The 55,922-nt window shown below is 35.7% G+C and carries 66 protein-coding genes (1 of these 66 running past the window's edge); 7 read left to right on the top strand and 59 right to left on the bottom strand.

From position 1 onward, the window contains the following. The 12 genes from DPQ89_RS17650 to DPQ89_RS17595 all read right to left on the bottom strand — a co-directional run. Positions 1-958, bottom strand: the 5' portion of a protein-coding gene (locus tag DPQ89_RS17650) for an FHA domain-containing protein (RefSeq protein WP_127718370.1). It extends 29 nt beyond the left edge of the window; 958 of the gene's 987 nt are visible here — the first part of the coding sequence; its start codon is at positions 956-958; the stop codon falls past the left edge of the window. After that, positions 955-2,520 (bottom strand): FHA domain-containing protein, encoded by a 1,566-nt coding sequence (locus DPQ89_RS17645; RefSeq protein WP_127718369.1) that lies wholly within the window; start codon positions 2,518-2,520, stop codon positions 955-957. The genes DPQ89_RS17650 and DPQ89_RS17645 overlap by 4 nt, the downstream gene beginning before the upstream one ends. Beyond that, positions 2,508-2,858 carry a DUF192 domain-containing protein gene (locus tag DPQ89_RS17640; RefSeq protein ID WP_127718368.1) on the bottom strand — a complete coding sequence of 117 codons (351 nt, stop codon included), beginning with the start codon at positions 2,856-2,858 and terminating at the stop codon, positions 2,508-2,510. Before DPQ89_RS17640 ends, DPQ89_RS17645 begins: the two co-directional genes overlap by 13 nt. Beyond that, entirely contained in the window at positions 2,858-4,072 is a 1,215-nt protein-coding gene (locus DPQ89_RS17635; protein WP_127718367.1) for a type II secretion system F family protein, read from the bottom strand. The genes DPQ89_RS17640 and DPQ89_RS17635 overlap by 1 nt, the downstream gene beginning before the upstream one ends. Positions 4,073-4,156: 84 nt before the next feature. Next, positions 4,157-5,227, bottom strand: a complete 1,071-nt coding sequence (nagZ, locus tag DPQ89_RS17630) for a beta-N-acetylhexosaminidase (RefSeq protein ID WP_127718366.1) — start codon at positions 5,225-5,227, stop codon at positions 4,157-4,159. Between the two features lie 60 nt (positions 5,228-5,287). Continuing rightward, positions 5,288-6,133, bottom strand: coding sequence for an ABC transporter permease (locus DPQ89_RS17625; RefSeq protein ID WP_127718365.1), 846 nt, complete (start codon positions 6,131-6,133; stop codon positions 5,288-5,290). Next, on the bottom strand, positions 6,133-7,044 hold the full coding sequence (locus DPQ89_RS17620; RefSeq protein ID WP_127718364.1) for an ABC transporter permease: 912 nt from the start codon (positions 7,042-7,044) through the stop codon (positions 6,133-6,135). Before DPQ89_RS17620 ends, DPQ89_RS17625 begins: the two co-directional genes overlap by 1 nt. After that, positions 7,045-7,830, bottom strand: coding sequence for a hypothetical protein (locus DPQ89_RS17615; protein ID WP_164848514.1), 786 nt, complete (start codon positions 7,828-7,830; stop codon positions 7,045-7,047). It lies immediately after the preceding gene. A 2-nt stretch (positions 7,831-7,832) separates the two neighbouring features. Continuing rightward, positions 7,833-8,672, bottom strand: a complete 840-nt coding sequence (locus DPQ89_RS17610) for a hypothetical protein (protein ID WP_127718362.1) — start codon at positions 8,670-8,672, stop codon at positions 7,833-7,835. A gap of 24 nt (positions 8,673-8,696) precedes the next feature. Next, positions 8,697-9,734, bottom strand: coding sequence for a rod shape-determining protein (locus DPQ89_RS17605; RefSeq protein ID WP_127718361.1), 1,038 nt, complete (start codon positions 9,732-9,734; stop codon positions 8,697-8,699). 27 nt (positions 9,735-9,761) lie between these two features. Next, entirely contained in the window at positions 9,762-10,871 is a 1,110-nt protein-coding gene (locus tag DPQ89_RS17600) for an AMP nucleosidase (RefSeq protein WP_127718360.1), read from the bottom strand. 374 nt (positions 10,872-11,245) lie between these two features. Beyond that, positions 11,246-13,225, bottom strand: a complete 1,980-nt coding sequence (locus DPQ89_RS17595) for an ABC transporter substrate-binding protein (RefSeq protein WP_127718359.1) — start codon at positions 13,223-13,225, stop codon at positions 11,246-11,248. 150 nt (positions 13,226-13,375) lie between these two features. On the opposite strand from DPQ89_RS17595, the gene DPQ89_RS17590 reads away from it, so the two are divergent. Then, positions 13,376-14,077, top strand: a complete 702-nt coding sequence (locus DPQ89_RS17590; RefSeq protein ID WP_127718358.1) for a hypothetical protein — start codon at positions 13,376-13,378, stop codon at positions 14,075-14,077. Here DPQ89_RS17590 and DPQ89_RS17585 read toward each other — a convergent pair. The 4 genes from DPQ89_RS17585 to DPQ89_RS17570 form a co-directional block, all read right to left on the bottom strand. Continuing rightward, positions 14,058-14,663 carry a hypothetical protein gene (locus DPQ89_RS17585; RefSeq protein ID WP_127718357.1) on the bottom strand — a complete coding sequence of 202 codons (606 nt, stop codon included), beginning with the start codon at positions 14,661-14,663 and terminating at the stop codon, positions 14,058-14,060. The genes DPQ89_RS17590 and DPQ89_RS17585 overlap by 20 nt on opposite strands. Before the next feature lie 102 nt (positions 14,664-14,765). Next, the gene (gene dnaJ / locus DPQ89_RS17580; RefSeq protein WP_127718356.1) at positions 14,766-15,896 is read right to left on the bottom strand and encodes a molecular chaperone DnaJ; all 1,131 of its coding nucleotides are present in this window, start codon (positions 15,894-15,896) and stop codon (positions 14,766-14,768) included. Positions 15,897-15,968: 72 nt separating this feature from the next. Next, on the bottom strand, positions 15,969-17,891 hold the full coding sequence (dnaK, locus tag DPQ89_RS17575) for a molecular chaperone DnaK (protein WP_127718355.1): 1,923 nt from the start codon (positions 17,889-17,891) through the stop codon (positions 15,969-15,971). A gap of 24 nt (positions 17,892-17,915) precedes the next feature. Then, a complete protein-coding gene (locus tag DPQ89_RS17570; protein WP_164848512.1) occupies positions 17,916-18,479 on the bottom strand; it encodes a nucleotide exchange factor GrpE in 564 nt (187 codons plus the stop codon). A 223-nt stretch (positions 18,480-18,702) separates the two neighbouring features. Here DPQ89_RS17570 and DPQ89_RS17565 point away from each other — a divergent pair, with 223 nt between their 5' ends. Next, a complete protein-coding gene (locus DPQ89_RS17565; protein ID WP_127718353.1) occupies positions 18,703-19,677 on the top strand; it encodes a hypothetical protein in 975 nt (324 codons plus the stop codon). Here DPQ89_RS17565 and DPQ89_RS17560 read toward each other — a convergent pair. Together DPQ89_RS17560 and DPQ89_RS17555 are read right to left on the bottom strand one after the other, a co-directional pair. Then, complete coding sequence (locus DPQ89_RS17560; RefSeq protein WP_127718352.1) at positions 19,674-19,985, bottom strand: hypothetical protein; 312 nt, start codon at positions 19,983-19,985, stop codon at positions 19,674-19,676. The two genes, DPQ89_RS17565 and DPQ89_RS17560, sit on opposite strands and share 4 nt — an antisense overlap. Before the next feature lie 71 nt (positions 19,986-20,056). Further along, positions 20,057-21,181, bottom strand: a complete 1,125-nt coding sequence (locus DPQ89_RS17555; protein WP_127718351.1) for a coproporphyrinogen-III oxidase family protein — start codon at positions 21,179-21,181, stop codon at positions 20,057-20,059. Positions 21,182-21,252: 71 nt separating this feature from the next. On the opposite strand from DPQ89_RS17555, the gene DPQ89_RS17550 reads away from it, so the two are divergent. After that, positions 21,253-23,817 carry a pitrilysin family protein gene (locus DPQ89_RS17550; RefSeq protein ID WP_127718350.1) on the top strand — a complete coding sequence of 855 codons (2,565 nt, stop codon included), beginning with the start codon at positions 21,253-21,255 and terminating at the stop codon, positions 23,815-23,817. A gap of 17 nt (positions 23,818-23,834) precedes the next feature. Here the strand turns inward: DPQ89_RS17550 and DPQ89_RS17545 are convergent, their stop codons facing one another. Together DPQ89_RS17545 and DPQ89_RS17540 are read right to left on the bottom strand one after the other, a co-directional pair. Beyond that, positions 23,835-25,274 carry an HD domain-containing phosphohydrolase gene (locus DPQ89_RS17545; protein WP_127718349.1) on the bottom strand — a complete coding sequence of 480 codons (1,440 nt, stop codon included), beginning with the start codon at positions 25,272-25,274 and terminating at the stop codon, positions 23,835-23,837. 78 nt (positions 25,275-25,352) lie between these two features. Then, positions 25,353-25,877, bottom strand: a complete 525-nt coding sequence (locus DPQ89_RS17540) for a hypothetical protein (RefSeq protein ID WP_127718348.1) — start codon at positions 25,875-25,877, stop codon at positions 25,353-25,355. Between the two features lie 197 nt (positions 25,878-26,074). Here DPQ89_RS17540 and scpA point away from each other — a divergent pair, with 197 nt between their 5' ends. Further along, complete coding sequence (gene scpA, locus DPQ89_RS17535) at positions 26,075-28,207, top strand: methylmalonyl-CoA mutase (protein ID WP_127718347.1); 2,133 nt, start codon at positions 26,075-26,077, stop codon at positions 28,205-28,207. Beyond that, positions 28,204-29,169, top strand: a complete 966-nt coding sequence (gene meaB, locus DPQ89_RS17530; protein ID WP_127718346.1) for a methylmalonyl Co-A mutase-associated GTPase MeaB — start codon at positions 28,204-28,206, stop codon at positions 29,167-29,169. Before scpA ends, meaB begins: the two co-directional genes overlap by 4 nt. 39 nt (positions 29,170-29,208) lie before the next feature. Here meaB and DPQ89_RS17525 read toward each other — a convergent pair whose 3' ends face one another. Then, positions 29,209-29,655 (bottom strand): hypothetical protein, encoded by a 447-nt coding sequence (locus DPQ89_RS17525; RefSeq protein WP_127718345.1) that lies wholly within the window; start codon positions 29,653-29,655, stop codon positions 29,209-29,211. Further along, entirely contained in the window at positions 29,655-31,325 is a 1,671-nt protein-coding gene (locus DPQ89_RS17520; protein ID WP_127718344.1) for a hypothetical protein, read from the bottom strand. Before DPQ89_RS17520 ends, DPQ89_RS17525 begins: the two co-directional genes overlap by 1 nt. Before the next feature lie 185 nt (positions 31,326-31,510). Between DPQ89_RS17520 and DPQ89_RS17515 the strand changes: the two genes are divergently transcribed. Beyond that, positions 31,511-32,050, top strand: a complete 540-nt coding sequence (locus DPQ89_RS17515; protein WP_127718343.1) for a hypothetical protein — start codon at positions 31,511-31,513, stop codon at positions 32,048-32,050. A 67-nt stretch (positions 32,051-32,117) separates the two neighbouring features. Further along, the gene (locus DPQ89_RS17510; RefSeq protein WP_127718342.1) at positions 32,118-32,735 is read left to right on the top strand and encodes a class I SAM-dependent methyltransferase; all 618 of its coding nucleotides are present in this window, start codon (positions 32,118-32,120) and stop codon (positions 32,733-32,735) included. A 106-nt stretch (positions 32,736-32,841) separates the two neighbouring features. On the opposite strand, the gene DPQ89_RS17505 is transcribed toward DPQ89_RS17510, so the two are convergent. The 37 genes from DPQ89_RS17505 to rpsJ form a co-directional block, all read right to left on the bottom strand. Beyond that, complete coding sequence (locus tag DPQ89_RS17505; protein WP_127718341.1) at positions 32,842-33,465, bottom strand: L-threonylcarbamoyladenylate synthase; 624 nt, start codon at positions 33,463-33,465, stop codon at positions 32,842-32,844. Further along, positions 33,465-34,439, bottom strand: coding sequence for a protease modulator HflC (hflC, locus tag DPQ89_RS17500; protein ID WP_127718340.1), 975 nt, complete (start codon positions 34,437-34,439; stop codon positions 33,465-33,467). The genes DPQ89_RS17505 and hflC overlap by 1 nt, the downstream gene beginning before the upstream one ends. After that, entirely contained in the window at positions 34,429-35,439 is a 1,011-nt protein-coding gene (hflK, locus tag DPQ89_RS17495; protein ID WP_127718339.1) for an FtsH protease activity modulator HflK, read from the bottom strand. The genes hflC and hflK overlap by 11 nt, the downstream gene beginning before the upstream one ends. Positions 35,440-35,450: 11 nt before the next feature. Next, positions 35,451-35,963: an acetyl-CoA carboxylase biotin carboxyl carrier protein subunit gene (locus DPQ89_RS17490; RefSeq protein WP_127718338.1), complete on the bottom strand. Its 513-nt coding sequence runs from the start codon at positions 35,961-35,963 to the stop codon at positions 35,451-35,453. Between the two features lie 2 nt (positions 35,964-35,965). After that, on the bottom strand, positions 35,966-37,414 hold the full coding sequence (locus DPQ89_RS17485) for an acetyl/propionyl/methylcrotonyl-CoA carboxylase subunit alpha (protein WP_127718337.1): 1,449 nt from the start codon (positions 37,412-37,414) through the stop codon (positions 35,966-35,968). Beyond that, entirely contained in the window at positions 37,411-38,973 is a 1,563-nt protein-coding gene (locus tag DPQ89_RS17480) for an acyl-CoA carboxylase subunit beta (protein ID WP_127718336.1), read from the bottom strand. Before DPQ89_RS17480 ends, DPQ89_RS17485 begins: the two co-directional genes overlap by 4 nt. Positions 38,974-39,190: 217 nt before the next feature. Next, a complete protein-coding gene (locus DPQ89_RS17475; RefSeq protein WP_127718335.1) occupies positions 39,191-40,762 on the bottom strand; it encodes a sigma-54-dependent Fis family transcriptional regulator in 1,572 nt (523 codons plus the stop codon). Between the two features lie 183 nt (positions 40,763-40,945). Further along, a complete protein-coding gene (locus DPQ89_RS17470) occupies positions 40,946-41,503 on the bottom strand; it encodes a TlpA disulfide reductase family protein (protein ID WP_127718334.1) in 558 nt (185 codons plus the stop codon). Between the two features lie 91 nt (positions 41,504-41,594). Then, a complete protein-coding gene (gene rplQ / locus DPQ89_RS17465; protein ID WP_127718333.1) occupies positions 41,595-41,948 on the bottom strand; it encodes a 50S ribosomal protein L17 in 354 nt (117 codons plus the stop codon). 34 nt (positions 41,949-41,982) lie between these two features. Further along, positions 41,983-42,996 carry a DNA-directed RNA polymerase subunit alpha gene (locus tag DPQ89_RS17460; RefSeq protein WP_127718332.1) on the bottom strand — a complete coding sequence of 338 codons (1,014 nt, stop codon included), beginning with the start codon at positions 42,994-42,996 and terminating at the stop codon, positions 41,983-41,985. Between the two features lie 24 nt (positions 42,997-43,020). Next, positions 43,021-43,407 (bottom strand): 30S ribosomal protein S11, encoded by a 387-nt coding sequence (gene rpsK, locus DPQ89_RS17455; protein WP_127718331.1) that lies wholly within the window; start codon positions 43,405-43,407, stop codon positions 43,021-43,023. Between the two features lie 16 nt (positions 43,408-43,423). Next, entirely contained in the window at positions 43,424-43,807 is a 384-nt protein-coding gene (gene rpsM / locus DPQ89_RS17450; protein WP_127718330.1) for a 30S ribosomal protein S13, read from the bottom strand. A gap of 20 nt (positions 43,808-43,827) precedes the next feature. Next, positions 43,828-43,944 carry a 50S ribosomal protein L36 gene (gene rpmJ, locus DPQ89_RS17445; RefSeq protein ID WP_127718329.1) on the bottom strand — a complete coding sequence of 39 codons (117 nt, stop codon included), beginning with the start codon at positions 43,942-43,944 and terminating at the stop codon, positions 43,828-43,830. A gap of 24 nt (positions 43,945-43,968) precedes the next feature. Beyond that, the gene (gene infA / locus DPQ89_RS17440) at positions 43,969-44,193 is read right to left on the bottom strand and encodes a translation initiation factor IF-1 (RefSeq protein ID WP_127718328.1); all 225 of its coding nucleotides are present in this window, start codon (positions 44,191-44,193) and stop codon (positions 43,969-43,971) included. Between the two features lie 90 nt (positions 44,194-44,283). Beyond that, positions 44,284-44,922, bottom strand: a complete 639-nt coding sequence (locus DPQ89_RS17435) for a nucleoside monophosphate kinase (protein WP_127718327.1) — start codon at positions 44,920-44,922, stop codon at positions 44,284-44,286. After that, positions 44,922-46,232: a preprotein translocase subunit SecY gene (gene secY, locus DPQ89_RS17430; RefSeq protein WP_127718326.1), complete on the bottom strand. Its 1,311-nt coding sequence runs from the start codon at positions 46,230-46,232 to the stop codon at positions 44,922-44,924. The genes DPQ89_RS17435 and secY overlap by 1 nt, the downstream gene beginning before the upstream one ends. Before the next feature lie 12 nt (positions 46,233-46,244). Then, entirely contained in the window at positions 46,245-46,700 is a 456-nt protein-coding gene (gene rplO / locus DPQ89_RS17425) for a 50S ribosomal protein L15 (protein ID WP_127718325.1), read from the bottom strand. 17 nt (positions 46,701-46,717) lie between these two features. After that, positions 46,718-46,903, bottom strand: a complete 186-nt coding sequence (rpmD, locus tag DPQ89_RS17420; protein ID WP_127718324.1) for a 50S ribosomal protein L30 — start codon at positions 46,901-46,903, stop codon at positions 46,718-46,720. Between the two features lie 9 nt (positions 46,904-46,912). Beyond that, positions 46,913-47,506, bottom strand: coding sequence for a 30S ribosomal protein S5 (gene rpsE, locus DPQ89_RS17415; protein WP_370351269.1), 594 nt, complete (start codon positions 47,504-47,506; stop codon positions 46,913-46,915). Between the two features lie 10 nt (positions 47,507-47,516). Continuing rightward, a complete protein-coding gene (gene rplR / locus DPQ89_RS17410) occupies positions 47,517-47,891 on the bottom strand; it encodes a 50S ribosomal protein L18 (RefSeq protein ID WP_127718323.1) in 375 nt (124 codons plus the stop codon). A gap of 66 nt (positions 47,892-47,957) precedes the next feature. Further along, positions 47,958-48,494 carry a 50S ribosomal protein L6 gene (gene rplF / locus DPQ89_RS17405; RefSeq protein WP_127718322.1) on the bottom strand — a complete coding sequence of 179 codons (537 nt, stop codon included), beginning with the start codon at positions 48,492-48,494 and terminating at the stop codon, positions 47,958-47,960. Positions 48,495-48,503: 9 nt separating this feature from the next. Further along, positions 48,504-48,887: a 30S ribosomal protein S8 gene (rpsH, locus tag DPQ89_RS17400; protein WP_127718321.1), complete on the bottom strand. Its 384-nt coding sequence runs from the start codon at positions 48,885-48,887 to the stop codon at positions 48,504-48,506. Positions 48,888-48,901: 14 nt separating this feature from the next. Next, on the bottom strand, positions 48,902-49,207 hold the full coding sequence (rpsN, locus tag DPQ89_RS17395; protein ID WP_127718320.1) for a 30S ribosomal protein S14: 306 nt from the start codon (positions 49,205-49,207) through the stop codon (positions 48,902-48,904). 20 nt (positions 49,208-49,227) lie between these two features. Then, positions 49,228-49,767, bottom strand: a complete 540-nt coding sequence (gene rplE, locus DPQ89_RS17390; RefSeq protein ID WP_127718319.1) for a 50S ribosomal protein L5 — start codon at positions 49,765-49,767, stop codon at positions 49,228-49,230. Positions 49,768-49,779: 12 nt separating this feature from the next. Beyond that, entirely contained in the window at positions 49,780-50,091 is a 312-nt protein-coding gene (gene rplX / locus DPQ89_RS17385; RefSeq protein ID WP_127718318.1) for a 50S ribosomal protein L24, read from the bottom strand. 17 nt (positions 50,092-50,108) lie between these two features. After that, entirely contained in the window at positions 50,109-50,477 is a 369-nt protein-coding gene (gene rplN, locus DPQ89_RS17380) for a 50S ribosomal protein L14 (protein ID WP_127718317.1), read from the bottom strand. Positions 50,478-50,524: 47 nt separating this feature from the next. Next, complete coding sequence (gene rpsQ, locus DPQ89_RS17375) at positions 50,525-50,779, bottom strand: 30S ribosomal protein S17 (protein WP_127718316.1); 255 nt, start codon at positions 50,777-50,779, stop codon at positions 50,525-50,527. A 2-nt stretch (positions 50,780-50,781) separates the two neighbouring features. Continuing rightward, complete coding sequence (gene rpmC / locus DPQ89_RS17370) at positions 50,782-50,979, bottom strand: 50S ribosomal protein L29 (RefSeq protein ID WP_127718315.1); 198 nt, start codon at positions 50,977-50,979, stop codon at positions 50,782-50,784. A 26-nt stretch (positions 50,980-51,005) separates the two neighbouring features. Continuing rightward, a complete protein-coding gene (gene rplP / locus DPQ89_RS17365; RefSeq protein WP_127718314.1) occupies positions 51,006-51,416 on the bottom strand; it encodes a 50S ribosomal protein L16 in 411 nt (136 codons plus the stop codon). A gap of 109 nt (positions 51,417-51,525) precedes the next feature. Then, entirely contained in the window at positions 51,526-52,152 is a 627-nt protein-coding gene (gene rpsC / locus DPQ89_RS17360) for a 30S ribosomal protein S3 (protein ID WP_127718313.1), read from the bottom strand. Positions 52,153-52,162: 10 nt separating this feature from the next. Continuing rightward, positions 52,163-52,498, bottom strand: coding sequence for a 50S ribosomal protein L22 (rplV, locus tag DPQ89_RS17355; RefSeq protein WP_127718312.1), 336 nt, complete (start codon positions 52,496-52,498; stop codon positions 52,163-52,165). A 25-nt stretch (positions 52,499-52,523) separates the two neighbouring features. Next, a complete protein-coding gene (gene rpsS, locus DPQ89_RS17350) occupies positions 52,524-52,805 on the bottom strand; it encodes a 30S ribosomal protein S19 (RefSeq protein ID WP_127718311.1) in 282 nt (93 codons plus the stop codon). A gap of 12 nt (positions 52,806-52,817) precedes the next feature. Continuing rightward, the gene (gene rplB / locus DPQ89_RS17345) at positions 52,818-53,642 is read right to left on the bottom strand and encodes a 50S ribosomal protein L2 (RefSeq protein ID WP_127718310.1); all 825 of its coding nucleotides are present in this window, start codon (positions 53,640-53,642) and stop codon (positions 52,818-52,820) included. 27 nt (positions 53,643-53,669) lie between these two features. Beyond that, the gene (rplW, locus tag DPQ89_RS17340; RefSeq protein ID WP_127718309.1) at positions 53,670-53,960 is read right to left on the bottom strand and encodes a 50S ribosomal protein L23; all 291 of its coding nucleotides are present in this window, start codon (positions 53,958-53,960) and stop codon (positions 53,670-53,672) included. Between the two features lie 3 nt (positions 53,961-53,963). Beyond that, positions 53,964-54,581: a 50S ribosomal protein L4 gene (gene rplD / locus DPQ89_RS17335; RefSeq protein WP_127718308.1), complete on the bottom strand. Its 618-nt coding sequence runs from the start codon at positions 54,579-54,581 to the stop codon at positions 53,964-53,966. A gap of 17 nt (positions 54,582-54,598) precedes the next feature. Further along, positions 54,599-55,297, bottom strand: a complete 699-nt coding sequence (rplC, locus tag DPQ89_RS17330) for a 50S ribosomal protein L3 (RefSeq protein WP_127718307.1) — start codon at positions 55,295-55,297, stop codon at positions 54,599-54,601. An 83-nt stretch (positions 55,298-55,380) separates the two neighbouring features. Then, positions 55,381-55,689: a 30S ribosomal protein S10 gene (gene rpsJ / locus DPQ89_RS17325; RefSeq protein WP_127718306.1), complete on the bottom strand. Its 309-nt coding sequence runs from the start codon at positions 55,687-55,689 to the stop codon at positions 55,381-55,383. Positions 55,690-55,922: the final 233 nt, after the last annotated feature.

The raw sequence follows: 55,922 nt of genomic DNA, 5'->3' as shown, positions 1-55,922 counted from the left end.
AACCTTGTTCATCGATTATTGCTTTAATTTCTTTATCTGCCCTTTTATATCTTTCATCTTCAGGCTTTTCTTGCAAATACCTAAGGATTGAACAATAAATCCTTACGGCTTTCTGATATTTCAGAGAGTCAATCTCTCTTTTTGCTTTATTAAACTGACTTTTAACTTGTTCATCTAGCAACATTTTAGACTTTTCAAGAGAAGCACTTGCCCTCCCATGATTTGGACTTAAGATTAAGGCCATATTAAATTCTTCAATTGCTCGCATATAGTTATTTTCTCTCAATTCCCTATAACCTCTATGTAGTATAACATCTATCTTTTCTTCAGTTTCTTGATCATAGTCTTTATTGCGATTGCGTAAAACTTCCGCCAATGATTTATCCTCTTTCGCAACGACAGGTTTTTTTGTTGTTTTTTTCGGCGGTTCACTTGGCAAGAACATAACGACAAGAAGAACAGCGACAGCGGCGTATATTAACTTTTTTTTCTTATCAGCAGGAGAAGCGGCCTTCTTCTTTGATTTTTTTGTTACCTCTTCTTCGTATTCCTCGTCATCATCTTCTTCGTCTTCATCTTCTTCATCTACTTCGATGAGTTCATTTTTCACAACTATGATATTAAACTTAAACACAGTTTGACCTATGATGATCTTATCTCCATCAGTCAATTGGTGTTGACTAACTTTAAGATCATTAATGATAATACCATTTTGAGAACCAAGATCTGTTGCGATATATGTATTCCCAAATCTTGTTAACTCGGCATGCTCTCTCGAGCTCTTAGTGTCTAACACTTGAACATCAATTTTATCAGAACGTCCTAGAACAACCCGCTTACCTTTAAGGTAATATACAAGACCTTTATTTTTCCCAGTCATACACAAAAGACGAAAGTGAACGCCTTCAGCTTCTGGTCTAGTTAAATCTCTTGTTATTCTTACGTTCTGTGACTTCATGCTTTAACAAATGTTATATAAAAAGCTTTAGCAAAGTTATCTCTGCCTAAAAGTGCTGTTACGTGGATCGCATACGGATTCCCTTGTAACTCATATTCTCCCTCTTGATTAGTACCACCATTATTAGCAGAGTTATCACATAGCTCAATAACTGTGCCAGCAAACCCTTTCTCTCTAGATACATCAGATATATTCATTCCTTGAGAACTTGATTCTCTTATTCCTGTTATATCTTCAGCTTCATTATTTACAGCTTCAACGGATTTTTCGGAATTAAGAACTATAACACCTACGCCCGCGCCTCTCATAAATTCTTTCAAGCTATTTACATAACCTTCATCAGACTCCATTTCAGCAAATTCGCTATCTGCTTCTTCACTTTGAAGTTCACGAATTCGTTGTAAAATTGAATTTACCGATGATCTAAGGCCATTCATTTCACTGAATAGAAATCGACTCTCCACATTTCTTCTCTTTCCACGAAGGGACTCTTCAATTTGATATTTCATCTCTTCAAGTGGACGTATTGTTAAGTAATAAACAATTGCAAAGAATATGATGGCCACTAAGAAAGAAGTCATAAGTGCTTCTAGATAAGACTTTGTACTTTCTTGTGCCTCTACAGCGAGTGACTTTGGGCTAAACCTAATGGCGATAACACCTACCGGTTCCATAACTCCTGTCTTAAAATTGTATGAAACAATTTTTCTACCGATTCCGATTTCATCATCAGGTAGCCTTTTCTTATAAACGGACAGTTCATCATTCTTAGTCTTTTCAGCCCATTCCTTCACTTTAATAGAGTGAGTATCATCAATATAACTATTCATACGCACAAGCGGTCTTACAATTCGACCTTCAAGGTCAAACAGATCGTAACTTTTTACGTCTTTAATATTATTCATGAATGCAGTATTCAACTGATCTAAATTCTTTGTTTCAAGAGCTTTTGCGTTAGTTCTTGCAATCTCTTCTGCATAGTGCGCACCACGCTCAGCTGTTTCAAGTAAAAGAGTTCTACGACTTGTTTGAATTACCGGAAAAATAGTTAAAGTAATAGTTACGACACTTAAAAGTGCCAAAAGAATTCCAAACAGAACTCTCCATTCATATTCTTCATTTATTCCATGAAAGACAGGCATCACTTTATACTTAAATGCCCAAATAATCTTAGCAGGTAATGACTCCGGCACAGGAGGGATATCTGTAATGAAATCTACATCATCTTCATCTTCTTCACTGGTAGCTCTTTTTTTGATTACGACCTTTTTCTCTGCGACATACACAACCTGTAAAATTGAATCTGGTAATGCTATTTTATCGCCATTCTTAATAGTCGCTCTTTTAACTATTTTACCATTTAAAAAAGTACCATTAGAACTTCCAAGATCTTGCAAATAAGCAGCATCCCCTGTTACTGTGACGGCCATATGTTTTTTAGATACACCATTAACAGCAAACGGAATACTACATTCTTCACTTCGACCGAGTGTATTTTCTCCGTTTTCTAAAACGAATTCCTCACCTCTTAATTTTCCGCCAACAACGACTAGTTTATACATTTAATATCCAGTTTATTACCTTTAACAATCCGCCCCTGTAATGTTCCTGCGACGACTTCTAAAACTTGAGTCGCCGAAAAATACATCAATGACATTCTCCAAGGTTTCATGTTTTCAATTACTTTAATTACTTCATAATCCTTATTTAAGAAAATTAGATCTAAATCATATTTCATAAAAAAAGTATGGATCGAATTACACTGTGTTATTAATAATCCATCAAAGTCCTTCATACTTTCTTTAAACATTAGACCAATCAGTCTTGAGCTAAAGCTTTTTGCTACTTTAGCGTTATTACAAATTTTTAAATCATTACATTCTATTAAATATCTCTTCATTATTTTTTCTGCACTACTAATTCAAGTACTATTGGAGCCGCAACGACTATAAAAACCGCAGGAACTATTAGAAAAAGCATAGGAAATAGAATTTTCGTTGCAGCAGTGGCTCCTGCTTTTTCAACCTCAGATGATTTCTTTTGCCTAATTTCTACCGATAGTGCTTTTAATATAGGACCAATCGATGCCCCTACAGAATCTGCAGCAATTAGAGTTGCACAGAATGAAGAAATTTGAATAAGGTCAATTCTCCATGCCAAGTTTCTTAAAGCTTCTGCTCTACTTGCTCCAATTCGTATCTCTTTAATCATGGTTTCAAACTCTTCAGACAAAGGTGTTCTTTTCGCCTTTTCTACAACCTTTGTCATTGCAGCAACAAAGTCCAAACCCGCTTCTACTGATAAGGCAAGCATATCAACACAAAAAGGCATCGCCATGATGACCTCTTTTTGTCTCATTTGAATCCGTCCCTTTATCCATATATCTGGATAAACAAATCCAACGGCTCCAATCACTGGAATGATCGACAATGGCCATGTCTCTTCTAGAAAAACACGGACAGCTATAAATACTATTGGAAATCCAACGATTAGAAATATTTTAAAAGAAAAGAAGTCTTCAGGTGAAAGCACATTTGTTAAACCAGCTGATGCCAATTTACGTCTATATTTCTCTTTAATATGTTTCTTGGACTTCATCGAAGAAACAATCGGCGTCACATATCTCTTAAAAAATGGTTTAGAGTAGCGAAGAACTATTCCGTAGTTTTCAGTTGGTGCATCTTTCTTAGCACCATCATCAAGCTTTTCTGCGGCCTTGAACTCCTCTTCATCTTGAAACATCATTATAGTTACAAGAAAGATCGCAAGTCCTATAAGAATAATTGAAGAGTAGTATAGAATTGGAGAACCAGTATCCTTAGATAATCCACCATCTAAATAGTCACATGCATTTTGATGACCACCTTTACATGCCATGATGATCTTCTTTCTACCTTTTACTTTATTTACTTCTTGAGAAGATGAAAGATACATTTGACCAACTTCATAACAGTTTGCCATCTGACCTTTATCACATGCCTCATTTAAAAAGGCCGTAAGCTCTCTTGTGCTTAAGTCTTCATACCTTTTACCTTGTGCGCCAACATCAAAAGAAAACGCCATAAAGAAAAGTAGAAACAAATTATAAATAATAGAGTATGTTGATTTTTTCATCTAAGTATAGAATATCAAAAGGAATTGACTTCACTTAGAAAGGGCAAAAATATCTTGGCTTAAAAATTACTAGATAAATATGGTCTACAATTCTTCTATCTTCTTTCTTACTTCATCCATATAGTTCTGACTATTTATCGTTGCGATGTTCTTTCCGATATCTGGAATATAGACAGGGGTGTAGTCTTTTAAAAGTCTCTCTTTACAGTCCATTACTCTACTATATCTATCTGTTATAACTTCAACTTTTAACGTTTGATTTAATTGCGCCTTTTTAAGTCCATCTAATGCACGTCTAGCGTAAGACATATCTTTATATTCAACGATGTCAGCTCCTGCATTTATTGCCATAACTGCGGCATCTTCTACAGAATATCGATCATCAATAGCTTTCATCTGCATATCGTCGGTAATAATAAGCTTATTGTACCTGAGTTCTTCTCTTAACAATTGGTAGGCCTTTGGGCTAAGGGATGTTGGAAGTTCCTCATCAATTGAATCAACTATTAAGTGTGCCATCATAACAAACTCTACTCTAGCTTTTACGGCCTTAACGAAAGGGATAAATTCTTCTGCACGTAGATCTTCAATCGTTTTTTTTACAATTGGCAGATCAAAGTGAGAGTCTTTAGTTGTATTTCCATGACCTGGAAAATGCTTGGCGCAAGATAATATATCGCTCGTTTGCAATCCTCGAATTATTGAAGATATATACTTTGATACCGTTTCTGCATCTTTTCCAAAAGCACGATCTCCAATAACTTTATTTAATTCGTTATTATAAATATCACAAACTGGAGCTAGGTTTACATTAACTCCACAACTTTTTAGTTCTTTTGCCATAATTTGAGCACACTCAAAAACGGTCTTAGGAGAATCTAGAAGACCAATATCTAGCATTGGAGGAAAAGTCGTAAATCCAGTCTTAAATCTAAAAACTCTCCCACCTTCGTTATCAACACATACGAATAATGGATATTCTCTTCTTGTTGTTTGAATTTGATTTACTAGCTCTGCAAGCTGAGCAGGCGATTCATAATTATTGGAAAACAGTATTACACCACCAATATTTTCTTTTTCAAGAAAATCTCTTTCTTCGTCAGTTAAAGATGTACCTGAAATACCTGTAATAATTAATTGTCCTAAATTACTCATATTCTCTCCTCAGTACATAATAATCTAAAATCTCTATATTATATACTGGTTATAAATTACTTAACTCGAAAATGATTTCCTCGGATCAAGATAATCTCTTAATCCATCACCAAGTAAGTTTAATCCAATTATTAAACCGGCCATAACAATTGATAATATAATTACAATATATGGTGCTTCGAGAAGTACTGTTTTAGCAATTGATAACATTGCTCCCCATGAGTATTCAGATCCACCTAAACCTAAAAAGCCTAATGCTGCTTCACTTATGATAACGCCACTAACACCTAATACAATGTGAACCATCATCAAAGGTAGTATTGACGGAACTATAACCTTTAAAAATAATCTCAATTCTGTAATACCGATAGCACGGGCACTTTCCACATATGTTAATCCCATTACCCTCATTGTCTCACCGCGAGCGATCCTCGCATAACCTGGCCATCCAGTAATGATCAAAGCAAAAACGAGTCCCCAAAATGATTGACCAATAACTGACATAACCATTATTGCAATAAGAATACTTGGAAAAATAAAAATTAAATTGATAACGAGGTCACTTAATACCTTTATTGTCTTATTACCAGTAATGGATAGGTATCCGATACAAATCCCTATCGTTGCTGAAGTAATACTCACAAGTAATGAAATTCCTAAGCTGTAACTAAGTCCAGCAGATAAAATTTCAATAATTGATCTACCGTAAATATCTGTACCAAGGAAAAAACCTTTTGTTCCTGGATTTAGCAGCTCTAAAGTCATATCTGCTTTAGGAAAATAAGGCGATGAGATCGAGCCCATAATGAAATTACTATAAATAATCCAACCTAAGGCCCAAAAGAGATATGCAGCTATAAGTATAGAACCTATTTTCATTTCTTTATTTATATTATTCTTCTTCATTAAGAAACAATCCTTGGATCAATTTTCGCATTTATAAAATCTACAATAAAATAAATCCCCATATATATTACTGTTGAATATAGAATAACTCCTTGAACGACCGGATAATCTCTATTTTGAATACCTTCAAATAGTAAAAGCCCCATCCCTGGAATATCAAATATCGTTTCAGTAATCATCGTTCCGGCAAGAACAACGGACAATTGAATGGCCACGACATTTAATATCGTCGGCATACAAACCTTAGTAAGTCTTATTAAAATATCCTTATCTGCCATTCCTTTTGATTTTAAAACTTGCACCCAAGGTGAACTGGACTCTTCCAATAGTTTGTTTCTCGAAACACGCATAAGAACAGCACTCAAAGGAATGACTAAGGTTACTAGTGGTAAAATACTTTGAGAAATTGTTCCCCACTCACTTACAGGAAGAACTCTTAATTTTATTGCAAATATATAAACTAAAATTGGAGCTAGTGAAAATATAGGAAACGATAAAAAAATTAAAGAAATAATACGTGACACATTATCAAAATATCCGGATTTCTTGAACCCTGCCCATATCCCCAACATTGTCCCTATAATCATTGCCAAAGTTACAGAGACAAATGCCAAAACAGCAGTAGGTTGCATGTGCTTTTTAATTAGTGTTGTAACAGGAACATTTTTAAATAGTGATGATCCAATATCACCATTAACAATTCCTACAAGGTAGGATTTAAATTGAATAACTAGAGGCTTATCAAGACCTAGGTCAGATCTCATCTTGGCAATTTCTTCTACCTTAGCTTCTGGACCTAAAATCTTTTCAACTGGATCACCTGGTGTCGCTCGTAGAACTATAAAAATTGCAGTGACAGCTAGGAACATAGTAAAGAGTGAATAACTAAATTTTCTTATTGATTCGTTCATTTATTTTGATTCCACCATTGAGAAGCCTTGCGAGACCCAGAATTTCTTTTCTAATTCAAAATTATTATCTATGAAATAAAAAATCGATTGATTATTAGTTCTTAAAGTAAATCTTCTTTCTCCATTTGCATTTCTTCCATCGTATTCAAAAGTACCAAGAGAAAAAACACTATTTGGAACATTTAAGTACTGCTCTTGAAAATACGGATAACCTTCCCAAATAATAACAACTTTCATAGAGCCACCATCATTATTAATGGCCTTTTCGATGAACCCTGTTGCCCTTGCGCACTCAGTGATTTGAGAAAAGTAACAATAAACGCCTTTACCTGACGGGAACGGAATATTTCTCTTTCCTTGCCATTGTTTTTCAGGAGAATTCAAACTTACTTCCATAGATCTTGTCTTTGAATTCACCTTCATCGTCGAAGTATATCTTTTGCCATCAAACCAAACACTATACTCTGAGATATCAGGCTTTAAAATAGACAGCTTTTTCTTTATATTTCCAAGTTTAGAAATAACAATGAGTTTCTCTAACTCTTTTCCTGAATCTGGATTTTGAACAGATTTTTTTACAATGAACTGATTTTTGCTCTTATTGAAACCTTTTTCTCGAACGACAAAGAACTTCCCCGCTTTATCATTTAATTGAAACTTCTTCACAACTTTAGCTGTATTAGATCCTTGAGGAGTATTAGAAAATACTGAACCACCGCTCATCTGTTTGATATATGCACATGAGCTCAATAGAATAAAAAAAGAAAAAAAGAGGAGGTTTGACATGCTTACTCCGCTAAAAATGTTTCAAAACTCTTATCAACTTCTCTTAAAGCGCCTTTCTCGTTGATAAGGCCCATTATTTGTTCTTTAAGATTTTCATTTTCATTGAACTGAATTCCTATTTTCTTCATAGGAACTCGTGACGCTCTTGAATTTACAAAATCGACAATATAGATAATCTCTGCACAATTTAAAGTGTAGGCAACACCATTAAACATTAAAGTAAATTCGATAGAGCTATTTTCGCTAAAGCTAGCAAAGTAACTAGTTTCTCTGTTGTTTGCTAAAAAAGATAATCCAGTGCTAGATAGATCCATGATCCTAAAGCCCATTAGATCAGACACTGCATCGTCATTAAGAATTTCTTTCATTCTCTGAGTTGCAAAACTCTCTAAAACTTCTTCTTTTTCATTTTTAACTTTATTAAGCGAGATTATATTACTTTGCTCTTTTTCAGAGAACACCTTGAAATATGAGTATACTTGGTGATGTGGAAATGTCAGCAGTCTTTCACTTAACCTTTTCTCACTTTTAAAAACTGTTTCATCTAGTTTTAATTCAACAATTCCATTATTAGAGCTCTCGACAACACCTTTAGCAAAATAATCAACTCCATTGAAAGAAAAATTTATAAAGATCTTCTTAGAAACTTCAATTTCGTTAAGTGATCTGGATGCATCAAGAGTTAACGATGGCCTACTATAACCACGAACAAAAGCAAGGGAAGGTTCTTCATCCCTGCTCCATATTCGAATAGTCTTTTCACTATTAGTGAAACTAGATATTTTTGAAGATATTTCATCTAAGTTCAATCCTGTGAACTTTTCTTTTGAGCTTTCTACCATGAAAGCCACCCCTTTGTTAAAAGGTTAAGATAATGTAGCAACTTGTCTTAGTAAGTGAATTGACTCTAGTGCTTTACCACAGCCCCTTACCACACAAGTTAAAGGATCTTCAGCTAATGAAACTGGTAACCCTGTCTTCTCTTTAATTAGTACGTCCAAGTTTGCTAGCAATGAACCACCTCCAGCAAGTATAATACCATTATCAACGATATCTGCTGCCAGTTCTGGTGGAGTCTTTTCTAGAGAAACTTTTATTGCTTCAACAACTTCAGAAATTGGGTCTGAAAGCGCATCTCTAATCTCATCCGAAGTTACCTCAATAATCTTAGGCGCACCTGCAATTAAATCTCTACCTTTCACTTCAAAAGTTTTTACTTCTTCATCAAATGGATACGCGTTACCAATAGATATCTTAATCGCTTCAGCAGTTCTTTCTCCAATTAAAAGAGAATACTTCTTTTTAATATATGAAGTAATCGCTTCATCAAATTTATCGCCAGCAACTCTTACTGATTGAGAGTATACGATCCCACCCAGAGAGATAACAGCAACCTCAGTTGTTCCACCACCGATATCTACAATCATATTCCCAGATGGCTCAGTGATCGGAAGACCAGCACCTATTGCAGCAGCCATTGGCTCTTCAATAAGGTAAACTTCTCTTGCTCCAGCCTGCTCAGCCGATTCTTTAACTGCACGTTTTTCAACTTGAGTAATCCCAAAAGGAATACAAATTATAATTCTAGGCTTAATCAGCTTAGATCCAGTTAGTGATTTTTGAATAAAGTATTTAAGCATGGCCTGTGTTACTTCAAAGTCTGAAATAACTCCATCTCTCATTGGTCGGATGGCCTTTATGCTACCAGGAGTTCTCCCTAGCATTTCTTTTGCTTCTTTCCCAACTGCAAGAACTTTGTTCACACCCTTCATTCCTTGGTGAACAGCAACAACAGAAGGTTCGTTAACAATTATTCCTCGATCTTTTGCATAAACTAAACAGTTTGCAGTACCCAGGTCGATTGCTAAATCGTTTGAAAACCAGTCTAAAAATTTCTTGAACATCACTAAATCCTTTATATGATTTTTTATTTACCAATTATAATGTCTAACTTTTTCACCACGTTCTGCGATATCGGCCATTGCCTCAATCCCTAGTTCGATATGAATATCTGTATATTTTCTAAATACTTCTTTTGCAGAACTCTTCGTCTTAATTCCACCCTTCTTCAAAGGACAGTCAGATATTAGAAGTAATGCTCCAATATTAACCTTAGAAACAAAGCACGCTGTAAATAATGCAGCAGTTTCCATTTCAACAGCTAGAACTCTTTCTTCAATTAGGTTTTGCTTGAAACGATCATCAAATTCCCAGAAACGGAAATCAGTACTATGAATTGTTCCAGTTCTATAGTCATGTCCATGCTCAACTAAAATTTGTGATACAAATTTTTGAACTTTAAACGTTGGCAGGGCCGGAACTTGTGGAGGTAGAAAGTGATCAGAAACACCTTCTGCTCTAACAGATGCTATAGGTAGAACAAAGTCTCCAACTTTCAAAGATGGATGCACAGAACCAGCAAGTCCTAAAAAGAGAACTGCCTTAGGCGATACTACAGAAACAAGCTCACCAATAAGAGCGGCCATAGCTGAGCCAACACCAAATTCTACAATTGTTACTTTTGCTTTTTTTGAAGAAGAAGCTTTAAAGGCAGAACCTTTAGTGTAGTTTGCATCATCTAGTAATGAGTTAAATCTCTCTACGTAATAATGAAAATTAGTTAAAATAATTTGCTGTTGAAAGTCTTCAATATTATGACCAGTGTATCGCTCAAGCATATCTACAGCGATTTTCTTTTTATCTTCATTCCAATGAATTCTTCTCGCGCGAAGACTTGCCTTCTTCTCTTCTACAGAGTTTACACTTTTCTTTGTTGTCATTCTAACAAGAGAATAAGGATCAGCACTTGGTGCTATCGCACTACTTGGAGATGCAAGAACCTTCAAGGTCGACTTTGCTTTTTTTGTAACTTTTTTACGTGCAACTTTTTTAGTTACAGGAGCTTTTTTAGTCACTTTTTTCTTAGCAACCTTTTTAGCTGCTGGAGCTTTCTTAGTTGTAGTTTTTTTTGCTGCTTTTTTGGTAGCTTTCTTCTTTGAAGAAGATACCTTCTTTTTCGCAGTCTTTCCTTTGACGGCCATAGTCGATAATTCCTTTTATGTTAAAAAAACACTCTGTAAAATGTACCACTTAGCTCTTTTTATTGACAACCCTTATGTTACCTAAATGCTGATAAAAACGATTGTTTACCATTTTCACGCTCTGCAATAGTTTTTACATGAATATACTAGATTTTCCTTGTCATAATGGGCCATTTTTCTTAGTATGATGAGATTAATTGATCATAACACGTAGCAAAAGGATATATGATGGGTGCAGGTAGAAAGAAGACTGAAATCAAAATGAAAAGAAGAAAAGGTCAAGCTAAGAAAAAAGCTAGAATTCTTAAGAAAATTCAAGCAGCTAAAAAGTAAGGTTTAACCTTACTTTTTTTTTGCTTAAAATTGATCTCTTATTAAAGAGATTTTTTTTCGTCTTCTTTTTTAACAAATTGTACTGGCTCTATTTTTCCTCTTCTCAATTTCAGAGGTACCATTTGCTTAAGCCAAACATTATCCTGAAGAGTCCAAGTCCCGGTAAGACCTACAATTTCTTCTCTACTTCTCACAAGCATTTCTAGCTCGTCTCTAGTAGTAATAGAACTCTCTGCCAAGATAGTATTTAGAACATTGAATGCATCGTAAGCACGCATTTCAATTAGCCGTGGCTGTACTTTATATCTATCAATAAAGTTATTAACAAAAGTTGAATTATCAATTTTAAAGTCATCACCTATGAAGTAAAGCGAGCCTAATTTGTGACTCTCTCTACTTAATGCTTTCGATCTCCACGAAGGCCCACCTATGAGGTTTAAGTTAAAAGCATCAAAGTATGTAAATGATGGAATTATCTGTAAAGCCTCATTTGGAAATGCCGGAACGAAGGCCCAATCAAAATCAACGATTGGCTTCAATGTCTGAATTCTTCTTGTCGAGCTACTTTTTTCGAGAGAATGAATATCTTCCATTATATCAAGCTCTTCTTGTCTCTCTCTTTTATACTTAAGACCCAAAAGCTTTTGAATCGTTTCCCTGTGGTCAGTTTTATTCTTATCGTAAGACTTAACTTCTGTTACTTTTACATCGTGAATTTTAGCTTTTCTCCAAAATTCATCGACATAAGCTTGACCTCTTTCTGAATCAGGATAAATAACTGCAGCTCTTTTACCAAAATGGTTTAACATATCTTCAGAAAACAAGTTGTTTACAAGTGACTCAACCGAACCCGGGATTTCGAGTAATAAATGGTTCTTCTCTTCTTTAGGAAGATAGATTTGAGAAAGACTAATAAATAGAACTCCATGTCTCTTTGCTTCTAGATATTCTTTCGTTGCTTCAGATGAGAAAAGCCCACCTATGATTACTGAAACGTAATGTTTTTCAACAAGCTCCTTAACCCTATAAGCTCCTACGACACCACTACCTTCACTATCTTTAAGAAAAACTTCGTACTTAGGGCCATTTTCAATATTTTTATTAAGCTCTCTAATACCATTGTCAATTCCAACAAGAGCTCGCTTACCAAACTCAAGCTTCTCACCTGAGCTAGGTAAGATTACACCAATGGAAAACGGATTCATTTTTGTAAAGCTTTCCAATCTAAATTTAAAGTTAGCAATCAAAAGTTCAATTTCCGCAAAGTTTGCATACTTCGAATCGACCCAGCTTAAGAGGTCCTTTGCATCATCCCTTGAACCACCGTAGTATAATTTTTCAGACTCAAGATAACCGAGATATCCAACAACTAAGAATGGTTCATCTTCAAACTCTTGCAAGATTCTTCTTTTCTCATTAGAAGTCAGTTGAAAGAATGAATTCATTAGTTTTTGATACATTGGCTGCGATTTTAGTCCACTGAGGTTATCAATATCAGACAAGTACCATATTATTGATTTCATTGCCTGTGATGGCTTATCAAGCTCAGTTGCTATTGAATAATAAAGTTTATGAAACTTCTTCGCCTCAGCTTTCTGTAAATTCTTAAATTCACAAATCGCTAAAGTGGCATAGGCTTTATCAAGGTAACCTAACTTATAAAATGAGCTAGAAAGGTTTAGCTGTATCTGAGCTGTCAGGGCCTTATCTAGTCGAGACTTCCCTACGGCCAATTCAAAATTATAAATGGCCTGTTCGTAATTCTTCTCAGAAAAATTAATAACACCAATCAAATTACGTCTAAGAGCTTGTTCTGAAGGTAGAAGGTTTTCAGTGTTGTAAGCTTGTAACTTCTTTAGTGCACTTTCGGACTGACCTTTTTTATATTCTTCTTTTACAGAAGTAATAAAAGTCATAAATTTCTCAGTATATAAATCTTTTGGATCAACACCTGAGAGCATTGATATTCCTGAACATGAAACAAAGCTAACTAAAATTAGTATATTTAAAATATTTCTCATTACTTATCTTCTCTTTCTTGGTTAATTTTGAGTTTAATTGTACTAGAGAGCATGAAAAAGTGCTACTTTCTTTATGGTAACTCCCCAAGTCATACTAGATAAATTTCACAACTATATCTTTATAATAATAAATTTTATAGAAGTACTATAATGATATTATTAATTTTCCACCTATTAATTTCAATTAGTACTGCTACGGTAACTTTTGATGAATTTCAACAACTAAAGGTCGCTTTAAATCAAGCCTGGCCAGAACTTAGACCTTCTTCTAAAGATCAGCTTGTTATTAATTTAAAAGTTGGAAATTTTGAAAACTATTGGTGGAATCTTGAAGTTGTTAGAGCTTCATATTCACAATCAACTGTAGAAGATGAGATTCTTCATCATATTTTTATTTTTGGCGGTTATGCACGATTAGAAGGTATGACCCTTGATGGTTTAGCAATTACGGCATGCCACGAGATTGGACACGGCATCGGCGGAGAACCTCTAAAGAGCAATGGAAGTAGTCAAGAAGGTCAGTCTGACTATTATGCTACAAAGTATTGCTTTCCTATTCTTTCAAAATACCTAAAACAGTCTACTCCTTCACAAAACTATCCCTCTTGTATGACCAATGAGAATCAACAGTTTTGTAATAGAACTCTCGATGCCTTAGAAAGCTCAATTCATTTTTTTAATTACTTAGGAGATAATGTTTCTTTCGATCAAAGAAGCCAAGTTATAGCTCCTTATTTAGATGAATCTGATACCTTTTATCCAGATGCTCAATGTAGGCTAGATACTATGGTTGATGGTTTATTTCAGAGACCTAGGCCTATATGCTGGTACCCTAGAAATTTAGAAAATTAAATTGTCCTTCATTAGGTTGCTCTAAAATTTCTATATAATCTCCACCTCCAATTGATAACTCATGACGATAAAGTCTTTTCTCAAACTTTAATCGATCTATCTTGGCACGTGAAACCTTCCAATCAGTAGAAGAAACCCTCTCGCTATATTCAAATACTTCACCATTATCTAGATTTAGCATTATTGATAAAGCATCATTCTTTTTATTACGAATAGTCTTACTAACTTTATATCCTTTTTCTCTTAGATTAGCTCTAAGTTGTTCTTCCAATTTAAATGGTGTTTGCCCACCTGCAAGAGTAATGGTTAAAGACTCTTGTGCTGAAAAATTGCTTAGAAGCTGGTCTATCGATCTATCAATTTTTGTTGATGCATCAAAGTGAGCAAGAACAGCTCTTTTACTATCAGAATAAATAATGACAGCGACACAAGTAAACACACCATATGTTTGAACGAACTTATGCTTCTTATAGTCAGTATGAATATACTCTCTTTGATAGACTTCAGGAATATCTACATTGTCAGCATCGATGGCAAAAGATAGTGACGAATAAGTAAAAAGAATTAATAAAAGTAAGCATCTCATTCTAGAATAATACCTACTTTTAAGAATATATTTTCGCTAGGTGAAAAAACTATATTCTTGTAAAAAGAGTATACAAAAAAGGCCTCTAACAGAGGCCTTAAGTTATTGAAATAAGTCTTTTACTTTATCAAAGAATCCCCTACTCATTGGATGAGAATTATCACTATCCATTTCAGCAAGCTTCATGAACAATTCTTCCTGTTCCTTAGTAAGAGTCTGAGGAGTTTCTACATGAATATGCATTATTTGATCACCCTGACCATAACCACCTAATCTCTGAATTCCTTTCCCTTTAAGTCTCATCTTCTTTCCAGACTGAGTACCACTAGGAACTTTAACAGAAACCTTTCCATCTAGAGTAGGCACTTCAATATCCGCCCCAAGTGCGGCCTGAGAGAAAGATACAGGGATAGTACAGTGAACATCAAACCCATCTCTTTCAAATAAGTCATGTTCTTTTAAATCAATTACAACGTATAGATCTCCGGCAGGTCCACCTTTAGATCCAGCATCGCCTTCACCTGAAAGCTTTAGTCTTTGACCATGATCAATTCCAGCAGGAACTTTAACAGAGAGCTCCGTCTTCTTTCTAGATCGTCCATCTCCATTACATTTTCCACATGGATTATCTATTTTCTGTCCTGAGCCCTGACACTTCGGACAAGTTTGAGAAACAGTGAAGAAGCCTTGTTGCCTTCTCACTTCACCCATACCACCACACATGTCGCAATCAACTGGCTTAGAACCATCCTTACCACCTGAACCATGACAAGTTCCACACTCTGCTAGTCTATTAATTGAGATTGTTTTTTCGCAACCAAAAGCGGCCTCAGAGAAGTCAACTTCCAGTGCCATCTGTAAATCATTTCCGGCACGAGCTGAAGAACGTCTACGTCCACCACCTCTTCTACCTCCACCAAAAATTTCTCCAAAGATATCGCCAAGATCACCGAAATCTCCACCGCCGAATCCGCCGCCGAACCCACCACCGAAACCGCCGGCCTGTCCATCAACTCCGGCATGGCCAAATTGGTCGTAACGAGACTTTTTGTTCTCGTCCAATAGTACTTCGGCTGCTTCAGACGCTTCTTTAAATTTAGCTTCGGCTTCAGCATTATCAGGGTTTCTATCAGGGTGAAACTTCATCGCCATTTTACGATATGCTTTCTTAATTTCATCCTTTCCAGCGCCCTTATCAACGCCTAAAACTTCGTAATAGTCTCTTTTGCTCATTTTTCTCTCTTTATTAGAAAACGGGAGAAACTCAAATATGAATCTCTCCCGCTCTAGTAATTTTAATCTGTATTAAACTTCTTTAAAGTCAGCGTCTACTACATCGTCATCTTCTTTCTTTGCATTTGCCTGAGCTCCTGCTTGCTCTTGCCCCATATCTGGACCTGCACCTGGCGCTCCTTCAGCTCCTGGTTGTTGGTACATTTGAGTTGCAATCTTGTGAGATGCGTTTTGTAATCTTTCAACTTCACCTTTAAGTTCATCAAGAACTTCTGATTGTAGTTTTCCTTTAGCTGCTTCAATTGCTGCTTCAAGTTCTTTCTTGTCAGCTTCTTGAATTTTATCTCCACCATCTTTAATCATTTTTTCAGAAGAAAGAATTAGTGCATCTAAGTTATTTCTAGTGTCTACAACTTCTCTTCTCTTAGTATCTGATTCTTTGTTAGCTTCTGCTTCGTTAACCATTCTTTCGATTTCTTCTTCAGAAAGTCCAGAACCTGCAGTGATCTTCACTTCTTGCTTATTACCTGTTGCTTTATCAACGGCCGACACATTAACAATTCCGTTTGCATCGATATCAAAGATAACTTCAATCTGAGGAACACCTCTTGGAGCCGGAGCAATTCCAGATAGATCAAATTTACCTAGAGTCTTATTATCATTAGAGAATTCTCTTTCACCTTGTAGTACGTGAATAGAAACAGCTGGCTGATTATCTTGAGCTGTTGAGAATACCTGTGACTTCTTTACAGGAATCGTAGTATTTTTCTCAATGATCTTAGTTGTAACACCACCAAGAGTTTCAATTCCTAGAGATAGAGGAGTTACGTCAAGAAGTAAAACGTCTTTAACGTCACCAGCAAGAACACCACCTTGAATCGCAGCACCTGCAGCAACTACTTCGTCAGGATTAACACCTTTTGAAGCCTCTTTACCAAAGATGGCCTTTACTCTTTCTTGAACAGCAGGAATTCTTGTTGAACCACCAACTAGGATTACTTCATGAATTTCATTTTTATCAAGTCCTGAATCGTCAAGACAAGTTAAACATGGCTTTGCAAGAGCTTCTAAGTCGGCTGCAATTAATGACTCAAACTTAGCACGAGATAGGTTAATATTTAAGTGCTTTGGTCCAGACTGATCAGCTGTAATGAATGGCAGGTTAACGTCTGTAGAGTTAACATTTGATAATTCATGCTTAGCTTTTTCAGCAGCTTCTTTTAATCTCTGAAGTGCCATTTGATCTTTTCTTAGGTCAATTCCTTCAGTTTTTTGGAATTCTTCAGCAAGATAGTTAATGATATCTTCATCAAAATTTTCACCACCTAAGAAAGTATCACCGTTAGTTGCTTTAACTTCAAAAACACCATCAGTAGTAATTTCAAGAATAGAGATATCAAATGTACCACCACCAAGATCAAATACTGCGATATTCTTATCTACTTTAGTATCTAAACCATAAGCAAGTGCTGCGGCTGTTGGCTCGTTAATAATTCTTTTTACATCAAGACCTGCAATCTTACCCGCGTCTTTAGTCGCATGTCTTTGAGCATCATTGAAGTAAGCTGGTACAGTAATAACTGCTTCAGATACAGTTTCACCAAGATAAGACTCAGCTGCTTTTTTTAGTTTTTGTAAAACGATTGCAGAAATCTCTTGTGGTGACATTTCCTTACCGTCAACTTTTACCCAAGCATCTCCGTTTTTATTTGCGAAGATTTCAAAAGGAGCAACCTTTTGGAATTTTTCAGCTTCAGGAGTACTTGCTTTACGACCAATTAGTCTTTTAATACCGTAAAGTGTTTTCCCAGGGTTAGTAACTGCTTGTCTTTTTGCAACTTGCCCTACTAAAGTTTCACCATTATTTGCAAAACCAATCACTGAAGGAGTTGTGTTGTGTCCCTCTTCGTTTGCAATAATTTTATACTTTCCATTCTCAAGAACAGACACACAAGAGTTCGTTGTTCCTAAATCGATTCCAATAATTTTACCCATGATATACTCCTTAAAATATTTTTCTTAGTTCTTTGCTATTACTACTTTTGCGGCCCTTAACAAACGACCGTTTAAAATATAACCTTTTTGATATTCAGAAATGATCTCATCATCCTTAACGCCCTCAGCTGGCTGTTGTGCCAAAGCTTCGTGAAACTTTGGATCAAACGTCTTTCCAACCGACTCAATTTCTTCAAGTCCATTATTCTTTAAAACGTCAGTCATCTGCGTTGAAACCATATTTATCCCAACCGCAATATTTTTAATTTTTTCATCCTCATCATTTACAATTGCTTGTAAAGTTCGATCTAAGTTATCGACTACGTCTAACAGTGAAGATAGAATTTTTTCATTACCATACTTTAAAAGGTTTTGAGTTTCTCTCTCATTACGCTTTCTTAAGTTTTCCATTTCTGCGGCAAGGTAATAGAACTTAGCTTTAAAGTCCTCTTCTTCTTTTTCTTCCTTTTCCTCTTTAGCTGCCTCAAGAACTTCAACATTATCTTGTTCTTGATCTACCGACTCTTCAGCATGTGCTCTAACATTTTCAGTTTCTACTTCATTGTTATCTGTATTCTCTGTACTCATTTTTAAATAACTCCCAAACTTAATTTTTCGTCCCACCCAAGATGTGAGCATTTACAAAAGTGTCAATGTTAAAGGGGGAAAAAAACTTTTACGCTTTATCATAATCCTATAATTATAGGGTGTTATAGCAACTGGCATCGCATTTGTATAATAAAGAATATGTATAATAACTAACTTTATAAGTTATTAATATTACATATTTTTAATGTAAGGAATATGACTCATGTCGAAAATTTTGACAATTTTATTAATTATGCTCTCCATCTCGTTTCAAACTTATGGAGCTCGTCTAGATATCTCTAAAGAATATCTCTTGGCCAAGGCAAAGGCCCAAAATCAAGCTCTAGACGAATCTTTATTACTTAGTTTTCTAAAGTCTCAAACAATAATATTAGTACCTGGAGTACTGTCGGAATCTTTTAGAGAGGACTCGAATCAAAAAATAAAAGTAAATCTTCTGATGGGTGAAATTTTTGGAGATCATGAAAATTGGCTAATAGAAAATGGTCTCAATTACGAAGTAGTTCTTCTAGAGTCTGAAGCCTCTCCGAATGAAAATGCCGACTTTCTAAATGAAGTTATTGAAGAAATACAAGGAGATGTCATTCTCTTCACTCATAGTAAAGGTGGCATTGATACTTTCGCTGCTCTTAACAAAAAGCCTGAGTTATTAAAAAAAGTCACAGGAATTATTACAGTTCAAACACCTTTCTATGGATCTGTCATAGCTGAAAACTTAAGCTCTAATCGCCTATTTAACACACTAGGAAAGTGGCTTTTTAACCTATTAGGAGGCTCTGAAGAAGGTATTAAAAGCCTTACAATGAAGCAATCTAAAGAAAGAATGAATGCTAATGAACAATCTTATAAATTCATTACTTCAACGGTTCCTGTTATAAACTTTGGATCATTTAAGGAAGACACCTTTGGATGGGATACTCCTTTAGAACTTTTTAGAGATATCTCTGAGAAGAAAATAGGAAAGAATGATGGAGTTGTTCCACTTACAAGTGCATTTCTAGAAGATGCTTACAAAATAACCGAAGCTGGTGTCGATCACTTATTAAGTGTCACTGATTGCAGAGGAGTTAAAAAAATTAGCTTTGCTCCAACTTTAAGATATTCTGAAAGATGGAGCTATGACAGAGTTGCACATTTTAAGGCCCTACTAGAGAGCCTTAGAAAAGTTTCGTACTAGTAACAAGTCGCGTATGTATTAACCCACTGTCCCCAAGAATTATAACCTGTACACTGAACATATTGACCTGGTTGAGAATAGAAAGTACATCCATTTCCATAAGTCTGACATTGAATCATTCTTCCATTCCAACATCTAGTATAAGCATAGCAGCCTGCGTTTTTCTGAGACTTTAAAGCATCCATTTGACTTACAGAAAGCGTTTCAACAGAGTGATCAATCTCTTGAGTTATAGAATAAGCTGGAAGTTCAGCGAATGTAGAAAAAGAAACTAGAACAAAGCTTAAAGCTAAAACAAGTTGTTTCATAAAAAGACTCCTTAATTATTTATTAGCTTGAGTACGAAAAATAAAAATAGTTGTCAATGATTTAAGAAAATTTAATCAAGAAGGTTATACTTAAAAAGATCATCTAATAAGCTGTCTAACATAAGAAAGCCTCTTGAGTTTAGAGAGATCCTTTCTCCATCATAGAAATCTATATATTTGCGACTTTTCCACAAATCGATAACTTCAAGAAGCTTGCTCTCATTATTAACATGATCTCTTAGACAAAATGGCTTATTAATTCTTAAGGCCATATAAATCTGCTCTAAAGCTTGTTCTGAATGAGTTAATTTCTCAACAGAGAAAGCACTATCAGAGACTTTCCATTTGTATCTTGTTCCAATCTCTTTTAAAAAACCTGTTGCAGACGCTCCAAGCGCCATAACAGACTCACTTCTCCAGTACTTAAGGTTGTGACGAGACTCTTTAGTCGGTTTTGAGAAATTTGAAACTTCATAATGATCAAAACCTCTTGATCTTAGAAATTCACTGACTTTAAGATATTCTCTTTCAATAAAGTCTTCATCAGGAAGGTGGTTGCGATGAATATAGCCGGCCTTGGTTGTCAGAATGTATAAGCTTATATGTTCAGGGTTAAACGACAAGATCTCTTCAAGTTCAGCTACGATATCTCTTCCATAATCTTTTGAAAAAGGAAGTCCAATCATAAAATCCACAGAAAATGAAAGTTCTTTTTCATTAAAGAACTTCAAAGTATTGTAAACGTCGTCAATATTGTGAATCCTATCTATTATTTTAATAAAGTTAGGATTTAAGGACTGTATGCCTAATGAAAACCGATTCGCTCCAATTTCTCTAAATTTTTCGATACCTTCTTCTGTCCATCCACCAGGATTAACTTCGAGGGTAAACTCACAATCAGTACTCAATTCTATGTTTCTATCAAGAAGAAAATTCTGCAAGAACTCAGCTCCTCGCTTATCCCAAAGTGAAGGTGTTCCACCTCCTAAATATAGAGTATTTAAACTTCTTACTTGATAATTAGAGTCTTTAAAGGTTTTAAAGAAATGGTCGTACCCCTTTATTAGAGAGGCTTCAAAGCTGGAATACTCTTTCATCTTGTCTTTAGGTATATTTTTGTAGAAATCGCAGTAATTACAAAGATGACGGCAAAAAGGGAAATGAATATAAAGTGATCTAATATCTCGAATATTCAAATAAAGGCCTTAATTATTCGTGTTCATATCCTATAATAGAATGAGTATAAATTAATTGATTTAGGATATATATGCAACATGAACAAGTAACTTTGAAAAATGGACTTAAAACACTTCTCGTAGACTTTCCAGGCTCTACATCATCGAGTGTACAAATATGGTTTAAAGCCGGCTCTGCCCTTGAAACTAAAAAGGATGAAGGTATTGCTCACTTTTTAGAACATATGTTTTTCAAAGGAACACCGACTAGGCCAGGAGCTGCCATCGCTCATGAAGTAGAATCATTTGGAGGAGAAGTAAATGCTTTCACATCATTTGACTACACTTGCTATTACATTAACTCCCCAAGTTCTAAAATAAATCAAACCGCTGATATCCTTATGGATATGGTTGCAAACCCAATGTTTAAAGAAGATGATTTCAAACCTGAAATTGGAGTTGTCTTTGAAGAGTATAGAAGATCACAAGACAACTCTAATCAATACTCATTTCAAAAAATACAAAAAGGTAGCTTCACAGGTGGATATGCACATCCAATTCTAGGGACTGAGAAAACAATATTAAAATTCAATAAGTCCCAGCTTCAGAGCTTTAGAAAGAAGTACTATAATCTAGAAAATGCTATGTTAGTAATTTCGGGAGACCTTAAGAACAAAGATAAGATACTAAAGACAGTAGAAAAGTATAAACTCCCTAAAGGAGAGAGTTCAAACTTCCCTAACTTTAAACTTAAGTCGACTTCTAATATAGATTTACATACTAAAGATGTAAGAATGAGCCAGTTAACTTTAACAATTCAAGGCCCATCCCACTCTGATAAGAATGCTGCTGCTGAGGATCTTGCACTGAGTACTTTAGGTCACGGAGAAACTTCGAGGCTTCACAAAAGTCTTGTACTTGATGGAACTTTATCTAATGGCGCATCTAGTTCAACGATGTTTATGGCAAAGGGCGGAGTTCATTTTTTAAGAGTAAGTTTTCCGCAAAAGAATCTCAAAAAAGTTCTAAAAAGACTTGAAACTATTTTTAAAGACCTCGTGAAAGAAGGTTTAAATAAAGATGAAATTAATCGAATAAAGAATCAATATGTGGCTTCAAAAGTATATGAAAAAGAATCTCTAGAATCATACGCATTTTCATTAGGCCATGGTTACGCACAGACTGGTGATATAAATTGTGAAGATGAATTTATAAATAAAATAAGAAAAACTTCCGTTGCTGAAGTAAATGCAACTTTTAAAGAAATATTTTCAAGACCTATTCACATATCTCTTCAACTACCAAGAGATGCTAAAGAAGACAGCTCAAAACTAGAGTTAGAGAAGTTTCATGAAAAGATTTCAAAATTAAAAAATATTGCGAACAAACAGAAATCAAAATTTAAAGAAACTCTCTCTAAGTTCGATCCACAAGTAAAAGTAATTGAAATTAAAAAAGGTATTTCTCTATTATATAGACATAATCCACTTAATCCTACTTTTGTTCTTCATACATATATAAAAGGAGGACTAACTGAGGAAACGACAAAGAATAATGGGATCTATCACCTTTTAAGTGCGACCATATCCAAAGGTCATGAAAGCAAGAGCTATGAAGACTTGAAAAATGACCTTGAAAATAAATCTGCCCATATTTCAGGTTTCACAGGTAAGAATGCCTATGGAATTACACTACACGGACAAACCGAGCATTGTAGTGAGCTATTTTCAGACTTCTTTAAAACTTTAACAAACCCTTCATTTGAAGAACGATTTCTAGATCACGAAAAAGAGCTAACTCTTAGGCATTTAGAAAATCAAAAAGAAGACCCTGTTCGTCACTGTTTCGGAAAAGTAAATGAGATGGCCTTTAACAATCATCCATATAGTTTTAATATTTTAGGTAATGAAAAAAATCTTTCCCAGATCAAGAGAAAGAATGTTCTTGATTTACATAGAAGTAATCTTGAACAAAAAGAAATTCTGATCAGTTATTGTGGAGACCTCTCACATGAAGAGGTTATTTCTTTAGTTCAACAGAATACTCAAGATCTTGGACCAAGAAAGAAAAGTAAACTTATTAAAAAACCTGTCAAACCAATTGTCGGAAAGAATCACTTTATCGAATTTGATAGAGAGCAAACACAAATTTTTCACTTTATTCCAAGTGCCAAACTTGGGTCGAAAGAAAATATTGTTCTTAAGATGATTGCAACTCACCTTTCGGGTCAATCTAGTGAGCTCTTTGTTGAAGTTAGAGATAGACAAGGTCTTTGTTATTCCGCACAACCAATTCACTTTACGGCACTTGAGGCAGGGTACTGGGGTATCTACATGGCTTCAGGACACGACAAAGTTACACCTGCAGTGAAGGCCATTAAAGATATAATTGAAAGACTAAAGACCAAAGGCTTAAGCAAAAAGGACTTTAACAGAATAAAGAAAATGATTGATGGTCAATCTCTATTAAATGTTCAAACAAATGAGGATTACGCTAATATCTATAGTGTTCCAACATTGCAAGGATTAGGTTTAGATTGGTACTACAAAGGTAATGCACAAATAAATGATATTACCTATGAAGAATTTCAAAAAGAAGTTAAGAAAGCTTTTTCAAAAAAATGGAATACAATAATAGTAGGAAGAACTGATATGTAAAATAGGTCCTAAGGGACCTATATTTTTAAGTCTTTTAACTTTCTAATCACCTTATTAAAATTAGATCCTGAATATCGTTCAGATGCAATGAGAGTAAAGTCTTTAATATTCCAATTTGGTTCATTGATAATATAATTAACCAAATCGTGAGCAATAATAAATACTGCAGTTAGTGGCAATAATCTATTCGAACTATGTCCGTAAGGAAAACCAGTACCTGCACAATTTTCATGATGCTGTAGAATTATTGTACTAGCATCAGCGGGAGTTTCCTGCATCTTATCAACCAACTCTTTTATTTGCTCAGGATGATTTAAAAACAAAGCCTGCTCCTTAGCAGAAAGAGAATCCTTCACTTTTTCAAAATCTTCTTTTGTTTGTAAGCGAGCTAGGTGCGGATGATCAGAAAGAGTTATATCATGCAAGTACGAAACAAATACTAGTTTTTCAATTGTCGCTTCCTGTCTCCATTCCATGACATGACAAATCGCCGTACAAATCTTACATAGTAAGTTCACGTGTTGCTTACAATAGTCATCAGGGTTTCTACTTACATTAAGCTTCTTTAGTAGCTTGGCCAGAGATGGTACTTTCTTTACTGCTTTTAGTGTCTTAGAAACTTTATCTGAAACCTCTTTTTCCATTTTTTTATCAAACTTAAATAACTGATCAACTTTTTGATTTATTTCTTCAAATTTCTTTTCTTCTTCTTTAGCTTCTTCTATTTTTTCTATAACCTCTTCTTCACTCTTTGCCTCATCTACATTTTTGAGATCCTTAATATTAGGCATAGGAGGTTCAACCTCAAGCTTTACTTCTTGGTTAGATTCAATCTTAGTTACAATATTCTCGATATCTTTATTAATTGTTTTTAAAAGCCATGAGCTTACTTTCTTATGTAGAAATAAGTCTTCAACACCTTTGTTTTGATACTTTGTAACATCTTCCTCTGTAATCTCATCTTCTGTCCGATATATTTTCAAATATCTTCCGGTCGGTAGTTCTATAAATAGATCTGTTTCTAATCCGTCAAACGCTGTCAAAACGCTGAAGGAAACTTCACAAAAATCCTTAGGTGTTTCATTTTCATCTACTTGAAAATATTTTTTGACTGCTATATTTAAGTCTTCTAACAAGTTAGTCTTTCCAATGAATTCAGAAATACTATCTCTATTTTCATTTTTTTCTTTAAACTTTTTTGGTACGCCCAAGGCAAAGAAAGGAACCTTAGCTTTCTTATCTACAAAGGTTTTTAAAGTATTAGAAAATTGTTTTTCACCGAGAGCGTAGTCAGAAATGATCAAACAAAAGTCATCATTTTCTCCCATATACTCAATTAGGTCGACAATATTTGTAAACTTAATGACTTCGAATCTAAAATTAGTTTGCAATGAAAAACAAATCAGATCTAGCAGATTCTTATTATTACCAATGAGAATGATTTTTGATTTATTCATAAAGCCTTTATGTAATTACTTAATACTATTATTTTAATAGGTTATCTACGAATTACAAGTTCCATAAAAAGAGGAAAACTAGGCTATCCAGAGAATTCTTTCATCTTTTCTATTTGCAGATATATCTTTTGCAAGCAGGTCCATCAAAAGGGTTACATTAGAGAACTTCTTAGAGAAATCATAATAAAATGAGTCTACGTCGTAAAAAGAAGGAACCAGGTTATTCAGTTTCGAGTAAGCTGCTTGGCCTATTTCTTGATAATATTTCACATCTACTAGTTTTTTATTTAATGAGTCCGAAAAAAAACCACATATAAAAAGAGCAGTATCACCAATATCTTTAAGCTCACGCTTTCTTAAGTTCTTTGGCATATGGGTTGACTCCATCAGCTTTATTCCTAAGATTTTTTCACTAACCCTTCCTTCTCTTTTTTCGAAGAACTCCCCAGCACTACCAAATTTATCCATTACAAGACTAGAGTAAAAGATCGCCTCTCTAGGTAATGGGCGTGAATTTTTCTGGTTTAATTCGTGTAACAAATCAAAGAAATAGCACTGAAGGCTTGTTTCTAGTATTAGGTCTTTAGCTTCATTAGCTGACATGGCCTCTCCAGATGTGAGGTTTCAATAGGTTAGCAATCCTTTTGGATTATCACCTAAAAACATACCCTTATTTTAACACAACGCTCCCTTGTGGAAAATTACGTAATTTTTTCCTTAACTTAGCAGGCCAAGATGTGTGCAAATCTGCCCATTTTTTGATAGTTTCTGACTAATTAACTAAATGAATTTGGAGATATATGAAAACAATCAATGATTGGAATGAATTGGCCACAAAAGAGACAAGAGGCAAAGGACCAGAAGCTCTAATTAAAAAATCTGCTGAAGGTATAGATATTAAACCGCTATACACTAAAGAAGATACAGATCATTTAGAAAATACTAATACAATGCCGGGCTTTGCTCCATTTATAAGAGGTCCAAGGGCAACAATGTATACTGGACGTCCGTGGACAATTAGACAATACGCGGGCTTCTCAACGGCACAAGAGTCTAATGCTTTTTACAAAAAAGCTCTAGCTGCCGGAGGACAAGGTGTGTCGGTAGCGTTCGATCTTGCAACTCATAGAGGATATGACTCTGATCATCCAAGAGTATCTGGAGATGTTGGAAAAGCTGGAGTTGCTATTGATAGTGTTGAAGATATGAAAATTCTCTTTGATTCAATTCCACTTGATAAGGTTTCAGTTTCGATGACAATGAATGGAGCCGTTCTTCCAATTCTAGCAAATTATATTATCGCTGCTGAAGAGCAAGGCGTCCCTCAAGAAAAACTTTCAGGAACGATTCAAAATGATATTCTAAAAGAGTTTATGGTTAGAAATACTTATATCTATCCCCCAGCTCCTTCCATGAAAGCTATTGCAGATATATTCGAATATACCGCACAGAAAATGCCGAAATTTAATTCTATTTCTATCTCAGGCTATCATATTCAAGAAGCAGGTGCGGACAATGCACTTGAACTTGCATATACACTAGCAGATGGAAGAGAGTATATTGAGACAGCAATTGCTAGTGGAATGAATATTGATGAGTTTGCGCCAAGACTTTCTTTCTTTTTTGGAATTGGAATGAATTTCTATATGGAGATAGCAAAGCTTAGAGCAGCAAGATTGTTATGGTCAGAAATTGTTAGTGAATATGAACCCAAAGATGTTAAATCTACAATGTTAAGAACCCATTGCCAGACTTCTGGCTGGTCTCTAACAGAGCAAGATCCTTATAACAATGTCATCAGAACAACAGTAGAGGCCATGGCCGCAGTATTTGGAGGAACTCAATCTCTTCACACTAATGCACTCGACGAGGCCGTAGCTCTTCCAACAGAATTCTCTGCTAGAATCGCTAGAAATACTCAAATCATTCTGCAAGAAGAAACAGGTATAACTAATGTCGTTGATCCTTGGGGAGGTTCTTACATGATGGAAACTCTCACAAATCAGATTGCTGATAGAGCAAGAGAGTTAATGAAAGAAGTTGAAGAACTTGGCGGAATGGCAAAAGCAATTGAAGCCGGTATTCCTAAACTAAAGATTGAAGAAGCTGCGGCCCTAAAGCAAGCACAAATCGATAAGGGTGAATATACAATAGTTGGTGTTAACAAATACAAGCTAGATAAAGAAGAAGAAATTGAAATTCTTGAAATTGATAATACATCTGTTAGAGATTCTCAAATTAAAAGGCTAAAACAACTTAAAGAACAAAGAGATAATGATAAAGTAAAGCAAGCTCTAGAAGCACTTACAGAGTATGCAAGAACTGGTCAAGGAAATGGTTTAGAACTTGCCGTTAATGCAGCAAGATTGAGATGTACAGTTGGAGAAATATCAGATGCTTTAGAAGTTCATTGGGGAAGATACTCCGCGAATTCTAAAACAGTATCAGGTGTATATGGTAGCCTTTACGAAACAGATGAGAGTTGGAATATGATTACAAAACAAATCGAAGAATTTGAAAAAACTCATGGTAGACGCCCAAGAATGCTTGTCGCCAAAATGGGTCAAGATGGTCATGACAGAGGAGCAAAAGTAATTGCTACTGCTTATGCAGATGTTGGTTTTGATATCGATTTAGCACCATTATTTTCTACTCCAAAAGAAGTTGCAAAACAGGCCGTAGAAAACGATGTTCATGTAATCGGAGTTTCTTCCCTTGCAGCAGGACATAAAACTCTAATCCCAGAGCTAATAGAAGAACTTAAAAAACTTGGTGCTGAAGATATTGTTGTTGTAGCTGGAGGAGTTATTCCAAAGCAAGACTACGATTTTCTCTATAAAGCAGGCGTAAAAGGAATCTATGGGCCGGGAACAGCAATTCCAGCAGCAGCGAAAGATGTTGTTGATCTAATAACTGAAGCTAAGAAAGCATGAACGCAAAAGAGATATTACAAGGAAATAGAAGAGCACTAGCTAAGGCGATTACGCTTATTGAAAGTAAGCTAGATGGCCATAGACTTGAAGCAGGTAAACTTCTTGAAGAACTTCTTGCGCATACTGGAAATAGTATTCGTCTAGGTATTTCGGGAACACCTGGTGTAGGTAAATCTACTTTCATTGAAACTTTTGGAACTTACTTAATTTCAAAAGGTCATAAAGTTGCTGTTTTAGCAGTTGATCCTAGCTCGCCTATTAATGGTGGAAGTATCATGGGTGATAAGACACGCATGGAGAAACTTTCAAATAATGAAGGGGCATTTATACGTCCTTCTCCAACTTCAGGTTCACTTGGCGGTGTAGCACAAAAAACAAGAGAGAGTATTCTTCTTTGTGAAGCAGCTGGTTTTGATATCATATTAATTGAAACAGTAGGTGTTGGTCAGTCTGAATTTGAAGTCGCTTCTATGGTTGATTTCTTTATGGTCCTAATGCTTCCTAATGCAGGAGATGAACTTCAAGGAATTAAAAAAGGTATTCTCGAACTAGCAGACGCTATTGTCATAAACAAAGTCGATGGAGACTCTATAAACCTGGCAACTCAAACCAAATCACATTATCAAAGCGCATTAGGAATTATTCATCCAACCTCGTTTTGGAAGCCAGAGGTTCAATTGATATCTGCTCTAGAAAATAAGAATATTGATGGCGTGTGGGAGATGGTAACGAGATACAAGGAACAATCTATTGAAAACAATGAACTAAAGTCTAAGAGAGCTTCTCAGAATAAAGATTGGTTAGAAAAGTTAGTAATGGAAGAGCTAAAGTTAATGTTAAAACTGTCACCAAAGACAAATAAATTAATTCAGACATTAGAAGCTGATCTTACCAATGGAAAAACGACTGCCTATAACGCATCTAAATTAATAATCGAAACTTTTAAAAAAGATCTGAAATAATCGTATGAATTGAAAAGGGCACTTTCGTGCCCAATAACTTTAGAATTGAAATTTAGAACTACTTCTGACTCTTTTTAAAAGAATTGCTTTTCTATCAACATACTTTAAGTTTTCGGCAGTTGGTGCAACTCTATCAGACTGAATTGAGTATGTCGGATCTTCAAATCTTGCTAGTTCGTCACTTCTAAATTTACTTAAAGCAAGATCATCTTGATTGTGAGTTACTACAATTACATGACTAGGTCCTCTCCATCCGTATCTCTCAAAGCTAGACGCAGGAACTTCGGCCTCACCATCATTTATCGCAAATGTTCCAATCTTTCTGTAAACACGCTGAACTTCATAGCTAGAAATGCCTTGTCCACCTGCAACTAAGAAGACTGAAGCATTTGTTCCTCTCGCATTTACTATAGTAAAAGCTCCAACTTCATCAGCAAAAGAATTAAGGTTAAATAGTAGTGTTAGTAGTAGAATAATTTTTTTCATTATTTCATCTCCATCAATTTAGAGTAATTAGTATATATCATTAAGTAACCAGCTTCATTAATTTCCGTTTTTTGCTTATCAAGGATAAGACCACCTAAGTCAGTCGGAACAGGAATCTCGTCAGCGATTTCCATACCTTTCACGCTTGGCTCCATTTCCTTTAGTTGCTCTCTAACGGCCTTTCTAACTTTCTTTTTAAAGAATCTAATATATTTATCGTCAACGAAGACGCTATCCATATCAACACCAGTTGCAATCATTCTTATCTTTTTCGTTACAGGATCGATAGGAAAATCTAACTTAAGGTCAAAGTTTATATGAATTGGATTCTTTACCGCTACGGCCTGAATACCTTCAACCTTATATGCAATCTCTAGAGAAAGAGTTGCGGCCTTACCGTTCCCCTTTCCTTTCATATTTAGTACTGGCTGTCCTACAATTTGAATAAACTCTCCATCACCTATTTCCATAGACTTAAAGTATCCTCTGACAGCAGAGAGCTGAATGATTCTATTAACAAGTCCTTGATTAATTGCCAGGGAAATATCGTAGTTTTCAATATCCGAAGACTCAATATTTGGATGCTTCAAAGATGTGTATGCAGCAGGAAGATTTACCTCTCTCACACTTGCTGGATCATCAACGACAGCTCCAAGACCTAAGTGAAGATTATCTCCTACAAAATCAAGTTCTTCTAAATTGAGTGACCAGAAAAGCTTTGGTACGACTCTATCCTCAGGAGCGCCCGGAGGATCCATTTGAGAAATTTCTCCAATACCGTTTTTAATAGCAGATCCTGCTGACTCAGTAATCATTTTAGGAGCTTGATTTTCAAGAAAGTCCTGAATTGAACTTTGTATTTTCTCTAACATAAGAGGCTCTTTTTCTCTTACTAACCCTTCTACTTCATCTAAATTCATCGTTACTTCATGTCCATTAATAGAGATCTTGATCTCTGGTAGACGAAGAGGACTATCGAAGTCAGCGGAGAACTTTACATCATTCATATTACTTACTGGTTTACTAGCAATAAGCTCAAAACTTCCGTCTTCGGCCTTCCCAATTTTTAAAGGAAACCCAATTCTTAGCTTTTCACTTGTATTTACCTGTTCTATTTTAAGTCCATCAATTCCGACATCACCAATATACTTGTGCATAAGATCTCTTGCTGTAATCTCGTCAACCTCAATCTTTATATTCGAGGCCTCAACCCAAGCATAAACCAGTACATCATAAGGTTTCTCGTCTTCTACCAATTCAGGCTTATAAAAAAGAAGCGAAAGCTTATCCCATTTCGCTGAAAATCCTACATTTTTGATATCTATCTGAAACTGATGCTTATCAAGACCTAAACCAGAAAAATATCGTTGGATTTGAGATTTTATATCTGTAATTGTAGCCTTTACTTCTTCATCATCTACTAAGTCCTCAATTGTTGTTTCATCCATTGTGATTTGAGTACCTGGGTAGTTAAACCTATCTATCTGAAAACCGTTGTTTTCAACTAAACTCATCAAGTTGTTCTTAAAGTACTTCAATCCACTTTGTGAAACATAGACTCCAACAGAGTGCTTTATGCTCTCACTAGCTTGTCCAGAGACAATAAAGAAAAAGAAGCTAATAAATAGAAAGAATGAGAAGAACACCTTTCTTAATAATTCCAGTAACATAGACTCACCTTTTAAAGTATTAATGCCTAATTTTACGTATATTTGGGAAATTATTATATGGGTCGAGAACTTATTTCAGGGGGTGTTAACAATATTTACAGCTTAGTGACATGTTCCAAAAACGAAACACTTTTTTGGCATGCCCATTGCTTTATACCCAGTAGTTACTAACAATGGGGGAAATTATGAAAACTTTTAAACTACTTATTATGCTACTTGGAATCACAACTTTAATGTCTTGCTCAGAAGAAGATATAAAGAGGACTCAGTCGTGTACCTTAAATGATCGACCAGTGAGTTGCAGTAAGCTTGAAACACTTAAAACTTCAATGTCTGGAAAATCAATTAGTTCCGGTAATGTTGAGATGAATCTAGAGGAAGACCATTTCATTGTAGATGAAAGTTTTTATGACTCAGTTATCATTGGAACAATCAATGATGAAGAAGTTGAATGTGGAAGTGGCCTTGAAAGAGGTAAATACGACTTTGTTTATGAAAATGGAAAACTATCATTAACAAATACGTCGAATGAGCAAGATGTCGCTGACATATTTATACCTGAAAGCTCATCATATGATGACTTAAATGAAACGAGGTGGTTCTACAGTACAACATTTATAGATAACGATATTCAGGCAAAAGGAAGATATACTGTCATTCTAGACTTCAGCGAAGACTTCTCATCGTTAAAGATTGAAGCCGAATGTACACTTAATCCTCTATAGAGTTTTGTGATTACTAGGTCATGATTTCCCATGACCTAGTGTAACTATTTCATGATAAAATTCTTTCATGAATTCAATAATTACGAAAATTTATCAAAGCGTATATCCTATTTGGAAAACCAAGTTTGCCAAACCAATTAAGCAAAGAAGAATGCAATATATTATTAAGCATTCCAACGGTGTCTTAGATTCTAATGAACCTAAAAGAATTTTAGATATGGGTTGTAACAATGGAATGGACTTCTTAATTCACTTTGAACATAAGAAGAATTTTGACCTTCATGGCGTTGATATAGAAGACTACAGTTACGAAGGTAGAAATGTAACTTTTCATAAAACTGATGGGGTCACACTCCCTTTTGAAGATAATTACTTTGATCTCACTGTCTCTATTGGAGTTCTAGAACATGTTCAGCCTATTGAGAATCTATGCAGTGTAATATCTGAAATCAATAGAGTATCAAAAAACTATGTTGTCGTAGTGCCTAGTATTGGCACTATCCTTGAGCCTCATGCCGTTCGACTATTTTGGGGAATTCGTTCTGCACAAAAGAAAATTTCTCATGAATATTTAAACTACTTTAGTGATGAAGCATGGATGCAGTTTAAAGGTTTTATGGGAGCTAAATCCAAGAGATTTTGGTATATCCCATGTCTTATAAAGAACTTTATTATTTGGAAGTGAAAAAATTAGCTGGTCGTAAAAGCCACATAGAGCTCATACCAAAAGTATAGAACCATAGCGAGAAGTACCAATTTAAAGCCGACTCTCACTTTGTTTATAGGTTTTTTCAAGGCCAATCTCCAGATCCTTCCCTTAAGACCTCCACGACCCCCTCTTGTGTAAGGTTAACTATAGTAGAGACACCAACAAAATTATATTCTCCTGGGTCTATAATCATATCTAACTGTCCCCTAAGTGCCTCTTCAATCTGATAACTATATATCTCTTCACCTTCACTAACCTTTACAAGTTCATTCGTCACATGAGTAGAAAGAAGAACGTCTTCATGAACAGCAATCAGATTTTGAGAAATAAGATCCGGACAAAACCTTACCCCAACTTCTTTATCAGACTTATTGGCCTGAACTGCTCTTGTAATTTTCTTTCTCGCCTCGAAAATGAATGTATAGTGCCCTGGAACTTTCTTTCTAATCATTTTAAAAGCACTATCATGAATATGTGCAACTTCTTGCGCCCTAGAAATTGTGTCCGCAATTAAACTATAGTGCTTAAGAGGTCCTTCGTTCTTTACTCTATAAAGCTTTTCAAGACCTTTCTTATTAAAAGGGTCGCAGACGATTAACCAGTTTGTATCTGTAGGATAACAGACAAGGCCACCTGACTTTAAAATGTCAGAGGCCTTTTTTAATACTCGATCATCTGGACTTTCAGCAATCACATACTCAATCATTACTTTCCTTTAAGATGCTTTAAAAACTCTGAGTCAGATGAAATAATGAAGTTTGTCTTTCCCCCTAATGAAGATTGATAAACTTCCATCGACTTAACAAATTCGTAAAACTCAGGGCCCTTGTTTAATGCCTTAGCATAAACTGAAGCAGCTTTAGCTTCCCCAGCCCCTCTTAGCGCTTGTGCTTTTCTATAGGCTTGCGATTGGATCTTTCTTAAATCTCTAGTCAGACGACCTTCGATTTTTGCTTTTTCTCCAGAACCTATAGAGCGAATTTTCTGCGCAATCCTTTGCCTCTCTGAAATCATTCTGTCATAAACTTTTCTTTCAACAGATTCTTCATACGAGATTCTTCTTAACTGAACATCAATTAACTTAATTCCAAAACCTGCTAATTCAGAGTCTGCTTTTTCCACAATCAACTGACTTAATTGCTCACGTCCAGTAGAAATTTTTTCTATTTCCCCTGACACACCTTCTTCAACGTAATTCTCTCCAGCAGCTTTCTTCTTCTCAATATCAGCTTTTTCTTTAGCAGAATTGTCTATAATAGCATTTGAATTTCTTACTGCTTCAACTAAGTTATGACCAGAAATTATATTTCTTGTAGCAGAGTCTAAAATCGTATCAAGCCTCGCCTTAGCTCCACTTGTATTTCTTACGGTTTGAATAAATTTAAGTGCATCAACAACTCTATATCTAGCCGTTGTATCTACCTTGATGAACTTTTTATCCTTTGTTGGAATCTGATTTGGCATCCCATCCCATGAAAGAATTCTCTTATCAACATAACGAACTTCTTGAACAAAAGGTTTCTTAAAATGTAGTCCAGCATTTGTGATTGGCTTGCCTACAGGTTTACCAAATTCCGTTATAATTGCCTGATTACCTTCATTGACAATAAAAATTGTACTTTTTCCTAGTACTAGTAGAAGTCCTACAACAACTACTAAAGGAGCTAATTTATTTCCCATTACTTACTCCTAATGACTTATTAAATACAGGAAGTAATCCTTTCACCTCAGGATCAACAACTGTTATATTTTCAAATTTCTTAAAGATGGAAGACATTGTTTCAAGATAGATTCTCTTTCTTGTCACACGTGGAGACCTCTTATACTCAACAAGAATTGCTTCAAACTTATTCGCATCCCCTAAGGCCTGGTTAAGTTGTGCCGTAGCATAACCTTCTGCTTCACTAATCAATTTCTCGGCCTTACCTCTTGCTTCAGGAATTACTCTATTGTATTCGCCCTCGGCCTCGTTAATTGCCTTTTCTTGCTCTTGTTTTGCTTCGTTAACCTCATTAAATGAAGGCTTAACTACTTCTGGTGGATTCACGTCCTGAAGTTTTACAGTTACAATACGAACACCCATATCGTACTTATTTAAAACTTCTTGCATAAGTTCATAGGCCCTTGTTTCAATCTCCATCTTTCCAGTTGTCAGCACATCTGTAACAGAGCGATCACCAACAACCCTTCTCATTATAGACTCAGAGACATCTCTAATCGTCACTTCTGGAGCAGAAGTCTGAAATAAATACTTGAATGGATCAGCAATTTGAAATTGAACGGCCCACTCAACATCAGCAACATTTAAATCCCCTGTAAGCATGAGTGATTCATTTTTAAAGTTATTACTAGAGTAAGTAGTTCTTCTAGTTCTAGTATTTTCAGTTCTAAAACCAAACTCTGCCTGTAGAACTCTCTTAGTCTTAACCTTAATAACATTATCAACACCTAGAGGTATTTTAAAATGTAATCCAGGAGGATTGGTAGTTAAGTACTTTCCAAACCTTATCACTACTGCTTCTTCATCAGGTTCCACTGTGTAAAAAGATGTGAAGCCACCTATGATCAAAAGAAAAATAATTAAAAAAGGCCCCAAAAACTTGAGGCCATTTCTTAGATCATTTTTCATTCGATCAATATCATTTACAAAGTCATTTGGATTTTTTCCATTAAAACTCACTATTGATCTCCTTAATTAGATTCAATTTCTATCATTAGAACACCTTGATCTAAGGCATCCCCTTCTTTTACATGTACGGCCTTCACAGTTCCTGCTACTCCGCACTTAATTTCATTTTCCATTTTCATCGCTTCAAGAATAATTAAAGTTTGACCTGGCTCAACAGTATCTCCAACCTGAGTATTAATTTTTACAATCTTACCAGGCATTTGAGTAAGTAACTCACCTTCATTTCCGCCGCTTAATCCTGAAGGCTTATACCCTCTGTAAACTTTGAAAACTCGGTCAACATTAAGCATTCTAGACGGAAGATCTTGTCTAGAAATCTTCGACCACTTCTTATTATTTTCAGAAACAAAGTATTGACCACACAATTGACGTACAAAAATAGTTTTCTTATCAATCAATTTATTATCTTCGATCGTTGAGTAGTCAAACTCAACTAGCTCACTAGAGTGTACTTTTGTTCTAGTTAAATCAACGATAACTTCATTCTTGTCGTCATCTATTAAATAAGTTCTCATGACTACATCCCCATTCTTCTTGCTTCAACACCTGCAAGCATCTTATAAAACCTCATGTGGTTGAGATCTGTTTGAACTAATGCTTGAGGATTCTCTACTTTGATAAAATCAGTCGAATAGTTACCATTAATAAAATTCTCATTATTCATGATAACTTTTAAAAGAGGTCTATTTGTTTTTAGTCCTTCAATAAAAAGTCCATCCAATGCCGCTCTCATCTTTCTAATTGCAACATCTCTAATAATCCCTTTACACACAAGCTTTCCAACCATTGGATCAAAATCAGGAGTTACGTTAAGTCCCTTAAAAAGACAGTGATCAAAACGAGTTCCTTGAGGGAAGTTCGTTTCAAAGCCTGTTACAAGCCCAGGAGCTGGCAACATTGTGATTGGGTCTTCTGCACATATTCTACACTCTATCGCATGACCTGATCTCTTAATGAAGTCTTGACTAGGAAACCCTAAGTCATCACCAAGAGCTGACTGAATCATACAAACAAGAAGATCAATCCCTGTGATTTCTTCAGTTATCGGATGCTCAACTTGTATACGAGTATTCATTTCTAGAAAGTAGAAACTCTTATCTTCGGCCATAATAAACTCAACAGTTCCTGCCGAGTCGTAATTTACTGCCTTAGCTAACTTAACAGCTGTCTCACAAACCCTTTGTCTCAATTCTTCATCTTCACCAATAAAAGGAGAAGGTGCCTCCTCAACGACTTTCTGATGTCTTCTTTGAATAGAGCATTCTCTTTCAAAAAAGTGATAAACATTTCCTTTCTTATCAGCAAGAATTTGGACTTCAATATGTCTTGGATTAACAATAAGCTTTTCGACAAGAAGATCACCATTATTAAAAGCTGCTAAAGATTCTCTTCCAACTGCTTCAAAGTTTGCACGAACTTCTTCCTCATTCGCACATGCTCTCATTCCACGTCCACCACCACCAGCAACGGCTTTAAGTAAAACAGGGTATCCAATATCACCAGAAATTTGGACAGCTTCATCAACTGACTTTACGGCCTTATCTGTTCCAGGAACAGTAGGGACTCCAACTTCATTTGCAAGTTGCTTAGAAGTTGCTTTATCACCCATTACTTTTATACATTCCACATTTGGACCGATAAAAATAATTCCTTCGTCTTTCATTCTTTGAGCAAATTCAGCATTTTCAGATAAGAAACCATATCCAGGATGAACAGCATCAACATTATTCTCTTTAATTACCGAAACTAGGTTTTCAATATTTAGATAAGTTTCAGCATTGGTACTTCCTTTGAGGTGTACCCACTCGTCACAAAATTGAAGATGAGTTGCGTGAACTTCATTATCCGTCCAAATACCAATTGCCACATGCCCAAGCTCTCGACAAGCTTTAGCAATACGAGAGGCAATTTCCCCACGATTTGTAATTAATATTCTTCTACTAGTATTTTCTCTTTGTCTTATCATAGCTGAATATTCCCATGTTTTCTTGAAGGTCTATCAACATTCTTATTCTTAAGGGCCACAAGATACTCATATAGTCTCTGACGAGTTTCCTCAGGAAGAATTACTGCATCAAGATATCCTCTTTCTGCTGCCCTATATGGATTAGCAAAACGATCTTCATAATTCTTTACAAGTTCAGCTTTTTTCTTATCGAATGCCTCACCTTCAAGACCATTTAATTCATTTCTAAAGATTATATTAACAGCACCCTCTGCACCCATCACCGCAATCTCCCCAGTTGGGTAAGCGAGATTTACATCTGATCTAATATGCTTTGATGCCATAACATCATAAGCCCCACCATATGCTTTACGAGTAATTAGAGTAATCATTGGAACCGTAGCTTCAGAGTAAGCATATAGAAGTTTAGACCCATGCTTAATAATTCCTCCGTACTCCTGAACAGTTCCAGGTAAGAACCCAGGAACATCAACTAGAGTAAGAATTGGAATATCAAATGAGTCACAGAATCTAATAAATCTCGCCGCCTTACAAGAAGAGTCGATATCTAAAACTCCTGCCAAAATTTGTGGTTGATTAGCAACGATACCAATTTTAATTCCACCTATTGAAGCAAAACCTACAATTATATTTTTCGCCCAACCTTTATGAACTTCTAAAAAGTGTGAATCATCGACAATATCTAAGATGATTTCATTCATATCATAAGGTTTCTTAGGATTTGAAGGTACTACTTCAGCGAGTTTTTTATTATCTCTATTAACTGGGTCTGCAGTATATTTAGGGATTGGTTTTGTGAAACACGCTGATGGTAAATATGCCAAGAGTTCCCTAACTCTTTCGAAGCACTCATCTTCATCACTTGTCATAAACTGAGCGACACCTGATGTTTCATTATGAGTTGTAGCCCCGCCAAGTTCCTCTTTAGTAACTTCTTCATGAGTAACTGTTTTAATTACATCAGGCCCAGTAACAAACATATAAGAAGTTTTGTCGACCATAAAAATAAAATCTGTTATCGCTGGAGAATAAACTGCTCCACCTGCACATGGTCCCATAATAAGTGAAATCTGAGGAACTACACCTGAGGCCTTAACATTTCTATAAAAGATCTCCGCATATCCACCTAGAGCATCAACACCTTCTTGAATTCGTGCACCACCTGAATCATTAATACCTATTATTGGAATTCTATTTGCGATTGCAAAGTCCATAATCTTACAAATTTTCTTTGCATGACTTTCACCAAGAGCTCCACCCCAACAAGTAAAGTCTTGTGAGTACAAGGCCACTTTTTGACCGTTAATTTGAGCAATTCCAGTTACAACTCCGTCACCAAGAAACTTAGTTTTTTCTAAACCAAATTCCGTACATCTGTGTGTAACAAATCTATCAAACTCTAGAAATGTTCCTGGATCAATAACTCGTTCTATTCTTTCTCTCGCCGTGTATTTACCTTGCGAGTGTTGTTTTTCAATTCTTGCAGCTCCGCCACCAAGTGCAGCCTGCTCTCTTTTCTCAACTAGAAGACTACGTTTTTCTTCTAAAACCGTATCCATAATAACCTCCTAAAATGGTGAGTTATCATACAATTTAAGCTATCAAAGGGCTATTGACTCGCGTCATTATTTAACTAAAAACAACAGGTTTCTCCCTGCGTTATAAAGCTTCATTATTCTCAAGATTTTGTTAGTTAGAATGAAAGAAAGTTAATAAGTTTGAAACAAAAAAAGGCCTCAATAAATGAGGCCTTGTCTTTAAAAATTTTCTTAATTATTACTCGCCTGCAGCTTTCTTTCTCTTATCAAGTCCGTACTTTTCAACTTTCATGATAAGTGAAGCTCTAGACACGCCCAGCTCTTTTGAGAGCTTTGACTTATTAAAGTTACATCTTTTTAAACCTTCTTTAATCATCATAGCTTCGAGCTCTTCAAGTGCTTCTTTTAACGAACCACTAGTATTAACTCCCCTAGAAGCTGACATTGGCTTCTCACCGAAGTCTAAAATTCTTGGACTTAGTAAGTCTGGAGTGATCATTTTATCGTCACCAGCTAGAACTACTAATCTTTCAATTTCATTTTCTAACTCTCTTACGTTACCAGGCCACTGATAATCTAAAAACTTCTCCATTGTCTTTTTAGAGAATTGTTTCATTGGAATTCCAGCTTCATCGCATCTCTTTTTAAGAAAGAAGTCCATAAGGATTGGAATATCCTCAGATCTATCTTTAAGCGCCGGCAGGTCTACGTTGATTACATTTATTCTATAAAATAAATCTTCTCTAAATTCTCCGCTGGCCATCATTGCTTTTAAGTCTTTATTTGTGGCTGCAAGTATTCTTACATCTGTCTTTTTAGGAGCATGTGCCCCAACAGGTAGATATGTTCCCTCTTGTAGAACTCTTAATAATTTAACCTGCATACTTAGAGATGTATCACCAATTTCATCGAGAAATAATGTTCCACCATTTGCAACCTCAAAGAGTCCGGCCTTATCTTTAACGGCACCAGTAAAGGACCCTTTAATATGACCAAATAATTCTGAGTCTAGTAAGTTATCGTTAAATGCCGAACAGTTCACGGCTACAAATTGATTATCCTTTCTAGGTGAATAGAAGTGTACGGCCTTTGCTACAAGCTCTTTACCAGTACCATTACTACCTTGAATAAGAACTGAAGATTCTGATGAAGATATCTTCTCTAGCAGTCTATATATCGTCTGCATCTTTTTCGATTTACCTATCATCATGTGATATCTGTACTTATCACCAAGCTCTGAGTTAAGTTCTTTGATCCTCGACTCTCTTTTAGATATCTCAGAGTGGAATGTTTTTACTTCATCAGCAACAAGCTCAACAAGTTCTTGCAGATACTCAACTTCCCTAGGATAGAGCTTTCTAAGTCCATCAACAGCTGCACTCGCATCTGCCTCATTGGCTCCCTCAGAAACCATATGCTTTTTAATTTCTTCTAACTCATCTTCTGTTATTGAACTAGATACGAACGGGTAAGCAAATACTGTCCCTAAAACCTCACCATCTACCTCAACCTTGGCACCAACACCTTTAACATGTTTAAAGAATGTATCAAACGCATCAGACTGGTCAGCGGAGGCTTCTAGACTATCAGTTATTTTCTCTACATCAGAGCCTAAGTAATTATACCCATGACCCATTTGCATCTGAACCTTAAAGAAGTGATTCTTAAACTCGTGTCCTTTATCTATATGGCCACTACGTATTTTATAATGAACATCCGAATAGACTTGTTCAACACCAAACCACTTATCAAGAATTTCTTCTAGTTTTGAAATGACATGAAGTCCGCTAATTTCTTTCCAGTTAATCATTTTTAAATCTCCGAATCGTCAGTAAGACGACAAATCCGCTCATATTTGAGCATTAATCTGTCTAACTTTTCGGCAGTACGGATTATTTCTTTAGAAGAATGTAGATTTTTTATACAAGAAAATTAGTTATAAACTACTGAAATCTAAAGAACACAGAAAGGAAAATAAAAAAGTGTCAAAATACTAGTGACCAAAAATTAGCCTTCTAACCCTCGGAGCAAATGCTTCCATACCCCAGGACTGAGGCCCGATAAACTTCTTAAGGTTTCTAAATGATGAATCAAAGAGATATGTCTCAGGAACCTTAACTGTTCCAAAAGTCGTCATTGAAACACCAGTACTATCGTGTGCAATCACCACATTACTAGGTAGATCTTTAAATCGTTTCAAAAATTTCTTAATCTTCTTATTATCATCGTTAACCGCAAGCAGTAGGAATTTAACATTGTCTGATTCAAACTTCTTAGCGAATTTTAGAAAGTCAGGAAACTCATGCTCACATGGTGCACACCATGTACCCCAAAAGTGTACAAAAGTAGCTTTAGAGCTCTTGAAATCTTCCTGAGATACTTTCCCTTCACTTAACACTAAATCAATTTGAAAAGAAGGCATCGTCTGTAATATTGGCGACGACTCACCCACGTTTAACATGGATGAAAATTTCTTTTTCTCGTACATTGAATAAGACAGAGTAAGACCAATAACAAGAGATATAATTAAAATTTTTGAACTAAATGACATTTTAATCCATGGTTAAAACAAAAAAACCTTCGGCATAGACCGAAGGTTTTATATAACATTTAATTTGTTATAGCTAGTTAGACAACTAGAATTATACTAGAGCAATGTATGCCATTGGAGCGTTGTCACCAACTCTCGAATCAGCCATTCTCATAATTCTTGTGTATCCACCATTTCTTTCTAAATACTTAGGTGCAACGTCAGTAAACAGTTTTTGAACTGCTTCTTTATTGTTAAGTTTTTGGAAAGCTAATCTTCTATTTGCAACAGTATCAACTTTTGCAATAGTGATTAATTTTTCTACGTATGGCTGTATTGCTTTACACTTTGTAATCGTAGTTTTGATTTTCCCATGATCGATTACTTCGATTGCAAGGTTTTTCATTAACGATACTCTGTGAGCAGGACCATTTCCAATTCTATATTTATGTTTTTGATGTCTCATAATTCAACTCCTACTGAGTCCCTCAGCTTAGTAATTACTCGCCGTCTTGAAGATCTTTCATTATAGAATCAACCTTCATTCCAAGCCCTAGTCCCATATTACTGAGAATTTCTTTAATTTCATTTAACGATTTACGACCAAAGTTCTTTGTTCTTAACATCTCACCTTCTGTCTTAGATACCAATTCATAGATATACTTGATATTAGCATTTTGCAGACAGTTAGCAGAACGTACTGATAACTCTAATTCAGAAACTGGCTTTAAAAGAGCGCTATTTGCTGGGCTAGATGCCTGAGCAGGAGCCTTCTCTGTTCTTACCACTTCTTCTTCATCTTCAAAGTTTAAGAATACAGCCAACTGATCTCTTAGAATCTTTGCAGAGTATGCAACAGCTTCTTGAGGATCGATACCTGCGTTCGTCCAAACTTCTAAAGTAAGTTTATCATAATCTGTTCTCTTACCAACACGTGAGTTAGTTACTGAGTAATTAACTCTGTGAACTGGAGAGAAAAGAGTATCAACATAGATCCATCCTAGTGGAAGATCGTACAACTCTTTGTTTTCAAGAGCAGTAACATAACCTTTACCTCTAGCAATTTTTAGTTCAACCTTAATTGAACCACCTGAAGAAATATTACAAATAACGTGCTGTGGGTTTAGTACTTCTAAACTTGCACTCTCAGCAATATCTCCTGCAGTAACAGGACCTTCACCACTTTTATCAAGATTAAGAACAACATCTTCCTTACCTTTTAACTTAAAGAAAACTTCTTTTAAGTTAAGGATAATTTCAGATACTTCTTCTTTAACATTGTTAATAGTACCGAATTCGTGCTCAACACCTTCGATTCTAATAGCAACAATACCAGCCCCTTGAAGAGAAGATAAAAGAGCTCTTCTAAGTGAATTACCTAGAGTTTGCCCGTAACCTCTCTCTAAAGGTTTAGCTATAAACTTTCCATAGTTTGCTTTTAGACTTTCAGCATCTGATTCTAAAGAAACAGGTCTGATCATGTTCGTCCAATTTTTTGCTACAAAATTATCCACGGATAATCTCCTTAATATATACGATTAAACTCTTCTTCTTTTAGGTGCACGACATCCATTATGAGGAATTGGTGACTTATCTGCAACAGATGTAATTCTTAATCCACATCCGATTAGAGCTCTAATCGCATTTTCTCTTCCTGCTCCAGGACCCTTAACTCTTACGTCTACAGAACTAAGACCATGCTCCATAGCTTTCTTAGCTGCTTCAGATGAAGCTACCTGTGCTGCGAATGGAGTTGATTTCTTAGAACCACGGAAACCAAGTTGCCCAGCTGACGCCCAAGCAATTGCTCCACCATTTGGATCAGTGAAAGTAACAATTGTATTATTAAAAGAACATTGAATATGGCATACACCATGTGGAATATTCTTTTTTGCTTTTTTCTTATTTGCTGTTTTCTTAACCATTTTTCAACTCCAACCTTTACTTCATTGACTTGACAGATTTCTTTCCAGCAATTGCTTTCGCAGGTCCTTTTCTAGTTCTAGCATTTGTACTAGTTCTTTGACCTCTAACTGGTAATCCTTTTCTGTGACGAATCCCTCTGTAGCATCCAAGATCTTTCAATCTCTTAATGTTAAGACCGATCTCTCTTCTAAGATCACCCTCTACAGTATAATCACTTTCTAATAAAAGACGAATATTGTTCGCCTCTTCTTCTGTCAGCTCATTTGAGCTTTTGTTGAAATCTATTCCCGCTTTAGTGAGGACTTCACTTGCCACTTTTGGACCAACACCATAGATTGATCTTAAAGCAACGCCCATCACCTTATTACGAGGAATATCAACACCAAGTATTCTTGCCATAGCTACACTCCCCTAAGGTATTAACCTTGTCTTTGTTTATGTTTAGGACTTGCTTTACAAACAACCCTTAATACACCTTTTCTTTTTACAACTTTACAGTCTTTACACATAACTTTTACTGACGCTCTAACTTTCATAACATCCTCTTCCAGTAAAAAAGCCTACCGGCCCTTACTTCTATATGTGATCCTTCCTTTGGAAAGATCATATTTACTAATCTCTACAAGAACCTTATCACCAGGTAAGATCTTGATAAAATGCATTCTCATTTTTCCACTAATGTGAGCTATTACACTATGACCATTAGGTAGCTTAACTTTAAATTTAGTATTTGGAAGTAGTTCAACTACTTCTCCTTCTATTTCTAGAACTTCTGCGCTCGCCATCGAGATAAAACTCCACTAGTCCCTGCCTTATATCTAAAGAGGAACCATTATGCAACATATATTGATATATTTACTTATAAACTAATATTATTAACTATTAATTGCTTCGCCAACCTTGGCAAAGACTTCTTCTGCTGAAGTAGAAGCATCTATTCTAACTAAAACTCCACGACCTTCATAATAATCAAGAATCGGAGCAATTGTATTTTTGAACACTTCTAATCTATTTCTCACAGTTTCAGCAGTATCATCTTTACGATGAATTAGATCTTCTCCAGAGATATCACACTTTCCCTCAACCTTTGGTGGCCTAGAAAGTAGATTATAAATTTCACCACTTTTTGGTGCAATTCTTCTATTAGAAATTCTTTCAACTAAAATATCTAAATCTATATCAAAATAGATTGCTTTTGAAGCAGCACCTTTTAAAACATGCTCTTCTAGTAACTCTGATTGCTCAATATTTCGTGGAAACCCATCAAAGATATAAGCAGAGTCACTAATGCTACAATTTGCATTTAATAACTCTAAAACGACCTGATCATTAACTAAGTCACCCTTATCAATAATTGACTTAACTTTTTTACCAAGATCTGAACCTTTTGCTATCTCACCCCTAAGAAGATCACCTGTTGAAATATGACTATAGCCAAATTCATCAACTATTCTCTTAGCCTGTGTTCCCTTCCCAGTTCCAGGAGCACCTAGTAATATTAGCTGTGGCTTCATTAAAACCTTCTATTTTGACCGTTATATTTTCCTTTAGCCTTATAAGCACTTTCATACTTATCAGAAAACATAAATGCCTGAATATTCATCATTACACGTATACATACACTCACAAGAATTAGTAGTGATGTTCCACCAAATCTAGTATTTGCCCCAGAAGCTACAGTTGGTAAAATACATATTGTTACCAAGAAAAGTGATCCAAAGAACGTCAATCTATTAAGAATAAAGTCTAAATATTCTTTAGTCTTAGCACCTGGCCTTACACCTGGAACAAACGCATTATTCTTCTGAAGCATTTCTGCAACTTTTTTAGTCTTAAACTGAATAGGAGCATAAAAATATGTCATATAAACAATTAATAGAGCAAAGAATAAGTTAAATAAAAGCTGTCCCGGATATAGTGATTGAATCATTGTATCCAGGTAAGGCTTCATCGGACTCGTAGCTGACACAAAATTAGCCATTGTTGCTGGAGCTGCTAATAATGATGAAGCTAAGATCGGTGGCATAACACCGCCTGTATCTACTCTAATTGGAAGTGTTTGTGTCCCACCATAAGTACGGTTATGAACAACTTTCTTTGCATATTGCACAGGAACACTTCTATGAGATCTTTCAATAAATGTAACAACAAAGAATCCTACCAATATAACACCAACTGTTATAAGTAGAGCTCCTGCTCCTAATTCACCGTTTTTATAGAGAGTTAACTTTTGCATCATCTCTGCCGGTAGCTCAACAGCAATACCTGCAAAGATAATTAAAGAAACACCGTTTTCAAGCCCGTATTCAGTAATACGCTCACCTAACCATAGGAGAAACATAGTTCCTGCACAAAGAGTGATAACAGTAGAAATTCTAAATAATAGACCTGGCTCAGGAATAACTGGAATATTGCCAGTACTCTTAAATCCTTCAAACATTACGGCCATACCCCATCCCTGAACAGCACAAAGAAGAACAGTTGCATATCGAGTCCATTTTTGGATCTTCTTATGACCTTCCGAATCTTCTTGCATTTCTTGAATCTGAGGAATTACTTCTCCCAAGAGAGAGAAGATAATTGAAGTCGTAATATATGGCATAATACCAAGAGCTAAAACAGAGAATCTTTTGAAGGCACCACCACTAAAAGTGTTGATCAGATCAAAGATTCCTCCTCCAGACTCGGCAAAGTACGAAGCAATGGCTGCTGCATTAACACCTGGAACAGGTATCTGTGCAGCCATTCTGTATACAGCCAATAGTAAAAAGGTGAAAAATACTTTCTTCTTAAGCTCTTCTAGCTTTCCTTGAGCAGTCGACATTAAATAAAATCCTTATTTATTTTCTATTTTTCCACCAGCTTTAGAAACTAATTCAGCAGCTGATTTTGTAAACTTATCAATGTTAACAAAAGTTAACGCTTTTGAAAGCTCACCATTTGCAAGAACTTTAATTGGCTTTCTTTTATCAGAACCACTTAAAAGACCGTTTGCAATTAGAGCTTCACGAGTAACTTCACCGCTATCAAATTTCGCGTCAACTGCAGATAAGCTTACTTCAGCGTACTCAGTTTTGAAAGGTGCATTTGTGAAACCTCTTTTTGGAAGTCTCATATATAGAGGCATTGCTCCACCTTCAAAACCAGTTCTAGTTCCACCACCAGCTCTAGCCTTTTGACCTTTATGACCTTTACCGGCCTGCTTACCTTGACCTGAACCTTGTCCACGCCCTAGTCTCTTTATATTTCTGTGTGCGCCTTTTGGGCTACTTAGATTATTTAACGTTAGCATAATATCCTCAACTTATATTAATTCTCTTTTATGTCTAAAAGGTGAATAACTTTTTTAATCATTCCACGAACAGCTGGAGTATTTTCTAATGTTCTTGAAGTCCCAGTCTTTCTAAGACCAAGGCCACGAACGTTAGCTTTTTGCTTTTCTGTAGATCCAATCGTACTTTTCTTCAACTTTACAGTTATAGTCTTTCCGGCCATTTTATACCTCTATTTAATACGAAGCCCTTGAGCTTCTTTTCCTCTAAGTTTAGCTACCTGATCAACACTTCTTAAATGCTTAAGAGCGTCAAACGTTGCCTTAACAATATTATGAGGATTATTTCCTCTTAGAGATTTAGTTAATACATCTGTTACACCAGCTAATTCCATTATTGAACGACATGCACCAGCAGCTTTAACCCCTGTACCATGTGCAGCAGGCTTAAATAAAATCTTTCCTGCATCATATTCACCTAGAATTTGGTGAGGTATAGTTCCGTTATCAAGTGGAACGTGTACCATATTCTTTTGAGCTGCTTGTGTTGCTTTTCTAATTGCTTCAGGAACTTCTTTTGCTTTTCCTAAACCATATCCAACACGACCTTTCTTATCACCAACAATCATTAGAGCTGCAAAAGAGAATCTTCTACCACCCTTAACAACTTTAGCAACACGGTTTACCGCAACAACTCTTTCCTCAAATTCAGACACTGGAGCAGCCGGCTTAGGCTTTCTTGATCCTTGTGACTTCTTCTTTGGAGCTTTTTTATTATCTGCTTTCGCTTCTACTTTTGTTTCTTCTACTTTAGTTTCTTCAGTCATGAGACGCCCCTTAAATCTGAATTCCGTTTTCTCTTACAGCATCAACAAATGCTGCAACAACGCCGTGATACTTATAACCATTTCTGTCAAATACTGCTGTTGAGATACTCTTTCCTTTAAGTCCCTCAGCTACTGCAGCACCAACAACCTTAGCACCATCTTTATTGCTTCCAGTTCCTACAGCATTCTTACCGTATGTTTGAACTGAAAATAATGTCTGTTGAGCATTGTCATCAATAACTTGAATAGTTATGTTTTTGTTTGAACGGTAAACGCATAATCTAGGACGATCAGCTGTTCCATTAATTTTTTTACGAATCGATAATTTTCTACGGTATCGACGAGCTTCTGCGGCATTTTTAATCTTGCCAGTATTCTTTCTCATTTTTACTCCACCCTAAGCTTTGCTATTTCGAGGCAAATGTTAATATAAAATGGCAAAAGCCAGATCTTATTTAGATCCAGCTTTACCTGCTTTTCTTATAATTGTTTCATCAGAGTATCTAACTCCCTTACCTTTGTAAGGCTCAGGTGGTCTAAATGATCTGATTTTTGCAGCTACAAATCCAACTAGTTCTTTATCACAACCAGTTAAATCGATAACATTTTTATTTACTTTAGCTTCTACACCTGTTGGCAACACATAGTCAATTGGATGTGAATAACCAAGGTTTAAAGTTATAGTGTTACCGCTTACAGCTGCTTTATATCCAACACCAGTAAACTCTAAAGTTCTTGTAAACCCTTCAGATACTCCAACAACCATATTACTAACTAAAGTTCTAGTTGTTCCCCAAAGAGATCTAGCAAGTTTAGTTTCGTCAGCTGGATTAATAGTAACTTCTTTATCTGCTTGAGCTATGATTACCTTGTCTGTAAAAGTATATTCAAGTTGCCCTTTTGGTCCTTTAACAGAAACAAATGCACCATCAATCTTAACTTCTACTTTTTCAGGAATAGCTACTGGTACTTTACCAATTCTTGACATCCTAAACTCCTACCATACGTTGCAGAGAATTTCTCCGCCAACTTTTAGTTTCTTCGCTTCTCTATCAGAGATTACACCCTTAGAAGTTGAAACGATTGCAGTTCCAAGCCCACTGATAACTCTAGGAATTTCAGTATAACCTGTATATCTTCTTAGACCCGGCTTTGAAACTCTTTCAATTCCAGTTATAGCGTCTTCTTTGAAGAGAACTTTTAATTTAATATCATTCTGTGCTTTTGCAATAATTTTAAAAGATCTTATATAACCTTCATCTTTTAAAACTTTGCAAATACTTGCTTTTGCTCTAGATGCTGGAAACTCAACTCTGTCGTGTCCAGCTCTTATAGCATTTCTAATTCTTGTAAGCATATCTGCTATAGGATCAGTCATCATAGTTCAGCCCCTTATTACCAGCTTGATTTAGTTACACCAGGAATCATACCTTGAAGCGCTAATTCTCTAAATTTAATTCTAGAAAGTCCAAACGCTCTGTAGTTTCCTCTTGGTCTACCAGTTAAAACACATCTATTTCTTACTCTAATTGGATTAGAGTTTCTTGGTAGCTTCTGTAGTCTAACTGTAGCTTCAGCAACTGCCTCATCAGATGAGTTTGTGTCATTAATAATTTTTTTAAGTTCAGTTCTAAGTGGTAAATACTTAGCACTCAATCTTTTCTTCATTTCGTTGTTAACGATTTTTGCTTTTCTTGCCATTATCTTATCCTCAAGATTAATTATTTTACAAAAGGCATACCTAATAAAGTAAGTAACTCTCTACCTTCATCATTATTGTTGGCAGTTGTTACAATAGAAAGCCCAAGGCCTCTAACTTTATCGATCTGATCGTAAGAAATCTCAGAGAACATAATCTGCTCTTTAAGACCTAGTGTATAGTTTCCACGTCCATCAAAACCTTTATTAGAAACACCTCTAAAGTCACGAACTCTTGGTAGAGAGATAGTAATCAATCTATCAAGGAATTCATACATCATCTCACCTCTTAAAGTAACTGATGCTCCTAGTGGCATATCTTCTCTTAACTTGAAAGATGCGATAGATTTTCTAGCTTTAGTTACAACAGGCTTTTGACCTGTGATAGCTGTAAGATCTTTAACAATCGAATCTACTACTTTAGAGTTAGTAACTGCGTCTTTAGTACAACAATTAACAACTATTTTTTCAAGTTTTGGAACTTGGTGAATATTTTTGTAATCAAACTTTTCTGTAAGCTTTTTTACTATTTCATTTTTGTAAGTTTCACGTAATCTGCTCATTTTCGCCTCAACCTATTTAAGTACAGAGCCGCAAGCTACTGCTACTCTTACTGTTTTTCCATCTTTTTCTTCAAATTTTACTCTAGTAGCTTTCTTAGTTTTTGGGCTAACTATTGCAATATTACTCAAGTGGATTGGTTTTTCCATTTCAGCGAAACCGCCAGCAGGATTTTCTTGTGAAGGCTTAAGAGCTTTCTTAGCAAGGTTAATACCTTCAACTAATACAGTACTCTTTTTCGAGTTAAGTCTTTGAACTTTCCCCGTCTTACCTTTATCTTTTCCTGCAATTACTACTACTTCATCACTAACTTTAATCTTCTGCATCTCTATTTCCTTGCAAGTTAAAGGACTTCAGGTGCAAGAGAACAGATCTTCGTAAAGTTCTTTCCTCTTAACTCTCTCGCAACAGGACCAAAGATACGAGTACCTACAGGTTCATTATTTGCGTTCAAGATCACCACACTGTTATTATCAAATTGGATATAAGATCCATCTTCTCTTCTTAATGGGTATGCTGTACGAACGATAACCGCTTTTTTAACGTCACCTTTCTTAATCTTCCCACCAGGAAGAGTTTGCTGTACAGCTACTACTATTATGTCACCAAGTCCAGCAGACATTCTTTTTGAACCGCCAAGAACTTTGATACACTTTACTTCTTTTGCTCCAGAGTTATCTGCTACCTGAAGCTTTGTTTGCATTTGAATCATGGGTTTTTCTCCATCTAAATCAGCTTAAACAACTTACCGCAGTCAGATTATTTCTGAACGCTTAAAAGTTCCCATTTTTTTAGTTTCGAGTGAGGTCTTGATTCAATAATCATTACCTTATCTCCAACTTTTGCACTATTGCTTTCGTCATGAGCGTGATATCTCTTACTAAAAGATACGAACTTGTTATAAGTCTTGTGCTTAAAACGACGTACTACATTTACAGTAATAGTCTTCTCGTTCTTATCAGAAATTACTACACCTTCCAACTTTCTCTTAAATTTCTTTTGATCAACACTCATTTCTACTTACCTTTAGAATTTTTTACTGTTAACAAACGAGCAATATTTCCCTTAGCAATTCTTACTGCATGAGGTTTTTCAAGTCCTGCTGCAGCTTTTTGCATTCTCATGTTAAATAGATCAGTTCTGATTTCTTTAACTTTGGCGTCAATTTGCTTATTGTCCATTCCACTTAATTCGCTATAATTTAACTTTTGCATAATCGCCTCTCTAATTCTCTATAGAATTAAACTTCTCTTTTAATAATTCTAGTTTTAACTGGAAGCTTATACATTGCTAGCTTCAGTGCACTTTTACTTAGCTCCACATCCTCGTGCGAAATTTCAAATAAAACGCGACCAGGCTTAATTACAGCTACCCACTTATCTGGAGAACCTTTACCTTTCCCCATTCTAACTTCCGCAGGCTTTCTTGTAAGAGACTTATCTGGAAAAATCTTAATCCAAACATTACCACCTCTTTTAATCTTTCTAGTCATGGCGATACGGGCTGCTTCAATTTGTCGGTTTGTTATATACCCACATGTTGTTGCTTGTATAGCGAATTCCCCAAACGTGATACTATTTCCACGGTTGGCTGCTCCCTTCATTCTACCCTTATGTTGCTTACGCCACTTTACTCTTTTAGGACTTAGCATATTGACCTCAAAAATATTGTGTTTTTAAACACTTAGCACATACCCTGATAATTATTACAGGCCAGAGGTACTCCCATTATTCAAAAGCATTTATCTAATCAAAATTTGATTAGATATAAACTTCACCTTTATATACCCAAACTTTAACACCGATAACACCGTAAGTCGTATGAGCTTCCGCTGTTGCGTAATCGATATCTGCTCTTAGTGTATGAAGTGGTACTTTTCTTTCAGAATACCCTTCAGATCTTGCCATTTCAGCTCCACCAAGACGACCAGCAGTTCTAACTCTGATACCTTTAACTCCAGCTCTGAATGCAGATTGCATAACCTTCTTCATAGCTCTTCTAAAAGCAACACGTTTCTCTAATTGTGCAGCAATATTTTCTGCAATTAACTTAGAGTCTGCGTCTGGTCTTTTTACTTCAGCGATGTTGAAAATTAAAGTTCCCTTAGTTAATTTCTTAAGGTCTCCTCTTATTTTCTCAATCCCTGCACCTTTTTTTCCAATTGCAACACCTGGCTTAGCTGTATAAACAGTAACTTTTACCTGGTCTGACGTTCTTGAAATATCAGTTTTAGCTACGGCTGCATTCTTCATGCTTTTTTCTACGTATGCTCTGATTGCAAGATCTTCTTTTAACTGTTGTGCATAATTGTCTTTTGCATACCAGTTAGATTGCCAACCTTTAATGTAACCAAGTCTAAAACCATATGGATGTACTTTTTGTCCCATAATATCCTTCCTATGCTTCTTTTAATTCTAAAGTAACGTGACTTGATCTCTTTCTAACTCTAAACGCACGCCCCTGAGCTCGTGGTTGAATTCTTTTAAGAGTTGGACCTTCATCTGTAAAGATTTGAGTCAAAACCAAGTTATCAATGTCATACTTATCAGAATCAGCTGCAATAGCTAAACCACTATTGATTAGTTTTGTAAGCATAAGCGCAATTTCTTTCTTTTCGCAAAAACGAAGGATTTTAATTGCTTCTGATGCTTTCTTATTTCTAACTAAGTCGCACACTTGTCTTACTTTTCTAGGAGCAATTCCTACTTTGCGATTCTTAACTGTAATGGCCATAAAGCCTCTCCTACTATAAGTTCAATTATTTTCTTTTCTTTTTATCTGCACCGTGACCAAAGTATGATCTTGTTAATGCAAATTCCCCTAACTTGTGTCCAATCATATTGTCAGTAACGTATACTGGAATAAACTTCTTACCGTTATGTACAGCAAAAGTTAGTCCGATAAACTCTGGAACAATTGTTGATCTTCTTGACCAAGTTTTAATTACTTTAGAGCTTTTGTTATCCTCATCCATAATCTTGAGAGCTTTCTCAAGAAGGTGATAATCAACAAAAGGTCCTTTTTTTAGTGAACGGGCCATATGTCATCCTACCTATTTTCTTCTTTTAACAATAAATTGATCTGTTCTTCTGTTCTTTCTTGTCTTGAAACCTTTAGTTGGTTTACCCCAAGGAGTAACAGGATGTCTACCACCTGAAGTTCTACCTTCACCACCACCATGTGGGTGATCAACTGGGTTCATAACAACACCACGAACTGTAGGTCTAAATCCAAGCTTTCTCTTACGTCCAGCTTTACCAATGTTTCTCTTTTCATGATCAAGATTTCCAACCTGACCAATAGTAGCTCTACATACAGCTTTAACTTTTCTAAGCTCACCAGAAGGCATTCTTAAAAGAGCAGAGTCTCCCTCTTTCGCCATAACTTGAACATAAGCACCTGCAGATCTTGCAAATTGTCCACCAGCACCTGGGTGTAGCTCAACATTGTGAACTAACGTACCAACAGGGATGTCCTTAAGCTGCTTAGAGTTTCCAACAGTGATATCTGCTTCAGCAGAAGATACAACTGTATCACCAACATTCAATCCTACTGGAGCAAGAATATAAGCTTTCTCACCATCCGCGTAAGCTAGAAGTGCAATGTTACAAGTTCTGTTTGGATCATAACTAATCGCTTGAACTTTTGCAGGGATTTCGAACTTGTTTCGTTTAAAGTCGATAACTCTGTATCTTCTCTTAACTCCACCACCTCTGTGTCTTACCGTAATACGACCAGAGTTATTTCTACCTGCTGTGCTCTTTTTTGGAGCTAGTAGCTTTTTTTCGGGTGCTACACCTTTAGTCAACTCATCACTGTTAACAACTTGCATGCGTCTTAGTGATGGAGTAGTCGGTTTAAATTTTTTAATACCCATAATATTTCCTCTTCTACTTATCTATTCTTAGATTCCTTTAAAGAATTCGATTTTTTGACCTTCACCTAACTGAATATAAGCTTTCTTAACTTTAGAAGATTTTTTTAATGCCTTCCCAGCTCTTTTTAACTTACCAGCAGTTATGCTAGTCTTTACACTTAAAACTTTTACATCATAAAGTCTTTCGACTGCTTCTTTGATTTGATACTTGTTAGCTTTTAACTCAACAACAAACCCGTATCTATTATACTTATCAGTAGCAGTTGCACTTTTTTCTGTAATCAATGGTTTTACTAAAATATTTTCAATGTGTGCCATTTATTACCCCAATCTATTTAAAAGTGCTTCTAAAGCAGCTTTTTCAATTACTAAGTTTTCATATTTAACAGCTTCGTAAACACTGAAACCTTCAACGGCCATACCTGTTCCCCATTGTAAGTTCTTTACTGCTCTAAGAGCGCTAGAATTCTTATCTTGAGTTACAACTAATGCTGGAAGAAGTCCTTTACCATTTAAAGTAGAGAACATTTCTTTTGTTTTCCCTGTTGACTCTAAAGACTCAACTACTGTTAATTTTCCGGCCTGTAGCTTGTCAGCAAGAACAGATTGAATTGCTTTGTTAGCAACTTTCTTGTTAACTTTCTGATCGTAGCTTCTTGGTTTTGGACCAAAAGCAGTACCACCGCCAACCATAAGTGACGATCTTGTTGAACCCTGACGAGCTCTACCAGTACCTTTCTGCTTAAATGGCTTAGCACCACCACCGCTTACTTGACCTCTTGTTTTTGTACATGCATTTCCTTGTCTCTTACCAGCTAGTATTGCTTTAACTACTTGGTGAACTACAGGAACATTGATATCTTCAGCTGTTAAGCTTACGTTAGTAGTTAGCTTTCCTGAAGTTTCAAATTTTGCATTAAGTAATGTTATATCTGTCATTTTTACAACCCCTTAATCTATTTCTTCAAAGCTTTAGCTATTTTAACGAAGCCATTTTTTGAACCAGGAACTGAACCTTTAAGGAGCATGTAACCTTTTTCAACATTAACTTCAACAACTTTAATGTTTTGAGTAGTTTGTTTAACTGCACCCATGTGACCAGGCATTTTCTTTAACTTGAAAACACGACCAGGTGTAGCTCTGTTACCAATTGAACCTGTTGTTCTATGGAAGTGAGAACCGTGAGCGGCTGGACCACCAGAGAAGTTATATTTTTTCATAACACCCTGGAAACCTTTACCTTTAGTAGTACCTGTTACGTCTACATAGCTATCTGCTGAAAAATTATTTACAGAAAGAGTCTTTCCTAAATCTTCAGTTGATACAGTTTCATTTTTGATTTCGGCAAACTTAGTTAAGTTTTCTTCGATGTCAGACTTCTTTAAGTGACCTTTAATAGGCTTCTTAACAAGCTTCTCTCTCTTAATCCCGTAACCTACTTGGTAAGCTTCATAACCGTCTTTTTCTTTCGTCTTTACTTGAGTTACGATGTTAGGGATTAACTTAACCACTGTTACTGGAACGTGATTACCATTTTCGTCGAAAATTCGAGTCATTCCTGCTTTTACTCCGTAAAATGCAGTCAGATCGATTGTGTTTGCAGTTGCAGAGTTATCCGCAGCCTGAGTCTCAACAGCTTTTGTTTCTTCTGTCATTGATCCTCCACAGCATCACTCTATTCTTAGAGATGCGTGCATGGTTAATAAAAATAAGACTAAATTTGTGTCTAGTCTATATACTAATACTTAATCTCTACGTCAACACCAGCTGATAAGTCTAACTTCATTAGGCTATCAACAGTTTGCTGAGTTGGGTCTACGATATCAATAAGTCTTTTGTGAGTTCTCATTTCGAACTGCTCTCTAGCCTTCTTGTTTACGTGTGGTCCTCTAAGAACAGTAAATTTATTAATTTCTGTCGGTAAAGGAATTGGACCAGCTACTCTTGCACCAGTTTCTTTTGCTGTGTTTACGATTTCGTTCACTGAATTATCTAATAATTTGTGATCGTAAGCTCTAAGCTTAATTCTTAGTCTTGGTTCTTTCATGACTATAAAATCCTCATTTATTTACATATAGAGTCAGGGTTTTATGAGTTATTGGGCCCTTTGTCAAACATTTTTATAATTAAATTTCTTTTTTTATAAAAATTTCGGCCCAATATTCAATAACTTAATAAAACTAAATAACTCTTCTTTTATATTAGTGGTTTGTTTTAACTTGTGGCGACTACAAACCAGAAAAATAGTGGCCATTTCTAGAACGGCCACAAACTTTTTAC

The sequence above is a fragment of the Halobacteriovorax sp. HLS genome, from assembly GCF_004006665.1.
Lineage (GTDB): Bacteria > Bdellovibrionota > Bacteriovoracia > Bacteriovoracales > Bacteriovoracaceae > Halobacteriovorax.
Note: the sequence above shows the minus strand (reverse complement) of the source record. Positions and strands in the feature narration are given on the sequence as shown.

Excerpts from the sequence above, each read along its gene's own strand:
- rplD (WP_127718308.1), bottom strand. The coding sequence starts at position 54,581 with ATGACAGATATAACATTACTTAATGCAAAATTTGAAACTTCAGGAAAG.
- DPQ89_RS17520 (WP_127718344.1), bottom strand. The coding sequence starts at position 31,325 with ATGTTACTGGAATTATTAAGAAAGGTGTTCTTCTCATTCTTTCTATTT.
- DPQ89_RS17620 (WP_127718364.1), bottom strand. The coding sequence starts at position 7,044 with ATGAACGAATCAATAAGAAAATTTAGTTATTCACTCTTTACTATGTTC.
- DPQ89_RS17570 (WP_164848512.1), bottom strand. The coding sequence starts at position 18,479 with ATGAGTACAGAGAATACAGATAACAATGAAGTAGAAACTGAAAATGTT.
- DPQ89_RS17515 (WP_127718343.1), top strand. The coding sequence starts at position 31,511 with ATGAAAACTTTTAAACTACTTATTATGCTACTTGGAATCACAACTTTA.
- DPQ89_RS17605 (WP_127718361.1), bottom strand. The coding sequence starts at position 9,734 with ATGTTCAAGAAATTTTTAGACTGGTTTTCAAACGATTTAGCAATCGAC.
- rpsH (WP_127718321.1), bottom strand. The coding sequence starts at position 48,887 with ATGATGACTGATCCTATAGCAGATATGCTTACAAGAATTAGAAATGCT.
- rpmC (WP_127718315.1), bottom strand. The coding sequence starts at position 50,979 with ATGCAAAAGTTAAATTATAGCGAATTAAGTGGAATGGACAATAAGCAA.
- rplE (WP_127718319.1), bottom strand. The coding sequence starts at position 49,767 with ATGAGCAGATTACGTGAAACTTACAAAAATGAAATAGTAAAAAAGCTT.
- nagZ (WP_127718366.1), bottom strand. The coding sequence starts at position 5,227 with ATGAGTAATTTAGGACAATTAATTATTACAGGTATTTCAGGTACATCT.
- DPQ89_RS17640 (WP_127718368.1), bottom strand. The coding sequence starts at position 2,858 with ATGAAGAGATATTTAATAGAATGTAATGATTTAAAAATTTGTAATAAC.
- DPQ89_RS17475 (WP_127718335.1), bottom strand. The coding sequence starts at position 40,762 with ATGATTAACTGGAAAGAAATTAGCGGACTTCATGTCATTTCAAAACTA.
- DPQ89_RS17470 (WP_127718334.1), bottom strand. The coding sequence starts at position 41,503 with ATGTCATTTAGTTCAAAAATTTTAATTATATCTCTTGTTATTGGTCTT.
- rpsM (WP_127718330.1), bottom strand. The coding sequence starts at position 43,807 with ATGGCAAGAATACTTGGTGTTGATATTCCTCGTAATAAGGTGATGGGC.
- rplP (WP_127718314.1), bottom strand. The coding sequence starts at position 51,416 with ATGCTAAGTCCTAAAAGAGTAAAGTGGCGTAAGCAACATAAGGGTAGA.
- DPQ89_RS17550 (WP_127718350.1), top strand. The coding sequence starts at position 21,253 with ATGCAACATGAACAAGTAACTTTGAAAAATGGACTTAAAACACTTCTC.
- DPQ89_RS17610 (WP_127718362.1), bottom strand. The coding sequence starts at position 8,672 with ATGGTAGAAAGCTCAAAAGAAAAGTTCACAGGATTGAACTTAGATGAA.
- DPQ89_RS17615 (WP_164848514.1), bottom strand. The coding sequence starts at position 7,830 with ATGTCAAACCTCCTCTTTTTTTCTTTTTTTATTCTATTGAGCTCATGT.
- rpsN (WP_127718320.1), bottom strand. The coding sequence starts at position 49,207 with ATGGCAAGAAAAGCAAAAATCGTTAACAACGAAATGAAGAAAAGATTG.
- DPQ89_RS17560 (WP_127718352.1), bottom strand. The coding sequence starts at position 19,985 with ATGAAACAACTTGTTTTAGCTTTAAGCTTTGTTCTAGTTTCTTTTTCT.
- DPQ89_RS17490 (WP_127718338.1), bottom strand. The coding sequence starts at position 35,963 with ATGAGAACTTATTTAATAGATGACGACAAGAATGAAGTTATCGTTGAT.
- DPQ89_RS17510 (WP_127718342.1), top strand. The coding sequence starts at position 32,118 with ATGAATTCAATAATTACGAAAATTTATCAAAGCGTATATCCTATTTGG.
- DPQ89_RS17525 (WP_127718345.1), bottom strand. The coding sequence starts at position 29,655 with ATGAAAAAAATTATTCTACTACTAACACTACTATTTAACCTTAATTCT.
- rpsE (WP_370351269.1), bottom strand. The coding sequence starts at position 47,506 with ATGACTGAAGAAACTAAAGTAGAAGAAACAAAAGTAGAAGCGAAAGCA.
- rplF (WP_127718322.1), bottom strand. The coding sequence starts at position 48,494 with ATGTCAAGAATTGGTAAAGTACCAGTAGCTATTCCTGAAAAAGTAGAA.
- meaB (WP_127718346.1), top strand. The coding sequence starts at position 28,204 with ATGAACGCAAAAGAGATATTACAAGGAAATAGAAGAGCACTAGCTAAG.
- DPQ89_RS17565 (WP_127718353.1), top strand. The coding sequence starts at position 18,703 with ATGTCGAAAATTTTGACAATTTTATTAATTATGCTCTCCATCTCGTTT.
- DPQ89_RS17435 (WP_127718327.1), bottom strand. The coding sequence starts at position 44,922 with ATGAAGCCACAGCTAATATTACTAGGTGCTCCTGGAACTGGGAAGGGA.
- rplN (WP_127718317.1), bottom strand. The coding sequence starts at position 50,477 with ATGATTCAAATGCAAACAAAGCTTCAGGTAGCAGATAACTCTGGAGCA.
- DPQ89_RS17645 (WP_127718369.1), bottom strand. The coding sequence starts at position 2,520 with ATGTATAAACTAGTCGTTGTTGGCGGAAAATTAAGAGGTGAGGAATTC.
- scpA (WP_127718347.1), top strand. The coding sequence starts at position 26,075 with ATGAAAACAATCAATGATTGGAATGAATTGGCCACAAAAGAGACAAGA.
- rpsC (WP_127718313.1), bottom strand. The coding sequence starts at position 52,152 with ATGGGACAAAAAGTACATCCATATGGTTTTAGACTTGGTTACATTAAA.
- DPQ89_RS17590 (WP_127718358.1), top strand. The coding sequence starts at position 13,376 with ATGATATTATTAATTTTCCACCTATTAATTTCAATTAGTACTGCTACG.
- DPQ89_RS17585 (WP_127718357.1), bottom strand. The coding sequence starts at position 14,663 with ATGAGATGCTTACTTTTATTAATTCTTTTTACTTATTCGTCACTATCT.
- DPQ89_RS17505 (WP_127718341.1), bottom strand. The coding sequence starts at position 33,465 with ATGATTGAGTATGTGATTGCTGAAAGTCCAGATGATCGAGTATTAAAA.
- rplB (WP_127718310.1), bottom strand. The coding sequence starts at position 53,642 with ATGGGTATTAAAAAATTTAAACCGACTACTCCATCACTAAGACGCATG.
- rpmJ (WP_127718329.1), bottom strand. The coding sequence starts at position 43,944 with ATGAAAGTTAGAGCGTCAGTAAAAGTTATGTGTAAAGACTGTAAAGTT.
- rpsK (WP_127718331.1), bottom strand. The coding sequence starts at position 43,407 with ATGGTTAAGAAAACAGCAAATAAGAAAAAAGCAAAAAAGAATATTCCA.
- DPQ89_RS17485 (WP_127718337.1), bottom strand. The coding sequence starts at position 37,414 with ATGATAAGACAAAGAGAAAATACTAGTAGAAGAATATTAATTACAAAT.
- DPQ89_RS17600 (WP_127718360.1), bottom strand. The coding sequence starts at position 10,871 with ATGGCCGTCAAAGGAAAGACTGCGAAAAAGAAGGTATCTTCTTCAAAG.
- DPQ89_RS17545 (WP_127718349.1), bottom strand. The coding sequence starts at position 25,274 with ATGAATAAATCAAAAATCATTCTCATTGGTAATAATAAGAATCTGCTA.
- DPQ89_RS17540 (WP_127718348.1), bottom strand. The coding sequence starts at position 25,877 with ATGTCAGCTAATGAAGCTAAAGACCTAATACTAGAAACAAGCCTTCAG.
- infA (WP_127718328.1), bottom strand. The coding sequence starts at position 44,193 with ATGGCGAGCGCAGAAGTTCTAGAAATAGAAGGAGAAGTAGTTGAACTA.
- DPQ89_RS17635 (WP_127718367.1), bottom strand. The coding sequence starts at position 4,072 with ATGAAAAAATCAACATACTCTATTATTTATAATTTGTTTCTACTTTTC.
- DPQ89_RS17625 (WP_127718365.1), bottom strand. The coding sequence starts at position 6,133 with ATGAAGAAGAATAATATAAATAAAGAAATGAAAATAGGTTCTATACTT.
- DPQ89_RS17595 (WP_127718359.1), bottom strand. The coding sequence starts at position 13,225 with ATGAGAAATATTTTAAATATACTAATTTTAGTTAGCTTTGTTTCATGT.
- rplQ (WP_127718333.1), bottom strand. The coding sequence starts at position 41,948 with ATGAGACATCAAAAACATAAATATAGAATTGGAAATGGTCCTGCTCAC.
- secY (WP_127718326.1), bottom strand. The coding sequence starts at position 46,232 with ATGTCGACTGCTCAAGGAAAGCTAGAAGAGCTTAAGAAGAAAGTATTT.
- DPQ89_RS17480 (WP_127718336.1), bottom strand. The coding sequence starts at position 38,973 with ATGGATACGGTTTTAGAAGAAAAACGTAGTCTTCTAGTTGAGAAAAGA.
- rplX (WP_127718318.1), bottom strand. The coding sequence starts at position 50,091 with ATGCAGAAGATTAAAGTTAGTGATGAAGTAGTAGTAATTGCAGGAAAA.
- rpmD (WP_127718324.1), bottom strand. The coding sequence starts at position 46,903 with ATGGCCGGAAAGACTATAACTGTAAAGTTGAAGAAAAGTACGATTGGA.
- rplR (WP_127718323.1), bottom strand. The coding sequence starts at position 47,891 with ATGAGAAAGAATACTGGCAAGATTAAAAATGCCGCAGAAGCTCGTCGA.
- rpsJ (WP_127718306.1), bottom strand. The coding sequence starts at position 55,689 with ATGAAAGAACCAAGACTAAGAATTAAGCTTAGAGCTTACGATCACAAA.
- dnaJ (WP_127718356.1), bottom strand. The coding sequence starts at position 15,896 with ATGAGCAAAAGAGACTATTACGAAGTTTTAGGCGTTGATAAGGGCGCT.
- rplW (WP_127718309.1), bottom strand. The coding sequence starts at position 53,960 with ATGGCACACATTGAAAATATTTTAGTAAAACCATTGATTACAGAAAAA.
- rplO (WP_127718325.1), bottom strand. The coding sequence starts at position 46,700 with ATGCTAACGTTAAATAATCTAAGTAGCCCAAAAGGCGCACACAGAAAT.
- rplV (WP_127718312.1), bottom strand. The coding sequence starts at position 52,498 with ATGGCCATTACAGTTAAGAATCGCAAAGTAGGAATTGCTCCTAGAAAA.
- rpsQ (WP_127718316.1), bottom strand. The coding sequence starts at position 50,779 with ATGAGTGTTGATCAAAAGAAATTTAAGAGAAAGTTGGAAGGTGTAGTA.
- hflC (WP_127718340.1), bottom strand. The coding sequence starts at position 34,439 with ATGGGAAATAAATTAGCTCCTTTAGTAGTTGTTGTAGGACTTCTACTA.
- rpsS (WP_127718311.1), bottom strand. The coding sequence starts at position 52,805 with ATGGCCCGTTCACTAAAAAAAGGACCTTTTGTTGATTATCACCTTCTT.
- dnaK (WP_127718355.1), bottom strand. The coding sequence starts at position 17,891 with ATGGGTAAAATTATTGGAATCGATTTAGGAACAACGAACTCTTGTGTG.
- rplC (WP_127718307.1), bottom strand. The coding sequence starts at position 55,297 with ATGACAGAAGAAACAAAAGCTGTTGAGACTCAGGCTGCGGATAACTCT.